Raw genomic sequence first — 40,720 nt, 5'->3', positions numbered from 1 at the left:
GTTATGACTAAACAACTCAAATTTTTCCTACATATTCAGTATAACACCTAGAAAAAAATTTTAAAATCAGCTAGGTGTAGTTCAGCGATGCCAAAATACTAAAAAAACACTTGCAAAACAGTAAGAAACGCGAAGCCATGAGGGCAATCAAAAACATAATTCATAGTGAAAGGGCAAGTTAAACAAAATAATGTATTAATAACGTCAAAAATTTTTATGTCCCATCCTATTTTTCATGGAATGGTTGATTAAATGCTTGTGCGTCAAAGTTTTATATTTCGATTTTTAATCTTGGTCTCATACCTGGAAAGGCAATTTCTTTTTGTGTTTTATCATCATTAATCTGAAAATTTGGCTTTAGTCGTGAATATGGGGAATGTCTTAATTTTAATTCAACCTAATCGAATTGGCCGAATGGTTTTGTGTTGGATTTGAAGCCATATTTGCCATCACTATAACCAACTTGTGCATAATATCTTTTGCCATTTTTTTCGAAACCAAGCCATACATAGCCGTCGTTGATATATTGATAGTCATAGATAAGACGTTGATGTTTTTTCAACGTATCGAACTGTTTACCATCATTGTTAGGTTGTTTGTAAATTGCCACACCCTTATCTTTAGTTACTTTGAATCTGCCATTTTCGTAACGCATGGTGCTCCCTGATTTTGTTTTCTGCCATCTGCTTGTGATTGCATTACTATTATAAAGGACGTCTGAATAACTAGGCTCTGAAAAGTTCACTTTAGTAAAGGCACCGAATGGCTCGCTGTCGATTTTATACCCTCTGTTCCCATCGCTGTAGCCGGTTTGAATATAATATCGTTGATGATTTTTCATAAAACTAACCCATACGTATCCATCGTTCACATATTTATAATCATAATTGAGTGTTGTAGCAGCCTTTAAATTCGTGACTTGTTTTCCGGTGTTGCTCGGTGCACTGAATACGGCTAATCCATTATTTCTCGTTACGGTATATTGTCCGTTTTCTCTTCTATATGTGATGCCACTTCTCGTTTTCATCCATTCACTGACAACGACTTTTGAATTGATAGGTGTATCCGAATAGGAAGATTGTGGTGGATGATTTTTATTTGAGAAGTGAGGCCTGATAAAATAAGCGACATCTTTATATTGATGCTCAGCCAACCTTCCAGCTTCTCCAAATGAAAAGTTTCCTCTAATATTTTGTTCTAAAGAAGTGAAGTGCTTTGAATCTGCTTTTTTAACAATACCAATGTGACCATAATGGCCATTCCATGATTTTGGAGACCAAACGACAATGTCCCCAGTCTTTGGTACAAAACCAGATTTTTTCGAATACACTTTTGCATAGTTGCCTAAATGATTATTTTTGGCTTGATAGGCATTCCCATCCAAGCGAACGTTGCCATTTGATAATTGATACATATAATCCACAGCTAAATCCATGCATTGATAGCCATAATAACCATCAAAATCAACGCCGACACCGATATGATTTTGTATGTATTGTGCTGCATTTTTTTGTGACCAATCAGGCGTACTCGTCGTTTCAGCATAAACATTTTGACTGTTAAATACGTTGATTAAATTGAATGGTGCAACGATTTTGTTATGTTTTGATAAGAAATTTTTAAAATCGTCATCTTCCGAGTTGTAAGCATTTGTAAAAGATAATCCTCCTAAAATCAGGGCTGTCGTCATACTTACTTTTACATTGAGTTTGAATGCTTTTGAGCGACGTTTCATCCATTTTCCTCCTCGATAGTTTCATCATTCTACTCTATTTATATCAAACGACTATTAAAATTAAATTATAAAACTTTAAAAACTTATAATAATTTCATTAATGTACCGCTTTTATGTTAAAAATATTTTTGTTTCATTTGAATTGACAATGCATTGATTATGTTTGTATGAGATGAATGAAAGTAAGTTGTTACATCAATTCACTCATTTTAAGGCAATCAAAAGTATCAACTCACCTGGCAATTACCCTAATATCAATACACGCTAAAAAAGGTAAATTAGACGACATTTTTTAAATAGAAAATTTACATTTCAGTCTCTTTTTAGCACGTATTGTAAATTTAATGCAAAGTTTGTTTATCTAATGTTTACGCAGTTATAAAATATAGTAAAATAATTGATTATTTTCTATTTTTAATTGAAATCGCACTTCATATACTTAAAAATTGATATAGAAATCATGTTTAACAAATAGAAAGATCATTTTGAATTGAGTTAATTAGTGAAGCGCTCCAAAAATTTCTATGGAAGAAAGGTGTATGAAAGTGAAACTCACAACTGTTGGATTAGGTTATATCGGATTACCCACATCGATTATGTTTGCAAAACACGGTGTCGATGTTTTAGGCGTGGATGTAAACATTGAAGCCGTAGAAAGTTTGAATCATGGCCAAATTCATATTGAAGAGCCAGGATTGCAAGAAGCATTTGAAGAAGTGCTTGAGTCAGGGAACTTTAAAGCATCGTTAACGCCGAGAGAGGCAGATGCATTTATTATTGCAGTGCCGACACCGAATAATGATGATCAATACGAATCTTGTGATATTTCTATTGTGATGCAAGCGACTGAAAGCATTGTACCTTATTTAAAGAAAGGCAACACTGTCATCGTTGAGTCGACTATTGCACCTCGTACGATTGACGACCATGTGAAGCCTTATCTTGAAAGTCAGGGCTATATGATTGGTGAAGATTTATATTTAGTGCACTGTCCTGAACGTGTGCTACCTGGAAAAATTTTAGAAGAGCTTGTGTACAACAACCGTATTATCGGTGGGGTGACGCCTGCATGTGTGGAAGCGGGCAAAAAAGTTTATAGCACCTTCGTCAAAGGTGAAATGATTGAGACGAATGCGCGTACCGCTGAAATGAGTAAATTAATGGAAAATACGTATCGTGATTTAAATATCGCACTGGCTAATGAAATTGCGAAAATTAGTGATCATTTGAACATTAACGTATTAGATGTGATTGAAATGGCGAATAAACATCCACGTGTGAATATTCACCATCCAGGACCTGGTGTTGGAGGCCACTGTCTTGCGGTAGATCCTTATTTCATTATTGCGAAAGATCCTGAACATTCGCCTCTCATTCAAACAGGACGGAAAATTAATCGTTCTATGCCAATGTTTGTAGTAGAAAAGGTGAAACAAATTTTAAGTGAATTGACTGCAGAAAAGGTCACTGTGTTTGGCTTAACTTATAAAGGTGACGTTGATGATATTCGTGAATCACCTGCATTCGATATTTATGAGTTATTACGTGAAAAGCTTCATGTCGATGTCGTTGCATATGATCCACATGTGAAATTAGATTTTGTTGAAAAAGATATGGAAAAAGCAGTTGAAGGGTCTTCGCTCGTATTAGTGTTAAGTGATCACTCTGAATTTAAAACATTAAGAGACCAACATTTCAAAAATATGAAACATCGGATTATTTTTGACACTAAAAATGTCATGACAGACACGTTTGAGGAGGTAGATTATTACAATTACGGCAATCTGTATACGTATCACACACCGGTAAATACTCTATAAAGATAGTAGGTTTTAAGCGTGAAAATTTTATATCTGCTTTTGAAAGAACAGTCTGATAACTGGTCTAAAATTTTACAACTTGCAATATACAATATGAAAAGTCAATATTCCAATCATTATCTCGGAGTCTTTTGGAATATTTTGCAACCAATGATGCAAGTCGGGGTCTACTATTTAATATTTGGCTTAGGTCTAAGAGGAGGGGGCGACCGTTTAGTAGATGGTGTCCCCTTCATCATACATTTAATTTCTGGGCTATTCCCGTGGCTTTTCATTTCACAAAGTATTAATTCAGGAGCCAATGCAATTCAAGCGAACTTAGGGTTAGTCACGAAGATGAAATTCCCGTCATCTGTATTGCTCTCGATTTCATTTACAAACACATTGTTTAACTTAATATTTATGACGAGTATTTTATTTGTTGTTTCACTTATCAATGGAGAAGTCATGCTTTGGAAATACTTTATCTTTATTTACTTTATTGTAGCAGCTTTTCCAGCAATTTTCGGTATCTCTTTACTCATGAGTTCACTCGTCATTGTTGTAAGAGATACGAAAAATATTCTACAAAATGTATTACGTCTCGGTTTTTTTATGACACCCATTTTTTGGGGATTGAATTCAGCACAACCGATTCTACAAACCATCACCCGACTGAATCCCTTTACTTATTTAGTAGAAGTGTATCGTAGTGCTTTTGTGCATCAATATCCAGTCATTTACGGAGCATGGACAGATCATTTCTATTATTGGATGTTTACACTTTTCGTCCTTATTTTAGGCGCATTGGTTCACCAAAGATTTAAGGACCGTTTACTTGATTTTCTATAAATGACAGAAGAGGGGTTTGTATGAAAAGGAAAATATTAATTATCAGTCAAAATTTTTACCCTGAATTAGGCTCAGCTGCTAATCGGATGAAAAAGCTTTTTGAACAACTTCATCAACAAGGCTATGCGCCTGTCATGTTAACAACTGAGCCTTCCTATCCTAACAAGGCGCTATTTAAGGACCGAAGTTATTTTGATAGCGATACATTAAATGCATTGGAAGGGACACAAATTCATCGTATTCAAATGAAGTTTGATAAGCAGCATCCAAATTTATTGTATCGTTTGCTGTACTATATAGAACTGATGATTAAGGTGAAATTTTATTTAAAACATATGAAGGTGTTCGACAATATTTTAGTCACCAGTCCGAACATCTTTTTAGCATGGTCGACATTGTTTTTTAAAAGCACGCATAAAGCAAAGTATTTTTTAGAAATTAGAGATCTATGGCCAGATAGTTTTTTAGATATAGGTAAAATAAAACTGAAATTTTCATTACCTATTTTGAAGTTGTTAGAAAAGAAAATGTATCAAAATGCTGATGAAATTATCGTAAATAATCCGTATTTTGAAAAGCATATTCAGGCGATGATTGGTGAGGACAAACCATTTCTTTATTTACCCAATGCATTTACAGAAGATGAAATTCAGCAGTTAGCTAAACGGGATACTTTTTCTGTCATTTATAGTGGCAACTTAGGTTATGCGCAAAATGTAAAGCAACTCATTGAAATTGCGAGGAGACTTAATGAAGCGCATATTCATTTTACGGTAATGATTTACGGTGTACATGCGGATGAATTTCGAAGGGCCGTGAAAAGTGAGGCACTGCATTTTGTTCATCTCGTACCACCGATGAAACGCACCCGATGTTTACAAACTGTATCGGAGCATCATGTCTCATTATCTATTTTGAAACCAGCGACTACTTTTATGAATGTGATGCCGGGTAAAGTCATTGATAGTATTTGTTCAGGGACGCCGGTTGTAAGCAATTTAGGTGCTACAGTGAGTCAGATGATTGAACAATATCAAGTCGGTTATTCAAAAGAAAACGCATCAACTGATGAGATGATTGACTATATTAAACAACTTAAACTTGACACTACAGCATATGCTCAAACAATAAAGCACACTGAGCAATTAAGAGATGAAGCATTTATGTGGGAGAAAAACATAGTACGATTGATTGAACGATTAAGGGGTGAATAGATGGATACAGAGATGATGCACTTTTTATTTGAGACATCCTACACTGGCGCATATGTGCAAGTGCTCAAAACAACTCGAGTTTATGAAGATGAAGCATGTGAAAACAGCATTCAGTTGGATACAAGTCATCTTCAAATATGCGAAGTAAAATATGAATTATCGCACGGAGGTCAATTAGCGATTCAAATCAAGGACAAGCTTTATTTTGTTTATAAGAAAGAAGTGCAACTCCTCCTATTTGTGCAATTTGTTGAAGAACGTCATTTGGTAGAACTCGCTTATTTTGATAGCAAGTGGAACATCATAAACTTGAGTGATGGTCATCAACGAGAGAGCCCATGTCAAAAGAGTTGGGCACTTATTGCACAACATTTAAAAGTGTTAGATTCACGTCATCAAAGAGCGCAACGATTGATCCTACAAAAAGTACTCGGCGATACGATAGAAAAACGTCATTTTATTGCACGACTTGTCGAACAGCGAGATACTTTAAAAACACGTTATTTAAAGCTGCGACAATCTAAATTAGGCAAGATTCAAATTAAGTTATGGGAGCGACGTTAATGAATTTCAAAGCAATCAAATATTTATTATTTGGAACTCCTAAGCCATTTCAAATGACGAGAGAGGAGATTCCGGATGAAGCTTCAGAAACGGCACCTTTAGAACGGTTAGCAGAAATGCTAGATACGGAACCGAGCAAAGCGTATTTCGAAATAAGTCAAACATCATATTTAAAACCGTTTGTCGATTATTTGAAAGCCTATCATCAAGTTGGGCGTGGTGACCACAATGACGATTTTGAAGCACTTCAACAACAAGTGGATGTAGCTGAAACAACGAAACGGTTGGATTTCACAGTGGGGCTTGTCGCAGATACGTTTTTATATGATGCGTTAAAAGGGTCGTGTCATCTTTATTATATCAATGAGCAGCATCGTAACTTAGATTATGATTTTGTTATTATTGCATCAACTTGGCGTGGTATTGATGGCTATTGGGAAGGCAATACGAATCCACACAGTTCAAAATTTCTTGAGTTAAAAGCGTTGATTACAGACTTGCGTAGTCGACAGATTCCGGTCGTATTTTTTAACAAAGAAGACCCTGTGAACTTTGATGTTTTCAAAACACATGCACAACTTGCGGACTATGTGATGACGACAGAGGTAGACTATGTCGAGAAATATAGCGCGCTGCTAGGACATCAACGTGTTACCTCTACATCTTTTCCTATTAATCCCATATTCCATCATCCGATAGGCACTGACAGAAAAATGGATGATCGTCATGTCGTCTTTGCAGGTTCATGGCTTAATAAATATTCAGAGCGATCGAAGGACATGATGCATATGTTTGACGGAGCTTTAGAAAACGGGTGGGACTTGACGATTTATGATCGCAATTTGTGGCTAGAAAAAACAAAATATCAATATCCGTCACGTTATTTACCCTATATCGCAGCACCATTGACACATCCGCATACAATGACAATGTATCGTACCTATGCTTTTGTGGTGAATGTCAACACGATTAAATATTCACGTAGCATGTGTGCCAATCGCATTTTCGAACAACAAGCGATGGGGAGTATGTTAATTTCGAACTATAACACGTTTGTTAATACGATTTTCCCTCAAGTGCAAATCATTTTTGAACCTGATGATATGGCTAAAATGAAAAATCTAGATATGACAATCATCAATCGTGCGCGTTCGATAGGCATTCATCAGATGATGTTTTCTGCGACACATGTGCAATGGCTCAATGAAATCGCGCAATTTATCGGAAAGTCAATAGCAGAAATAACCCCGCCAAGTGTGAGTGTTATCATTGCCTCTGATGATGCACGCGCGCGTGAGATGTTCGAATCGCAAACGTATGCGCATAAAAAAGTTGTGACGCAATTAGATAAAGTCGACACACATTATTATACGTACTTTTCATCGACGTATGATTATGCACCTGAATATTTGGATGATATGTTAGCGGCAACAATGTACACGAATTGTGACTTTATCACTAAAATGGCAGAAGGTTATCGCTATGTGGAAAATTTTGAAGCACGTGAATTAACAGTATTTCGTCGTGACGCATCTGACAAACAAAAAGGTTTTGCGTTAGATTTAACATTTGTGAATGATAGACCTCATCACATAGTTCCGATTGAAGCGTCGCCACAATTGAGTGTCATTGTACCTGTACACAATAATGGCACGCATTTAGAACATAAATGTTTGCGCTCTATTATCAGTAATGCTTTATTTCCAAAACTGGACGTCATTCTTGTCGATGATGGTTCAACGGATGATTACACGCGCCATATGATTAAGATGTACAGTCAATGGTACGACAATATTCAGTCGATTCGCTTACCTGAAGCTTCAGGTAGTGCTTCTACACCTCGTAATGTTGGTATTGAACACGCAAAGGCAGCATTAGTGACATTTTTAGATCCTGATAATGAATGGGTCGGCCGGGGGATAGAGGTGCTTCTCTCTGAAATGTTGACACATCCTGAAATTGATGTGGCTGTCGGTAATATGATTAAAGCTGATCATGAAAAAACACAAGTCCATCGTTATTATGATGCTTTTGTTGCGACAGTACATGGAGACGTAACGACAGATACACGACAACTCTTACATCAGATGAAGTTAAAAACAGCAAGTATTCAAGCTTTAATTACGAGAAAAGCGTTACTACAAAAGCACAATATTACGATGGTGCCGGGTGCATTAGGTCAAGACTCCTTATTCTTTTTAACTTTAATACACCATGCACGCGCGGTAAAAGTAGTCAATCATAATGTGCATGTCTATTACGCTGCAATCACAAATTCTATGACTAATCATATTACAGCAAGTTTTTTTGAAAAATATGCACGTTTAGAGACTGAAAAAATACGTTTTTTAAAACGATATGGTTATTTATCGACTTATATGACATATCGCTTCAATTATTATATGCGTCACTGGTATATGGCAAGACTCAAACGTTCAACAATGCAAGATGATGACACAATTCGTGCGTTTTTAAAAATTGTTGAAAGTTATGAACCATATGAACGCCCCCATGATGCGGCACTGTTACAAGAAATAGATCAATTAAAAAGAAAGGTGAAATCATGAGTTACCTATTGATTACGAACACCTATCCGAGCAAAGATAAAATCTATGCTAATGGCTTTTTACATCGTCGGGTAAAAGGCTATCAACAATATCAATTAGACGTGACGGTTGTGGTGTTTACCACGAAAATTAAACGCGATACGTATTATGACGGTGTTAAAGTGATGTATATGGACGAAGCACAACTTTATAATCACCTTCAATTTCATCAATATGACAAGTTATTGTTTCACTTTATCAATTATAAAATGTTTCGCGCTGTAGAACGTTTAACCACAAAACCGCCCATTGTTGTGTGGTTACATGGTTTTGAAGCTGAAGCATGGTATACACGCTATTATAACTTTTTGTCTTCAGCGACAGCGTTAAAGAACCAATTACGTAAAAAGGATGAACATTATACCTACCAACAATCATTTTTGAAAAATTTAATGACACGACGAGATCTCGATATTCAGTTCGTGTATGTATCGGAACGCTTTAAAGCTTTGTATGTAGATCCATTTGTAGGTGTAGAGCCTGAACGTTACATCATTATTCCGAATATTGTTGACGCAGATATTTTTCCATACCATGCCAAACAGCGAGAGGATCGATTCCATATTTTAACGATTCGACCGTTCACTGCAAAAAACTATGCGAATGACTTAACCGTTAAAGTGATTCAGTTATTGGCGAAACAGCGATACTTTAAGCAACTTACATTTTCAATTTATGGAGATGGCCCGTTGTTTGAAGAATTAACCGCACCGCTACAAAAGTATGCGAATGTCCATCTTCATCGTCAATTTGTGCCACAACATGAAATTACTGACATACATCAGCAACACGGCATTTATTTAGGGCCAACTCGCCATGATTCTCAAGGTGTGTCATTAAATGAAGCGATGAGTTCAGGATTAGTCCCAGTTTCAAATGCGATTGGTGGCATACCTGACTTTATCGAACACGGGGTTTCAGGGTTTTTAGCCCCTCGCAATGATGTTGAAACGATGGCAGCCTATATTGATAATTTGATTCAACACCCTGACATATTTTTAAAAATGAGTGAAAATACTGCGACAATGATTCAACAAAAAACTGGGGCGGATGTTGTGATACAAAAAGAAATAGAGGTGATGCGTGATGGAAAGCGTGAACTATAAACGTGCGTATGAGTATTTAGAGTCACAATTAGAAGATATTATGTTAGAAACTGCAGAATTGTTAGATCATAATCCTACAACTTTAAGAATTGATGAGATTTTGACACATCAAGAAGAGGAAGGGAAAATCGACATTATTATTTGTAGTTCAGGCGAGCACATGAAATATGCACTGTACATTTACAAAAAGGGTGAAGCAGTGGCAACTGAAAAATTGATGTACCAATATCAAAATGTATTTCGAGTTCAATTAGACCCTGGAAAATATCGAATAAAAGCTTTTGTACAGCAAAACAATGAACAAAAAGTTTCAGAAACAAAACAAATCAAAGTTTATTAAGGGAGGCATGGTAGGATGCAAAATGAATATTTTTTGACCCGTCACCTTAATAACGACGAAACGACATTGCATATTGATTTTAAAGGACGCACGTCTGAGTTGCTTTATGCAGATGAATTTGAAAAAATGATACATCAAATGAATACATTAGAACTTCATTTTTATGAATATGTGAATCAACAACAAATCATATTGTACGAAAAAGTACTTGCGAAAGTTTCTAACAGTGTGACGATTAAAGTGAAGCTCCATACCATTCACATGAAAGAAGATACATTTTTAGCGATTTTAACACCTTTAGAAAACCGTTTTACAATGAATCTATATCATTTCAAAAGTGGCACATGTACAATTGAATATTTCGGTTTGGACATCATACCTTTCGATAAAGCGCATAATCAACGCTTAATGTCTCAATTAAAGCAAAATTGGATAGATGAAAAAGCAAAGCCTGTCGTCAACGAAAAGCGCTTAAAACAAGAATTAATAAAGTTAAATCGGGATTATGAAGCACTCTATGACAAATATTTATATACACATCAACGCATGCAATATGCTTTTCGTACGTTACATCAATTTAAACGTAGCGCGTGGAAATATAAGAAGAAATATTTGGAATATGAAGTGTTCATTCGTCAACTCGATCGTGTGACATATTATCAAAAGCGATTAACTAAGAAAAACGTGAAAAAAGGTTTGAAATTGATATGGAAGAAGGTGAAATCATGACAAATGCTGAGATACAATACACCCCAGAACAGTTGGAAGCAATGCAACAACCGATGAGCAAAAAAGAGCATCCTTTCGTCAATGAATTGTTAAATACGCAAGGTGCATCCTTACCTCATCATTTGAAAAAGGGGGTCGCATGTATTTGGTTTGTACCCCATCAATTTGAATTAGAAACGATTGCAACCTTACAGCAACACTATCACCAACTTATTCTCGTATTCCGCTCTAAAAAAGGGCTGTCGCAATTGATGCATTCACCTTTAATTCATGAGCAGCATACGTTCTACTATTTTGATGATCGTGATTTTAATACGTCATTTGCATTTGCTATACAACAAATTGAAGTTTCACATGTCGTCATCACATTAGAAGATGAAGAACCTGTGACGACATTGGCCACTGAAGCTAGAGATTTAATGCCAGATGTGCTTTATCGAATTGGCATTGAAAAAATGTATCCGACGTATCTCATTTATCGTTTGAACTTACACTATCGATTGAATCGCTATATGAAATATTATATCAATGAAATGTGCTATCAAACGTCAGGTGTCTCAGAGGTACAATTAGAAGAAAAACAGATTCCAACTTCAAAACCACGTATTCAACAACTGCAAGATGTATACGATGCTCTAGAAATGATTGAAGCGATTTATACTGAGACAGGGTTGTCAGACGTGAGTATACATCACGAAGCGAATGACTTAATTATACAAATCGGTACCTATTTAGAAACTCAGCCAGATGAAGTGATGATTCAAGTGAAGACGGATATACGTGAAAAGATGTCAACATTTCATTATCATTTACTCAATGCTGGTCGCGCTGAAACACTTGTGATTGCCTATTGCTTTCCTCCTTATATTGATACAAGCGGGAATGTTATGGCGAAACGTGTTAGAGATAAAGGGGAAATTGTCGACATTATTTCCAACAACATGTCACGCATTCGTCAAAAAGATATGAAATTAAATACTTTATCTGAACATTTAGTTGACACACATTATTTACTTGATGCGAAACAAGCGTTTTCGAGTTGGGAGAGTATTTCTGGATTTACTGAACAAGGTTTAGAAGTATTAGCGGCGCATCCTAAAACTTATCGTCATTTGTATACGCGAGCGATGTTTCCACAGTCTCATTTTTTAGGGTTCGAAATTAAAGTTCAGCAACCTGACATTCATTGGCGCGCTGAGTTTTCTGATCCGTTACATACTACAGTGACGAGCGATTTACGTTATGCACCCATTCAAGATGAAGATTATATGACACGTATTCGACAGTTGATTCGTCCAGAACTGGCACATTTGGTTGATGATAATGTGTTTAATGTCTGTGAATTGTTAGCGTTAAGCCATGCGGATGAACTGATTTTTACGAACGCGCATCAGTTACAGTACATGATTGAGCGTTTTGATAAGCACATTCAACAATCCATTCAACAACGCGCAGTCATTTCACGTCACCCCATTCCGATTCCGAGTGACTACAAAAAGGTCATTTCTAACTATCAGGTCGACCCGAATGTCATTAATTTAGGATATTTTGGTAATTTTTATGCGACAAGAGGTTTTAATGAAATTGAACTTGTCTGTAAATATTTAGAATCAAAAGGAGAAACTGACTTTAAAATTCATTGTTTCACGAACATTAGAGGTAATGTAAAAATCATGCATCGAAACAGTGACTTTAAAGATTACATTGTCTTACACCCGCTTGTGGGCTATTTTGAATTCTTAAATATCACGCAATTACTCGATGGTTTACTGTTATTTGATGCACATACGATAGGCATTAAAACACTTAATCCTTATGTCCCATCTAAATTAAGTGACTACAAGGGTAGTGGTAAACATGTGTGGGCTTTCACTGAAAAAGGCAGTGTCATGTCACAAGATGAGGATATCATTAACACACCGATGACTGATTTTGAACATTATATTGATGGCTTTCGACAAATTAAAGATGCAGTAACGAGATTGAAAACCGATTAAACGAAAGAACCAGGTGATTGGATGACATACAAAGTCAAAGTAGATAACGTTTCTAAAATTTATGACTTAAATAAAAGTAAAATTAGCAAAATACTCGCGCTACTTTCTTTTGGCTATTTTTATAAACCTAAACCTTATTACGCACTCTACAATATTTCATTTGAAGTGGAGCCTGGGACCTCAGTAGGTTTGATTGGTTTAAATGGCTCAGGCAAATCGACATTATCAAATATTTTAGCTGAAGTTTTAAAACCCTCTAAAGGAACTGTGGATATTAATGGTCAATCTTCGTTAATTGCGATTTCGGCAGGTTTGAAAAATGACTTTACGGGTGAAGAAAATATTCGCTATAAATGTTTAATGCACGGTATGACGACAAAAGAAATTAATGCGGTGTTTGATGATATCGTCGCTTTTTCCGAATTGGATGAGTTTATTTACCAACCCATCAAAAGCTATTCGAGTGGGATGAAAGCACGACTTGGTTTTTCTATTGCGATACACACGAACCCAGATGTACTGATTGTCGATGAAGCGCTATCTGTAGGTGATGAAACATTTGCAAATAAGTGTATCGCTAAAATGAAAGCACTCCAACAAGAAGGCAAAACCATATTTTTTGTGTCTCACTCAGCAGCACAAATTAAAAATATGTGTGACAAGGCGATTTGGATTCATTACGGTGAGATGATTGAATATGGAGACGTCGATCATGTAGTAAAGCGTTATAATACGCTTATTCGTGGATTTAAAGCACGTAATAAAGCAGGACAACTTGCTTATAAGAAAAAAATGTTAGCACTTCAACAACAGAGAAGTGATACAATCGAACAATCGGAAATGAATCCAGTTGAAGGCCGAACATTGATTTCACTTGCGGGAAGCTTCTTATTATTCATAGTGGCATTATTATCACAAATTGGTGTCTTTTAAACTGCAAGGTATGGAAATAGTATTAAGAATGAGGAGGCTCCTTATATGAAAAAAGTAGCGATGTTCGTGTGGAATCATTTCACCAACGATGCTCGGGTCAATCGAGAATGTACGGCACTCGCTGAAGCGGGATATGATGTCGATTTAATTGCGATTAATGACCCTAAAAATAAAGATATACAAGCATTTGAACAACGACAAGATCATTTTCGTGTTCATCGTGTAAGACGATATCCTATATTCATTCAAGCGTATGCCGATTATGGGAAGAAATTTGTCATCGTCATCGGTGGTATCTCTTTTACGATTGCAGCAGGGCTATTTTATCTCAATTTAAAGCTGATGTTAGGCTATGCTATGTTGTTAGTGATTGCATTCACGATGATTAAAGTAAAAAAGATTCGTAAATGGGTCGTTAATAGTGCCATTATTGCGCGTATGATTGTGAAAGGCTATAGGATGAAAGCAGATATTTATCATGCGAATGACTTGAATACATTACCTCAAGGGATTGTATGTTCAAAGCTGCGTCTCAAATCAAAACCGCTCGTCTATGATAGTCATGAAGTACAATCCGATCGTACTGGCTACAATTCAGAGCGTATTAAGAAAATAGAACGCTTTTTGTTACGCTTTGTCGATACAATGATGGTTGAAAATCATACACGCGCAAAGCATAACGAACAATTGTATGGCTTTTATCCGCAACCTTTATACAATTATTCCGCATTGTATGATATTGAAAAACAGCCGCGCATGAATTTGCATGCTAAATTAGGCATACCAGAGGATGAAAAAATTTTACTCTATCAAGGTGGATTGCAAGAAGGACGAGGCTTAGAAAAATTGATTGAAGCGATGCCGATGATTGATGAAGGGGTGCTTGTTTTTGTCGGGGGCGGTAAACTCACGGATGCATTGAAAGTACAAGCACAGGTCTCACCTGCAAGTGATCGCATCTACTTTTTAGACAAAGTCCCGTATGAACAATTGCCAAGTATTACGCGAGAGGCGTTCGTCGGCTTTCAAGTGTTGCAAAATATTTGTTTCAACCATTATTCTGCAAGCTCGAATAAACTGTTCGAATATATTATGGCGCACGTGCCTGTTATCTCATGTGACTTCCCAGAGATTCAACGTGTCGTAGAAGAAAATCAAGTAGGGATTGCGACTGATACCCATGTAAGTGAAAACATTGCGCAAGCGGTGAACCATTTGCTGCGTCATCCTGAAGATTATGAACGTTATCGTGCGAATACGCGTCGTACGAAAATGATTTATAATTGGCAAAATGAGAAACAAAAATTATTAAACGTGTACAATACACTCGGTGATAAAGTTTCACATATAGGGAAGATACAGCCTCAAATGAAATAATTGACTCAAACTTTTGACCGATATTGAAATTTATTTGATATGAATATGTCTTAAAATCCATTCAATTGGGTATATCAATTGTAAATAACAATATCGGAGGTTTTTAAATTATGAAATTTAAAATGATATCTTTATTATTAGCATCAGGTATCGTCTTAGCAGCTTGCGGAAACGATGATGATGACCAAAAAAATACGAACAACACAGATAACGACACAAAAACGGAACAAACGACTGATAACAATCAAAATAGCGATGACAATAATCGTGATGACAGCGATGATCAAAACACAAATCAAAACGTTAAAACACAAACGATTGATGTCAAAGATGTAAAAACAACACCTGAAGACGCTATTAAAACAGCGAAATCGTCATTTGATGGTGACGTGAAACAAGTAGAATACAAAAAAGAAAATGGTCAATGGGTATATGACATTGATTTAAGAAACAACAATGAAGAAGCAGAAGTCAAAGTATCTGATAAAGATAATAAAGTGTTAAATACGAAAAAAGAAAAAGAGATGGACAACGATAACGACAAAACGATTAATTACGGAGATGCCATTGATTTTAAAGAAGCTGTGAAAAAAGCTCAAGATCAACAAAAAGGTGACTTGAAAAAATGGTCATTAGATAGCGATGATGGTCAATTTGTTTACAACATCGAATTAATGACGGATAACGGCGAACAAGAATTAGTACTCGATGCCAAATCTGGTAAAGTATTACAACAAGAAAATGACTAATCTGTTATAAAAAAGGAAGGGTCTGGGACACAAAAATTTTTGTTGCTATTGATGCAGTATTTTTGTATAACTTGCCCTCTTCATTCGACTTATGTTTTTGATTGCTTTCATGGCTTCACGTTCTTAGGGGTTGGCCCTTCAACTCAATTCGGCTTAATTAAAGTGTACATTTGATGGAAGCCGAATTGGATGGGAGCAGTACAGAAATCTCATGTTCAACAAAGATTTCGTAGTACTGACCCCCGGCAAGGCTGACTAGACTTCTCAAAGCGAGCGTATTGAGAAGTCAGACAGCCACTGCGATAAACAGCAACCACCATTAAAGTAAAGAGGGGACTGTTAGCAGTATGCACGTATTCCCTCAGGAGTGTCAGCCTTCTGGGCAATCTTACATCTAATACAACGAAACTGAGGACAAGTTTATGAAATCAAGAAAACAATAGCATCATTTTTTGTATCCCATTCACTCTCGTTTTCCGACAGTTTTAAAATCATTAATGAATAATAAATCTATAAATCGTAGAAATGAGGCTGGGAAAACTTAATGTCCCATTCTTTTCCTACGATTTAATTGTTGATAGAAGTATTAAAGAGAATCAGCTGTCAACTTTGATTATTTATTTCAAAGGTACAAGATAGAAAAGACTGAAAAATTAATGATGTGCTCCCCCTTCGTTATTCGTTTACCCATTTTCCGAGATATTCCATCTTCTATATTTACTTTTCTAAAAATACAGAATATAATGAAATTTACCCCAATTAACCCCTCTATCTTTTCTCAATAAGTTTGCATATGAGCGTATTGAATAAAATACTATCTTAGAATGTCATGATAAAAAAATAAAGCCAATGACATTGAATTAACATGTATAGCGATGTAACAACAATGAAAACGAGGTAATGTACAACTGTGATGACATCTCAAATATTTAAATTCATTTCGAATGATTTTGTCGTAGGATTAGGAAACAGTATTTTTAACTTGGCTTTGATGTGGTATGTCTTAGATCAAACAGGTTCAGCATATTTCACAGTGACTATTGGTTCATTATCACATATTGCTCAAATATTAGTGGGATCATATGCTGGAATTAAAGCAGATCAATGGAATCAACCTATAAAAATGATGGTTTACAGTTTGCGTTTCAATGGCATATTTCTTTTAATCATGTGTTTTGTAGTATTGATGTTTGACTTTAATTTATATTTAATCATTGTTTTACTTTTCTTGAGAGAATTAACGATGGTTTTTCAGTTACCAAATCAAAATATATTAATTCCTCGATTAGTACAAAATCAGGAAGAGGTTAAAAGTGTTTTGAGTTATAGAAGTCTAACGAAGAACGGATCCATGATGCTAGGTTTTGCAATAGCGGGATTTTTATTTTCTGCTATTCCTTTTTTTATGTTAATTCTATTGATTATGATGCTATTTATCATCGGTTCCAGTGCTATCAGTTCTATAAAAACCACAAACGAAATGCATCAGCCCTTACACAAACTAAAAACGCATAAATCTTTGGACGAATTCAAAGCGGTGTTCAAAATGATTTTACGAGATTATTATTTAAAACGCGTGATGATCACGGCAATGATGCTCAATATCATTAGTATGGTTGCACCCACATTTGTGGTTTATTTTAATCAATATTTGAATGCGCAACCAAAGGATTATGGTATGTTCCAATTTTTCATCGCTTTGGGAAGTATTCTTGCAGCTTCAATCGGATTAAAATTAAGGCATAAGATGTCTGCTTATAATATTTTAGTTACTTTTTGGTTGTTGATGGCGATGACTTTTATTTACATGTTTATGAATCATTCATCTGAAATCGCCATTCTTTTAGGTTTGATGATAGGTGTATGTCTCACATTACCGAATATTTTATTCAACACGTATAAACTATTAATTATTGAGGATGAATATAGGGGACGTATATCAGGTACAATTCAATCAGTGAGTACACTTTTCATCCCAATAGCATATTATTTTTCAGCATTTATTACTGAATATTTAGGAGCGAATTTTGTATATTTAATTGCGGGTATGATTCAGTTGATTATCGTCATGACTTTAATATTTGATCAACGTGTGAAAAATCGTTTCAATCAGTTAGTTTGACGTTAAGGGAGGATGCCATATGTCAATGAGTTTTGAAGAAGAACAAGTATATTTAATTGAGACACAACATTTCATTGAGAAAGCATTGGAAGATTTATCCCAATCCCAAGAGGCCGTTAAAAATAAAATTATCGATAGACGTAAAGAGATGAATGCTCACGAAGCTTGGATGCTTAATGTAGATGATGCTAATGGGAGTGATCATGCACAAGATTTAAACTCATTACGTATGGATGAGCGTACATATAACCAATATCATGACAAACTCAATGCTTATCAGCGCTTGCTTGATAGGCCTTACTTCGGCAAAGTAGTACTGGAAGATGGAGCGCTGTATATAGGTACGCAAACGTTAATGGATAGCAACTATCGTGTATTAGTTTGTGATTGGAGAGCGCCGATTGCAAGTTTATTTTATGAAAATGAATTAGGAAAACTGTCGTATGAAACTGAAACGGGTCGGACTGTATTTGAAGAAGTAAAAGGGAGACGCCAATTTAAAATTGTTAAAGGACAGCTAATTGATTATGTTGATAGTGACATGTTTATTGGTGATACGGAGTTGATGGATTATCAAATGAATATGTCTCGTCATAAATTAGGGAATATTGTCAGTACCATTCAAAGCGATCAAAATGAAATTATTCGTTTGCCAATGAATGAAGATGTTGTAGTTCTTGGTCCTCCGGGTAGCGGCAAAACAGCCATCGCTATGCAACGTATTGCGTATTTGTTATTTAAATATAAGAAAAAGATCACACATGAAAATTTAATGTTTTTGGCACCTAATCGTATTTTTAATGATTATGTATCAGATGTTCTACCTGAACTTGGAGAACGTCATATTGAAGTGAAAAGTTTGATGAATATCGTTAATAAAATCACTTATTTCAAGTCGATAACCGTTGAAAGAAAGTCGGCAATGATTACAAGGGTATATCGTGATAAAACAGCAGAGCAACAATTTTATCACAAGTCGAGTGTAGATTTTTTTCAATTTATGTCAAAGCAATTAGTGTCTTCCACATATCCTTTGTATTTTAAAGATGTGACAGATCAAACGGGACGTATTGTGATATCAAAAGAAGACATTTCAACATTATATAAAAATTATCGTGCGCATCATGATTTATCGATTGCTATTCAAAAGTTAAAAAATGACTTAATTGCATTATATCAAACAGAATACAAACGTTTATTTGCACAAAACTATGCAGAATTAGAAAACCAAAATACTTACATTGGAGAAAAGGTGGATATTGTAGCGCAATCGAAGGCTCAAACAGTGCGAACATTAAAACGTACGAAACGGATGTTGCAATCGTATCGTTTTATTCATATCGAGAAATTGTATCAACGTTTATGTCGAGACTATCATTTAAACCAGCGATTGAAAAAAGAAAGTATGCATTATGAGGATTTTTGGGCTCTTGTATGGCTATATACGAAAATAGTGCGACGACCAGACAATCATTTCAAATATATTCTGGTTGATGAAGTTCAAGATTATAGCATATTTCAATTAGATATTTTGCGTCAATGTTATCCTGAAGCACATTTTACGTTTTTAGGAGACTTGAATCAGAATTTCTTATCAAAGTCCTTTATCGATTTTGAAAACTTCAACGTGCAGATAAAGCAGTTGACGACTTCATATCGCTCGACAAAAGCAATTAACCGTTATCTTGAACAATTAAAAAGTACTCATACAAAAGTCGTGAGCGTAGAGGGCAATCCGATTATAGAGGTTTCAAATGCGACGATACAACATATACGAGATATTTTAAAACAAGCGAAACATGATGTCGCGATTGTAGTACCGTCTCAAACTGAAGGGGAGATACTTTACCATGCACTACGTAATGACATTCAGTTAAAATTAATTGAAGAAGACGATTCTTTTGTAGCAGTAGGACATATTGTCATTCCTTATGATCTCGTTAAAGGATTTGAATACCATACAGTCATTTCTTGGCGGCATAATGAATATGAAAGTACAAATATTCAATACATTATTGCTTCACGTGCTATTTCACAATTGTATTTATTAGAAGTGAGCACATAGTATGGAAGGGCTGAGATATGTGGTTTCTCAGCCCTATAATGATTGCTATGGACAATATTGCAACATTTCGAGAAAAGCAGTTTGAAAGTCTTCTGCTTGAATATCCATGAGTATGTGTGTTGAACTGTCTGTTACATTAAAATCAACAAATGTTGCGCCACGTGCATGGTTGCCACTTAACTCCACGTCTACTTGAGCAGGGTGGACTGTAAACAACTCAGGATGACATAAATACATGATTGTATAGGCATCATACACATTCAAGCCATCTAAAAATGATTCACCTCGATAATGTTGGAACAGATGATACAACATATGACCAGTTTGATTCATGTCTTTAATCTCTGGTAATAATGCATGAGGTAAGTTGGATGCACGTGCAATATCGAGTCCTGCCATGACAATAGGTAAACCGGATTGAAAGACGATATGTGCGGATTCTGGATCTGCATAGACGTTAAATTCTGCGGCAGGCGTAATATTACCAGGTCCAGCACTGCCACCCATTAACACGATTTGGTGAATATATGTATGAACTTCTGGATACATTTTTAATAGTAATGCGATATTTGTCAGCGGTCCAATCGGCACTAATGTCATCGGTGTCGTCGATTGGAGGAGTAGGTCTTTCATCGTCTCCACACTATTGTTTGAAATAAGTGGTGTCGTAGGTTCATCAAATGTGTAACCTGCCATACCGCTTTCACCATGAACATGAGGTGCATGGACTGGTTTTTGAACAAGTGGCGCGGCTGCTCCGGATGCAACGGGTACACGTGCATGAAAATATTCAATTAATTGTTGGGCATTCCTCGTTGTTAATTGAAGGGGGACATTGCCGTGTACTGTTGATATCAGTTGTACGTCAAGTTGTGGATGATGAAGTGCCAGACTGATTGCGGCTGCATCATCAATGCCAGGATCTGTATCAATAATGATTGGAATAGGCATATCAAAATCTCCTTTTTCATTTATAGTAATCGTTTGTGTCGTATACTTCAACTTATTTAAAAGTGTGATTGAAAAGGGAGAGGGGATTCAGCAATAACAATCTTGAAGATGAAAAAAGCACTAACACGCGATGTGTTAGTGCTTTTTGCGTCATGGATTAAATATGTGAACCATGTCCGCCTTGCATTACCCAGTATGTTCCGATAACTGTGATCAATGTAATGATAATCGCGAAGATAACTTTCGCAAGTTGAACACGACCATCTTTACCTTCAGTTAAGTGCATGAACATTAAGAGTTGTAAAAACGCTTGGATGAATGCAAAACCGAAAATAATTGTTACTTTTGCTTGGAATGACAATGATGTATATAGAGTCACGAAAACAGCGAGTAAAGTTAAAATGATTGAGGCGATAAAGCCTATTGTATGTTTTACAATTGTATTCATCCGCTATACACCATCCCTATCATATACACTGCAGTGAAGATGAAAATCCACACAACGTCTAAGAAGTGCCAGTATAAACTTACAATAAATAATTTTGGTGCATTATATTTTGTAAGTCCCCGAGTGGCAACTTGGATTAATAAACAAATAATCCAGAAAATACCAACTGTTACGTGGGCACCGTGCGTTCCTAAAAGGATGAAGAAACTTGACCAATAAGATGCAAGTTGTGGTGTAGCACCTTCATGCACATAGTGACTAAATTCGAAAATTTCAAAGCCAACGAATCCAATACCCAAAAGGATTGTAATAATCATCCAAACTAATAACAATTGTTTGTTCTCTTTACGCATGTAGTAAATCGCAATACCACAAGTATAAGAACTTGCTAAAAGTAGGAATGTCATGATTAATACGAGTGGTAATTCAAACAAATCTGTTGTTAACATACCACCATAACTACCACCATGTTGGAGCGTTAACAGTGTTGCGAAAAGTGTACCAAAAAGTGCGAATTCAGCTGTAAGGAAGATCCAGAAACCGAGTTTGTTTAAATCGCCTTCATGTGTACGAGCATCAATAGTATTCACATTTTTATGACTCATGATTCATAGCCTCCCTTTCTTTTTGGCGAGCTTTTCTTAAGCGCGCTTCAGTTTCAGCTACTTCACTTGCAGGAATGTGGTAACCATGATCTTGTTGGAAACTTCTCCAAATCATTAAACCGAAGATACCAGCTAATGCAAGAATCGCAGGTAATAATGTTTCGAATACTAAGAAGAAACCACCGATAAAGAAGAAGATACCCATCCAGAAACCGATGTGTGTATCGTTCGGCATGTGAATGTCGCTGTAATTATGATTGTCAAGATAGTGTCTACCTTGTTTTTTCATTTCAACAAATGTATCAATGTCATCCCAATCCGGTGTAATCGCAAAGTTGTATTTAGGTGGAATTGCAGATGCAGTAGACCACTCTAAACCACGACCTAAGCCGTTCCAGTTATCACCAGTTGCTTCACGTGGTGCTTTGAGGTGACTGTAAACAATGTTACCTACAAAGATTAAGAACGCAATCGACATCATTGCAGCACCGATTGAAGAAATAACGTTCAATACGAACCAACCGTCTTCTGGCATGTAAGTGTATAAACGACGTGGCATACCATCAAGACCTAGAATGAATTGTGGTAAGAATGTCACGTTGAAACCAATCATGAAAATCCAGAAGAACCATTTGTTTGGTTTTTCGAATAATTTGTAACCCATAGCTTTTGGATACCAGAAAATCATAGCTGCGAAACATGCAAATACAACACCGGCAACAATTGTATAGTGGAAGTGTGCCACTAAGAAATAAGTGTTGTGGTATTGGAAGTCTGCTGATGCCATCGCAAGCATAACCCCAGTAACCCCACCAATTGTAAAGTTAGGAATAAACGCTAATGCAAATAACATTGGCGATTCGAACGAAATACGTCCTTTGTGAAGTGTAAATAACCAGTTAAAGATTTTTACACCCGTTGGCACAGAGATTAACATTGTTGTGATCGAGAAGAATGAGTTAACTAAAGCACCATTACCCATTGTATAGAAATGGTGAACCCAAACTAAGAAACTCAAGAATGCGATACCTGCTGTTGCCCACACCATGCTTTGGTGTCCAAATAAACGTTTGCGTGCAAATGTTGGAATAATTTCTGAATAAATACCGAATGCTGGAAGGACAAGGATGTATACTTCAGGGTGCCCCCATACCCAGAAGAAGTTTGCCCATAACATCGGCATACCGCCATTAGCTACTGTGAAGAATGCAGTATCAAACACTCTGTCAACAGTCATTAATGCAAGTGCTACAGTTAACACTGGGAATGCCAAGATGATGATTAACATTGTAATAAATGTTGTGACAACGAACATTGGCATTTGCATAAATGTCATACTTGGTGATTTTAGACGGATGATAGTAACGAAGAAGTTCACACCCGTTGCTAAAGTACCAATACCTGAAATCTGGATGGCAATTAAGTAGTAGTTGACACCAGGTCCAGGACTGAATTCACCGGCAAGTGGCGCATAGTTTGTCCAACCTGCTGCTGGTGAACCACCGACAATAAATGAAAGGTTAAATAAAAGCATACCCGCTACGAACAACCAAAAGCTAATGTTGTTCAATACTGGGAAAGCAACGTCACGTGCACCGATTTGTAATGGGATAATGATGTTCATTAAACCAATTACAAGTGGCATTGCCATGAAGATGATCATGATGACACCGTGCGTTGAGAAAATTTCATTATAGTGATTTGACTCTAAGAATGGGTTATCTGGTACAGTTAATTGAATACGTAATAGAATTGCATCAATACCACCACGTACGAACATTAATACAGCACAGATTAAGTACATCAAACCGATTTTTTTGTGGTCGACTGACATGAACCATTCCTTATATAAATATCCCCAGAGCTTAAAGTAAGTAATGGCAGCAATGACACCGATAACTAGGAAAGGTGCACTGATTTGAGCCAATGTAATCATCCAGTTACCTTTTACGATAAGCTCATTCCATGGAAAGTCCATCATTAATGTCCACCTCCACTTTTATGATCTTTGTGTGCCTCAGCGTCTTTGGCACCTTCATGCATTGATTCCATTTCGTCCATAGTATGTTTTTGCTGCTTTTTGAACTCGTTATCAAACGGTTGATCGTTCTTGAGAATTGCTGCTTTCATACCATGACGTTCGTAGTTGGCATTCGTAATTTGTATTTTACGCGCTGGCTTATTCGGTTCGCTTAAGACACCTTCTTTATCATCATAGAAGTTGTGGTCTTTTGGCGCATAGTTAAATCGATCATAAGCGTAGAAGATGTATTCTGGATCAGCTGCTGGATCAACAAATGCCATGTGTGTTCCACTGAATGTTAATTCTTTGTTCTGAGTGATAGGAAGAAGTTGCTTATCAAATGTATCCTGGTCGAGTTGTTTCTTAGATTGTGCATCTTTAACCCAAGCATCATACTCTTTTTGACTCACAGCTTCAACGTTAAATGTGTGACGTGAGAAACCTTCACCGTTGAAGTTTGAGTTACGGCCACGATATGTACCTTCTTCATGCGCTTCATAAGTCCACTCCATAGTCATCGCAGTCATTGCGTATTTTTGACCACCAAGTTGTGGAACCCAGAAACTCGTCATTGTGTCCATCGCTTGAAGTTTGAAAGTTACTGGACGATTAGTTGGAATTTTAAGATGGTTAACCGTCTCAATTTTTTCATCTGGATAAGCGAAGAACCATTTGTATCCACCACTTACTGCATAAATGACGATAGGGTCATCTTCAGATTTAGGTGGCTCCTCATATTGATATAAGGCTTTAACAGTCGGAATCATCAATGCAATTAAGATAATTACAGGGATAATAAACCATACTGTTTCAAGAAGTGCGTTGTGGTGCATCTTACCAGATTCGCGCGTATTATTATAGCGGTATTTATAAGTGAATATCGCGAATAAAATAAGTACGACAACAACAATGGCAACCATGAAGATGATTGAATAGATAATCAAAAATCTTTGGTCGCTGGCCATTGGCCCTTTTGCGTTTAAAACTTCTACATCAGAACAGCCCGCAAGCAAAAACAATGTTCCAAATGCAAGAAGCAAAGACTTTAATTTTGACACTTTTTTTGACCTCCTAATACTACAATTGTAGGGCTTATACTAATTTTAAAATAATATGTGATATTTACAAGTGGCTTTTTGAAAAAACAATTAACTTAAATTCCATAAACCCTTGTTTCTCTAGGCATGGCGCCGTTTCTGAGGTTTATTAAAATTATGTGTACATTTTGTGAAATGTCATAGTGATTACTTATTAATGAAGAAAATGGGAAAAAATGTTTAAATTCACATGTATTGACAGAAAATTCTTACGGCTTTTGCACAGGGGATTCTTAATTAAAATGTAGGGAATTGACTAATAAAAGTTTGTGAAAAAAAGTGTAAAATAGAGGTGTGGGGTACGATAGTATATAGAGCTTGATTGTGAAATGATATGGCGTGCTCTATATACTATATAGGATGATTCAAATCAGCAATGTGAGACTCAAGATAATGTAATCGTTGAGCACACTACTAAAAAAGAAGAAACGTTATGCTTTCATAGTAATTGTGTTGTCAGCTAGCTATTCATTGGATGGTGCATCTACAACTTTAATGGTACGTGACGATGTTTCGATTGCACCATCAGAATCTGTGACTTCATATTGTAATGTATAAATGCCTTGTTTAGTTGTATCGAGATGACCATTGACCTTGATTTTATCAGTTAAGTCACCATCTTCTTTATCGTACGCTATGACACCATCATAAGGATTGTAGTCCTCGCCAACTTTGATGACTGAATCCTCTACACCTTTAATAGAGGGAACAGTATTCGTTGTTGCTTCTACATTAAGATTAGGTGAAACGAGTGTAGCTGATACACCAAGTGCAGATAAAGATTGAAGTAATTTGTTCATAAAATGAGGCCTCCGTTCAACTCAACGATTACGATATAGTATGATTAATTAGTATTATACATTTTTGAGCAAAATAAGCTATCCTACTATGGACCTAATTATGATTAAAAATATGTAAGTTCATTTAATATTTTATAATGTTGATGTAAAGAACGTGTATAAATAGCATACGATACATCAATTCATATAAACTATAGAATGTAAACTTTATACAGGAGTGATTGTCAATGTTAACACAGGAAGAAAAAGGGATTATTTTAGAAACAGTACCGGTATTAAAAGAAAAAGGGACAGAAATCACATCTAATTTCTACAACCGTATGTTTAATCAGCATCCTGAATTACGCAACATGTTCAATCAAACGAACCAGAAAAAAGGGTTTCAATCAACAGCATTAGCACAATCTGTACTTGCTGCTGCGATGAATATTGAAGATTTGACACCTATTTTGCCAGTAGTGAGAGAAATTGGTTATAAACATTGTGCGTTACAAGTGTTACCAGAGCATTATCCAATCGTAGGAGAAAATTTACTTGCAGCAATTCAAGAAGTTGTGGGTATTGACGAGAACCATCCTATTATTCAAACTTGGGCAAAAGCGTATGGTATGATTGCGGATGCATTTATTATGGTTGAAAAAGAAATCTATGACAGTATGGCTTGGGAAGGTTTCAAACCATTCAAAATATCAAAAATCGAAACAGTGACATCTGACATTAAAGCTTTTACAGTAACGTCAGAATCACAAGATTTAAGTCAATTTACACCAGGGCAATATATTACAGTAGATATCGAAAGTGAAAAGTTGCCATATAAAGCGAAACGTCATTATTCTATTATTGATGGGGGTAAAGACTTCTTAACATTTGGTGTTAAACGTGACGTAAATGATGCGCATGAAGGAGAAGTGTCTACAGCTTTACACGATGAATTTCATGAAGGAGATACATTATATTTATCTGCGCCAGTTGGTGGTTTCCAAATTCATAATGCAGAGCGACCTCAATTGTTCCTAGGTTCTGGTGTTGGTATCACACCGCTGATTTCAATGTATCGCCAAGTTGCGGGGAATGACGTCGCTGCACAAATGATCCATGTTGCATCCACTGAATCAGAAGCAGCATTTGTTCCTGAACTTGAAAAAATCACTGCATCAGGTAAAAACAATCATTTACACATTCATTTAAGAGATAGAGAAGGATATTTAGAAGCAGAAGAATTAAAACCATACCTTTCAGAAGATACTGAAGTATATGTTTGTGGTGGCACAGCATTCTTACAATCTATTCTAAAATCACTACAAGTATTAGGAGTTGAACAAGATCGCATCCATTTCGAAACGTTCGTACCACGTTTAAGTGTACCTGTATAGAATAAATGTCGAGGAGCTAGGCACAATATGTGTCCTAGCTCCTTTTTCCTACGATTTGTCAAGGGTTCAATAATTAAAATTGGCATTACTGAACTAGACCGTCCAATTTTATTTTTCTTTTTATGGACATATATCGATTAATGATGGTAAAACAGCCAAAAATGAGGATGAATAGACCGTAATATTTGGATGCTAAGGGGGTGTCTCCATTTCATAAACTTTCCTTAAGTGAATGCATTTGATGTAAGATTGCCCAAAATGCTGAGACTCCCGAGGGATCAGACGCAGTCGAAAATCCGCCAACGCCACATGTATGTCATCGTTCAATCAAGCGTTGGCTAGTTGAGACAAGTCCCCTGGGAAAGCGAAGCCATAAGGGCAAACAAACACCACAAATCATTGGGAGGGATAGTTAAACTAAAAAATGCATCTATAGCATCAAAAATGATTATGTCCCACCCTTTTTTTGCAAGATGTGATTTCTGGAATGAATAAGAAAACAGAAAAAGAGCTCTATAATTAAACTTGTTACAAACAAAGAAGTGTGCAATGGCTTCAACCATCACACACTTCTTCATTATTCAATGCCACGACGCATTTTTTCAGCAATTAACGTATTATTCAATACCATCGTAATCGTCATTGGACCGACGCCACCAGGTACAGGCGTAATCGCACCCGCGACTTCTTTCACTTCATCATACTCTACATCGCCTTTAAGCTTACCATTTTCATCTGGTGTATTACCAACATCAATAACAACAGCACCCGGTTTCACGTCATCTTTAGTGACCATACCTGGACGACCCACAGCGCTGACAATGACATCAGCGTGTTTTAAATGTGCGCTAATATTTTGGCTGCGAGAGTGTAAAATTGTCACTGTTGCATTTTGTTGAAGCAATAGTTTCGCAACAGGTTGGCCTACAATATGACTGCGACCGATTACAACTGCATTTTTTCCTTCAAGATCGATATCGGCATGTTTTAATAATTCCATCACGCCAAGCGGTGTACAAGGAATCAATTGCGCATTGTCTAAGTATAAGCGACCGATATTGATAGGATGAAAACCATCCACATCTTTATCTGGATCAATCGCATCAAGCACTTTTTGTTCATCTACATGTTTAGGAAGTGGAACTTGAACTAAAATGCCACTGACTGAATCGTCTTGGTTCAAACGATCTAATTCTTTTAATACATCTTCTTCTGAAGTACTTTCCTCTAAATGAATCACTTCTGAAATCATACCAATTTTTTCAGCTGCTTTCTTTTTAGAACGTACATAGCTTTGGCTAGCCCCGTCATTTCCTACTAAAATAACCGAAAGTTTCGGTGTATAGCCCTGCGCTTTCAATTTTTCTACTTCATTTTGTAAACCTTGACGATAATCTTTCGCAATTTGCTTGCCATCTAAAATCTTTGCACTCATAAAATATTAGCCTCCTCGTAATAATTCGAACGTTAACGAATGATTGCAATTTAATTATAACAAAAATGAACCGAAATACGAAATATAGATGTTAAAAAAGTATTAAAGTTCGATTTTTGCGTTGAAAAAACAATTTAAGCTTGTTATGCTATACCTGTAATATACAACTATTAAGAATAGTATTTCAAATTTTTGAAAGGGTGTTCATTGTGAAAGTAGCAGTCATTATGGGGAGTTCTTCAGACTGGAATGTCATGAAAGAAGCATGTGCCATGTTAGAAGAATTTAAAATTCCGTATGATCAAAAAGTCGTATCTGCACATCGTACGCCACATATGATGGTCGATTTTGCAACAAATGCGAGAAGCAATGGCTATAGTGCCATTATTGCTGGTGCAGGGGGTGCCGCGCATTTACCAGGTATGGTCGCGTCGATGACAAGTTTACCGGTCATAGGTGTGCCGATCGAGTCAAAAAGTTTAAAAGGGCTAGATTCTTTACTTTCAATCGTACAAATGCCAGGTGGTATACCGGTAGCGACGACAGCTATTGGTCAAGCAGGTGCTAAAAACGCCGGTATTTTAGCTGCAAGAATGATAGGGATGACAGATCAAGAAGTACAAAGCAGACTTGAAGCATACGAACAATCGCTTGTTAAGAAAGTGGAGGAGATGCAAGATGACCTTCGATAAGTTGAAGATAGGTCAAACTGTCGGCATTATCGGCGGCGGACAATTGGGAAAGATGATGGCACAGTCTGCACAAAAAATGGGATTTAGAGTTGTGGTATTAGATCCTGATGAGACGTGTCCATGTCGTTACGTCGCACATGAATTTATTCACGCTAAGTACGATGACATGCCAGCGTTAGAGCGACTTGGTGAGATGTCGGATGTCATTACGTACGAATTTGAAAACATTGCAGCGGAGCAACTGCAAACATTGGTTTCAATATACAATGTGCCACAAAGTTACCAAGCTATCCAATTGTTGCAAGACCGTTTGACTGAAAAACAAACGCTTGCCAAAGCTGGGACAAAAGTGGTGCCATTTGTGCAAGTGACTTCTGAAGCAGATTTAGATGAAGCGGTGCAGACATTAGGCTTTCCATTGATGTTGAAAACCCGTTTCGGTGGCTATGATGGCAAAGGCCAAATTCGCCTCACTTCTGAAGCACAATTAGATGAAGCGCGTGAACTGATTGCTAACCAAGAATGTGTTGCCGAACAATTTTTAGACTTAGCAAAAGAAGTATCTTTAACTGTCACTATTGGTAATGAAGGTCAAATAGTGTATTTCCCATTACAAGAAAATGAACACCGAGACCAAGTGTTATTTAAAACGGTTGTACCTGCACGTGCGAATCATGAACAAGAGGCACGTCGAGAAGTAGAAAAAATTAGGGAAGCCGTTCACTTTGTAGGGACGTTTACAGTTGAATTTTTTATTGATCAACACAATGAATTGTATGTGAATGAAATTGCACCACGCCCGCACAACTCAGGACATTATTCGATTGAAGCGTGTGATTATTCGCAATTTGACACACATATTTTAGCTGTAACAGGACATCGTTTGCCGCAACAAATTGAATTGCTTAAACCTGCAATTATGATGAATTTGCTAGGTAAAGATTTAGATTTGTTGGAAGATGAGCTTTTTGAACATCCTGAATGGCACGTCCATCTCTACGGCAAAGCATCACGAAAACCTGAACGTAAGATGGGGCATTTAACAATTTTAACAGATGATATTGCAACGACTGAGCAACAAATGGTCGGAAAATTTGAAGGGAGAGACTAATGCAAATGAGTCTTTTATATGAAGGCAAAGCGAAACGTGTATTTCAAACGGAACAACCTGACGTACTAAGAATTGAATATAAAGATGAAGTGACAGCAGGCAATGGTGCGAAAAAGGATGCAATGGCGGGTAAAGGACGCTTAAACAATCAAATTACATCACGCATCTTTGACTACATCCAAAAAGAGGGTGTTGAAAGTCATTTTATCGAGCAACTATCAGATACGGAACAACTTGTTAAAGCAGTAGACATTATTCCATTAGAAGTTGTTGTACGTAACATTGCAGCAGGTTCAATTACGAAGCGTTTAGGATTTGACAAAGGTCATGTCTTTGATTATCCGTTTGTAGAGTTTTTCTATAAAAATGATGATCTCAATGACCCACTGATTACAGATGATCACGTTAAATTATTGGGTATTGCAAACGATGCAACGATTGAGAAGTTGAAAGAACAAGCTTTACGCGTGAACCAAGCACTGATTAAGTTAATGGATGAGATGGGCTTAGCATTAGTTGATTTTAAAATTGAATTTGGCGTGGATCGTGAAGGTCAATTGCTACTCGCTGACGAAATTTCTCCAGATACATGTCGTATTTGGGATAAAGCAACACAAGAAAACTTTGACAAAGATGTTTATAGAGAAGATACAGGATCTTTAATTGATACTTACCAAACTTTCTTAAATAAATTGGAGGCACTTTAATCATGAAAACAATCGAATTACACATCACTTTACAACCACAAGTTTTAGATACACAAGGTCAAGCGTTAACTCGCGCTGTACACGACTTAGGGTATGAACAAGTCAACGATATCCGTGTAGGTAAAGTTTTATATATGACTGTAGATGAAGCAACAGATGAAGCGGTACACAATGTCGTGACAACATTAAGTGAAAAGTTATTTGCGAATACAGTGATTGAAGAATACAGTTATAAAGTTTTGGATGAAAAGGAGAATCAATAATATGAAATTCGCTGTCCTTAGATTCCCAGGTTCTAACTGCGACCGTGACATGTACAACGCAGCACTTAAATCAGGTGTCGATGCGGACTATGTTGATTACCGTGAGACGTCATTAAAAGGGTACGATGGCGTGTTAATTCCGGGTGGTTTTTCATTTGGAGATTACTTACGTTCAGGTGCGGTTGCAAGTGTTGCTCCGATTATTACAGAAGTGAAAAGACTTGCTGATGAAGGAAAGCCTGTACTCGGTGTATGTAATGGTTTCCAAATCTTAACAGAAATCGGCTTATTACCAGGCGCATTATTACACAACGATTCACATTTATTTGTTAGCCGTAATGAACATCTTAAAATTGTGAACAATCAAACGCCATTTACACAAGGTTACAGTGAAGGCGAAGAAGTCGTGTACCCAGTGGCACATGGCGAAGGTCATTATTATTGTACAGATGAGATTTATCAAGAACTTATCGACAATAATCAAATCATCTTAAAATATATGGATAATCCAAACGGTTCACATGATGATATTGCTGGTATTGTGAACAAAGCAGGGAATGTTTGTGGAATGATGCCACATCCAGAGCGTGCATTAGAAGCGATTCTTGGTACAGACAGTGGCGTGAAATTATTCGAATCAATGGTGAATAGCTGGAGGGAACAAAATGCCTAAATTTTTAGAGCCAACTGCAGAAGAAGTCAAAGTTGAAAAATTATATCGTGACATGGGGTTAAGCGATGCAGAATTTGAAAAAGTAACTGAAATTTTAGGACGTACACCTAATTTTACGGAAACAGGTATTTTTTCTGTCATGTGGAGTGAGCACTGTTCATATAAACATTCTAAACCATTTTTGAAGCAATTCCCGACAACAGGTGAACATGTCTTAATGGGACCTGGTGAAGGTGCAGGTGTTGTGGACATTGGTGATAACCAAGCGGTGGTATTTAAAGTAGAATCACACAATCACCCATCAGCCATTGAACCATACCAAGGTGCTGCGACAGGTGTCGGTGGCATTATTCGTGACATCGTATCAATCGGTGCGCGTCCAATTAACTTATTGAACAGTTTACGTTTTGGTGAGCTGACTGAAAAAACAAATCGCCGTTTATTACGTGGTGTTGTAGCGGGTATCGGCGGCTACGGTAACTGTATCGGTATTCCGACGACAGCAGGTGAGATTGAATTTGACGAACGCTATGATGGTAATCCACTTGTTAATGCGATGTGTGTCGGTGTCATTGATCACGACATGATTCAAAAAGGTACAGCTAAAGGTGTCGGCAACTCTGTCATTTACGTTGGTTTAAAAACAGGACGTGACGGTATTCACGGTGCGACATTTGCGTCAGAAGAGTTAACTGAAGAAAGTGAAAGTAAACGTCCTTCTGTTCAAATTGGTGACCCATTTGTAGGGAAAAAATTAATGGAAGCCACTTTAGAAGCGATTACTTATGAAGAACTTGTTGGGATTCAAGATATGGGTGCAGCTGGTTTAACTTCTTCATCATCTGAAATGGCGGCTAAAGGTGGCAGCGGAATTCACCTTGAACTTGAAAAAGTGCCTGTTCGTGAAGAAGGGATTTCTCCGTACGAAATGATGTTATCAGAAACACAAGAACGTATGTTACTTGTCGTTAAAAAAGGTACAGAACAAAAGTTTTTAGACTTATTTGATTATCATGAATTAGATAGTGCAGTCATCGGTGAAGTGACAGATACGAACCGCTTCGTCCTCACTTACGAAGGTGAAGTATTTGCGGATATTCCTGTAGAACCTTTAGCAGATGAAGCACCTGTTTATATCCTTGAAGGTGAACCGTTACAGCATAATGCAGCACCAAACCGCTATGACGATATTGATGTCAATGACGTTTTCGACCGTTTATTAACACATCCAACCATTGCATCAAAACATTATTTATATGACCAATACGATCAACAAGTCGGTGCAAACACGATTGTGAAGCCTGGTTTACAAGCTTCAGTTGTGCGTGTAGAAGGTACAAATAAAGCCATCGCATCAACGATTGACGGTGAAGCGCGTTACGTATTTAACGATCCATATGAAGGTGGCAAAATGGTCGTAGCTGAAGCGTACCGTAACTTAATTGCAGTCGGTGCAAAACCATTAGCGATGACGGACTGCTTAAACTACGGTTCTCCAGAGAAAAAACATATTTATCAACAATTGACTGATTCAACACGTGGTATGGCTGAAGCATGTGAAGCACTTGCAACACCTGTCGTATCAGGTAATGTATCACTTTACAATGAAACACGTACATCTTCTATTTTCCCAACACCAGTTGTCGGTATGGTGGGCTTAATTGAAGATATTGATTTCTTAAAAACATATCAGCCATCTGTAGGGGACACACTTTATGTCATTGGTGAAACGACAGACAGTTATGGTGGTAGCCAAATCGAAAAATTACTATACAGCGATGTGAACCACGAAGTAGAACAAATGGATTTATCACAAGAAGCGGCGAAAGGTGAAGCCATTCGTGGTGCGATTCGTGAAGGCGTCATTTCACATACACAAACAGTGGGTAAAGGTGGTCTCGCGATTACACTTGCTAAAATTAGTGCGCACTACAGCTTAGGTATTGATGCAGAAGTGAACTTAACAAATGCACAATTATTCAGTGAAACACAAGGACGCTATATCGTTGCAGTAAAAGCAGGTCAAACACTCAACATCGAAGGCGCTACACGTATTGGTACATTGACGGATACAGATGATTTCAAAGTAGCAGCTCAAGACAGTGTCATTGAACGTCGTACATCAGAACTTAAACGTGAATGGGAAGGAGCAATTGAGTCATGTATGACATCCGTGGACTAAATGAAGAATGCGGTGTTTTCGGCATATGGAACCATCCTCATGCAGCCTATTTAACTTACATGGCATTACACAGTCTACAACATCGTGGTCAAGAAGGTGCAGGGATTGTTTGTTCGAACGGAGAACAACTTTTTGGTGCACGTGGTATGGGGTTGCTCACTGAAGCAATCTCAGAACAACAGTTGAACTCATTACAAGGTTATCCGAACGCAATCGGTCATGTGCGTTATGCGACAACAGGTGCGAGCGAGATTTCCAACGTTCAACCGTTCTTATTCAAACATTCTAAAGGGGACTTAGGCTTAGCGCATAACGGGAACTTAACGAACGCGCATCAAATTCGTTTAGCCATTGAATCAACAGGCGGCATTTTCCAAACAACGAGTGACTCTGAAGTACTCGCACATCTGTTGATCAAAGGAAAATCAGAAAATATTAAAACGAATCAAAAAGCAGCATTGAATCAAGTCAAAGGGGCATTCAGTTGTGTCATTTTAAATGAAGGCCAATTGACAGCAACACGTGACAATCGTGGTGTCCGCCCGTTGATGTTAGGTCAAGTTGACGGCGCGTATTGTGTCGCAAGTGAAACGTGTGCCTTTACAGCAATTGGTGCAGAATACATCCGTGACATCGAACCGGGTGAATTGATTACCTTTTCTGGTGAGAATGAAGTGGATTATGACATGTATACGCAAGATATCGGTCATAAAATGTGTTCAATGGAATATGTCTATTTTGCACGTCCAGATTCAGAATTTCATAGACACTCTATATACAATGTACGTAAAGCGCTCGGTCGTAAATTAGCAGAAGAAATGGGCATTGAGGCGGATATCGTCATCGGTGTCCCAGATTCTTCATTACAGGCAGCAAAAGGCTTTTCCGAACAAACAGGCATTCCGAATGAACAAGGTTTATTAAAAAACCGCTACATCGGACGTACGTTTATTACACCGGATCAGTCCGTCAGAGAAAGACAAGTTCGCATGAAGCATTCACCGATTCGCGACGTCATTGAAGGCAAACGTGTTGTCGTAATAGATGACTCGATTGTGCGCGGAACGACAAGTAAATATATCGTCAAAGCATTGAAATCTGCAGGTGCCAAAGAAGTGCATATGGGTATTTCTTCTCCACCGTTGCAAGATCCATGTTATTACGGTATTGATGTCTCTACACACGCTGAATTGATGGCAGCCCAACATACCGTTGAAGAAATTCGAGACATGATTGGTGCGGATACATTGACGTATTTATCTGTAGAGGGCATGCACGAAGTATTTAAAGCACACGATTCAAAGGGAGAGTGTAACGCTTGTTTTACTGGCGAATATCCGATTGAAATTGTGGATCATGAATTACCAGAAGTTAAGGAAATGAAAAGAAGAGGAGTGTAATCAATGGCTGAATCATATAAAAAAGCTGGTGTCGATATCGAAGCTGGCTATGAAGCGGTAAAACGAATGTCAAGTCACGTTGAACGTACGATGCGTAAAGAAGTACTTGGCGGCTTAGGAGGATTTGGTGCAACATTTGATTTATCACAACTCAATATGAAAGCACCAGTACTCGTATCAGGAACAGATGGTGTCGGTACAAAATTAAAACTTGCGATTGACTATGACAAGCATGACACAATTGGTATTGATGCGGTTGCGATGTGTGTAAATGATATTTTAACGACTGGGGCAGAACCGTTATACTTTTTAGACTATATTGCGACACATAAAGTCGTACCAGAAATTATCGAACAAATCGTTAAAGGCATTAGTGATGGTTGTGTCGAAACAAACACGGCATTAATCGGTGGCGAAACAGCTGAAATGGGCGAAATGTATCATGAAGGTGAATACGATGTCGCTGGTTTTGCTGTGGGTGCAGTTGAAAAAGATGACTATATCGACGGTTCAAAAGTAGAAAAAGGCGACGTCATCATCGGACTTGCTTCAAAGGGGATCCATTCGAATGGTTACAGCTTAGTCCGCCGTCTTGTTACAGAGTCAGGCATCGATGTGAATGATACATTTGAAGGGGGGCAAAGTTTCTTAGATGTATTACTCACACCAACTGCTTTATATGTGTCACCAGTACTTGCGGTGAAAAAAGATGTACGAATTAAAGCGATGACACATATTACGGGTGGTGGTTTTTACGAAAATATTCCAAGAGCGTTACCAGAAGGCAAAACTGCAGTCGTGAATACAGCCTCATTCCCAACACCGTCTATTTTCAACTGGTTACAACAACAAGGCAACATTGACACAGATGAAATGTATCACATCTTTAACATGGGTATCGGCTTTACACTTGTCGTTGCACCTGAAGATGAAGCAACAGTTCATGAAATCTTAAAAAATGCGAATGTGGATGCTTATACAATCGGTCATATTGCTGAAGAAGATCATGCCATTCGCTTAACGGAGGCAAAATAGTGGTTAAAATTGCAATCTTTGCATCTGGCTCTGGCACGAACTTCGATAACATTATGAAGCGTGTCGAATCAGGTGAGCTCGCGCATATTGAAGTCACAGCATTGTACACAGACCAACCGGAAGCAGCATGTATTCAATTGGCACAACAACACGGCATTCCTGTACATGCTTTCGAACCACGAACTTTTGATGATAAAGCCGCTTATGAAACAGCGGTATTGAACTGGTTAAAACATGAAGCAGTCGAATGGATTGTATTAGCAGGCTATATGCGCTTAATCGGGGAAACATTGTTATCAGCCTATGAAGGACGCATTTTAAATATTCATCCTTCATTATTGCCTAAATATAAAGGTAAAAATGCAGTAGGACAAGCGTTAAACAGCGGGGATAAAGAAACAGGTTCAACAGTACATTACGTAGATGCAGGGATGGATACCGGCCAAATCATTGAGCAGCGTACATGCCCCATTTACGAAGACGATACACAACAATCATTAGAAGAACGTATTAAATCATTAGAGTATCAGCTATACCCAGCAGTCATTAAGAAGATTATTCGATAAGGAGATATCATCAATTATGAAAAAAGCGATTTTAAGTGTTTCAGACAAAACTGGTATTGTTCAATTCGCGCAATCACTCGTTGAAGCAGGTTATGAACTGTATTCAACAGGTGGTACTTTCCGTGCGATTGACGAAGCAGGTGTGAAAGTGACATCGGTTTCTGAACTGACACAATTTGAAGAAATTATGGACGGTCGAGTGAAAACATTACATCCAGCTGTCCATGGCGGTATTTTAGCAGATCGTGACAAACCAGAACATCTTGAGCAATTAAAAGGTCAAAATATTGATTTAATCGATATGGTCGTTGTGAATTTATACCCATTTAAAGAAACAGTGAAAAATCCAGATGTGACAGAAATGGACGCCATTGAAAACATTGATATCGGTGGACCAACGATGTTACGTGCAGCAGCGAAAAACTTCAAACATGTGACAACGATTGTTGATCCAACAGACTATGATGAAGTCATTGAACGCATTCAAAACGGTACTTTAGATGAAGCGTACCGTAAGTCATTAATGATTAAAGTGTTTCAACATACATTTGAATACGATCAAGCCATTACACAATTTTTCGGTCATCAACAAGAGCAATTACGTTACGGTGAAAATCCACAACAATCTGCGCAATTTGTACGTACGTCTACAGCGAAAAATACCATTGCAGGTGCGACACAATTACATGGCAAACAATTAAGCTACAACAACATAAAAGATGCAGATGCCGCATTAAGTTTAGTGAAACAATTTGAGCAACCTGCAGCTGTGGCAGTGAAACACATGAACCCATGTGGTGTGGGGACAGGCGAAAACATTCATGAAGCCTATGCACATGCGTATGAGGCGGACAGTCAATCTATCTTTGGTGGTATTGTCGCATTAAACCGTCCAGTCACTGCTGAACTTGCTGAAGACTTACATGCAATTTTCTTAGAAGTCGTCATTGCACCTCAATTCGAACAAGCAGCATTAGATATTTTACAACAGAAGAAAAATATCCGTTTACTTGAAATTGAAATGACAGAAGAAGCAGATACAACTGAATTTGTCTCTGTATCAGGAGGTTACTTAGTTCAAGATAAAGACCATTTTGATGTTGATCCAGCAGACATGAAAGTAGTCACTGATGTTGAGCCAACGAAAGCACAATGGGAAGCATTGTTACTTGGTTGGAAAGTTGTTAAATCTGTAAAAAGTAATGCGATTGTCCTTGCGAATGAGAAGCAAACAGTGGGAATCGGTGCAGGTCAAATGAATCGTGTCGGCTCAGCTAAAATTGCAATTGAACGTGCGATTGAAATGAATGATCATGTTGTACTCGCATCAGATGGTTTCTTCCCAATGGGGGATACTGTAGAAACAGCAGCAAAAGCAGGCATTAAAGCAATCATTCAACCAGGTGGCTCGATTAAAGACCAAGATTCTATTGATATGGCGAATCGCTATGGTATTGCTATGGTGACAACAGGTATGCGTCACTTTAAACATTAATGAGGAGGATGTCAAATATGCATGTATTAGTCGTCGGTGGCGGAGGACGTGAACACGTACTCGCACACAAATTAAATCAATCGCCATTGGTTTCACAAGTTTATGCGATTCCAGGCAATGCTGCAATGACAAATGTCGCAGAAGTACATCACGAGATTGCAGAATCTGATCATGAAGCGATTGTTGCATTTGCAAAAGCACATGAGGTGAAATGGGTCGTTATTGGACCGGAACAACCATTGACAGAAGGGCTTGCTGATGCATTAAGAGCTGAACAAATTAAAGTATTTGGTCCAAACCAAGATGCCGCTCAAATCGAAGGCTCAAAATCATTTGCTAAACGTCTCATGGCGAAATATGACATTCCAACTGCCGCATACCGTGAAATCGATCAAAAAGATGAGGCGCTCGCATATATTGAAACATGTGACTTGCCGATTGTACTTAAAAAAGATGGACTCGCGGCTGGTAAAGGCGTTATCATTGCTGAAACACGTGATCAAGCACGTGAAGCTGTAGAAACGTTATATCCTGAAGCGAATAGTAAAGTCGTATTCGAACAATTTTTAGAAGGGGAAGAATTTTCGCTTATGACGTTTGTGAATGGCGATTATGCAGTCCCGTTCGATACGATTGCGCAAGATCATAAACGCGCGTACGATCAAGATAAAGGACCGAACACGGGGGGCATGGGGGCGTACTGTCCAGTGCCACATATGAGTCAAAGTGTCTTAAAAGAAGCCAACGACAAAATTGCGCAACCGATTGCCAAAGCGATGAAAGCAGAAGGACATGACTTCTTCGGTTTATTATATATCGGTGCCATTTTAACGAAGGAAGGCCCGAAAGTGATTGAATTTAATGCACGTTTTGGCGATCCTGAAGCACAAGTATTACTCACTCGCTTAGAAAGTGATTTAATGGCACATATTATTGAATTGGAAAACAAAGCACCAATCAACATGAAGTGGAAAGATGATGCAGTTGTTGGTGTCATGCTTGCTTCAAAAGGCTATCCGGGTGCATACGAAAAAGGTGCAACAGTAACAGGATTTGAAGATGAACCAGGTGCTTACTTTGTGAGCGGCTTAACGCATGACGGTGAAAATTATGTCACATCAGGTGGACGTGTCATCCTTGCAATTGGCGAAGGTGCAACAATTGAAGCGGCACAACAAGCTGCCTATGCACGTGTAGCAAAAATTGAAAGTGACGGCTTATTCTATCGTCAAGATATCGCACATAAAGCAATTAAAGCTGACTAAATATAAAGGGACTAGGAGATTAAGTTTTCCTAGTCCCTATATTTTTAGGGACTTACATGTATCTATGATGGTAAAACATCCGGAATTGAGGATGAACTGATCGTCATCATTAAATGCTTTGGATTGTCTTCATATTAGAAACTTGCCCTCTGTTCCAGTATTTGGAGTATGATTGCCAGAAGGCTGAGACTCTTGAGGGATCAGCTGGTCCGGAAAATCCACTAACGCTTCAACAAATGTAATAGTTTAATCAAGCGTTAGTTAGTTGAAGGGCCAGCCCCTAAGAAACATATTAAGATAGTAGTGAAGAAATTATGACGATAGTTTCTTCACTACTTATTTTTTATAATAGGTAGTTGAGAGAAGCTAAATCGAACTTCCCTTGGATTTTAAAATTCGTCAGGAAACTGA

34 protein-coding genes are annotated in these 40,720 nt (G+C 37.5%); 26 read left to right on the top strand and 8 right to left on the bottom strand.

What is annotated here, in order from left to right; all coding sequences use genetic code 11:
• Positions 1–397: 397 nt before the first annotated feature.
• Positions 398–1,735 carry an SH3 domain-containing protein gene (locus CCE82_RS11280; RefSeq protein ID WP_240507203.1) on the bottom strand — a complete coding sequence of 446 codons (1,338 nt, stop codon included), beginning with the start codon at positions 1,733–1,735 and terminating at the stop codon, positions 398–400.
• A gap of 545 nt (positions 1,736–2,280) precedes the next feature.
• Between CCE82_RS11280 and CCE82_RS11275 the strand changes: the two genes are divergently transcribed.
• The 14 genes from CCE82_RS11275 to CCE82_RS11210 all read left to right on the top strand — a co-directional run bounded on the left by CCE82_RS11275 (position 2,281) and on the right by CCE82_RS11210 (position 20,188).
• Positions 2,281–3,555: a nucleotide sugar dehydrogenase gene (locus CCE82_RS11275; protein WP_086429480.1), complete on the top strand. Its 1,275-nt coding sequence runs from the start codon at positions 2,281–2,283 to the stop codon at positions 3,553–3,555.
• A gap of 18 nt (positions 3,556–3,573) precedes the next feature.
• On the top strand, positions 3,574–4,386 hold the full coding sequence (locus CCE82_RS11270) for an ABC transporter permease (RefSeq protein WP_086429476.1): 813 nt from the start codon (positions 3,574–3,576) through the stop codon (positions 4,384–4,386).
• Positions 4,387–4,406: 20 nt separating this feature from the next.
• Positions 4,407–5,600: a glycosyltransferase family 4 protein gene (locus tag CCE82_RS11265; RefSeq protein ID WP_086429475.1), complete on the top strand. Its 1,194-nt coding sequence runs from the start codon at positions 4,407–4,409 to the stop codon at positions 5,598–5,600.
• Complete coding sequence (locus tag CCE82_RS11260) at positions 5,601–6,164, top strand: hypothetical protein (RefSeq protein WP_086429474.1); 564 nt, start codon at positions 5,601–5,603, stop codon at positions 6,162–6,164. It begins immediately after the preceding gene.
• On the top strand, positions 6,164–8,731 hold the full coding sequence (locus CCE82_RS11255; protein ID WP_086429473.1) for a glycosyltransferase: 2,568 nt from the start codon (positions 6,164–6,166) through the stop codon (positions 8,729–8,731). Before CCE82_RS11260 ends, CCE82_RS11255 begins: the two co-directional genes overlap by 1 nt.
• Positions 8,728–9,876, top strand: a complete 1,149-nt coding sequence (locus CCE82_RS11250) for a glycosyltransferase family 4 protein (RefSeq protein ID WP_086429472.1) — start codon at positions 8,728–8,730, stop codon at positions 9,874–9,876. The genes CCE82_RS11255 and CCE82_RS11250 overlap by 4 nt, the downstream gene beginning before the upstream one ends.
• On the top strand, positions 9,857–10,216 hold the full coding sequence (locus CCE82_RS11245) for a hypothetical protein (RefSeq protein ID WP_086429471.1): 360 nt from the start codon (positions 9,857–9,859) through the stop codon (positions 10,214–10,216). The genes CCE82_RS11250 and CCE82_RS11245 overlap by 20 nt, the downstream gene beginning before the upstream one ends.
• Before the next feature lie 15 nt (positions 10,217–10,231).
• Positions 10,232–10,945 carry a hypothetical protein gene (locus CCE82_RS11240; protein ID WP_086429470.1) on the top strand — a complete coding sequence of 238 codons (714 nt, stop codon included), beginning with the start codon at positions 10,232–10,234 and terminating at the stop codon, positions 10,943–10,945.
• Positions 10,942–12,942, top strand: a complete 2,001-nt coding sequence (locus CCE82_RS11235; RefSeq protein WP_086429479.1) for a MerR family transcriptional regulator — start codon at positions 10,942–10,944, stop codon at positions 12,940–12,942. The genes CCE82_RS11240 and CCE82_RS11235 overlap by 4 nt, the downstream gene beginning before the upstream one ends.
• Before the next feature lie 21 nt (positions 12,943–12,963).
• Complete coding sequence (locus CCE82_RS11230) at positions 12,964–13,875, top strand: ABC transporter ATP-binding protein (protein ID WP_086429469.1); 912 nt, start codon at positions 12,964–12,966, stop codon at positions 13,873–13,875.
• A 45-nt stretch (positions 13,876–13,920) separates the two neighbouring features.
• Positions 13,921–15,252, top strand: a complete 1,332-nt coding sequence (locus CCE82_RS11225; RefSeq protein WP_086429468.1) for a glycosyltransferase — start codon at positions 13,921–13,923, stop codon at positions 15,250–15,252.
• Positions 15,253–15,362: 110 nt separating this feature from the next.
• Complete coding sequence (locus CCE82_RS11220) at positions 15,363–16,001, top strand: PepSY domain-containing protein (RefSeq protein ID WP_086429467.1); 639 nt, start codon at positions 15,363–15,365, stop codon at positions 15,999–16,001.
• A 913-nt stretch (positions 16,002–16,914) separates the two neighbouring features.
• Positions 16,915–18,123, top strand: a complete 1,209-nt coding sequence (locus CCE82_RS11215; protein WP_240507204.1) for an MFS transporter — start codon at positions 16,915–16,917, stop codon at positions 18,121–18,123.
• 19 nt (positions 18,124–18,142) lie between these two features.
• Entirely contained in the window at positions 18,143–20,188 is a 2,046-nt protein-coding gene (locus tag CCE82_RS11210) for a HelD family protein (protein WP_086429465.1), read from the top strand.
• Between the two features lie 45 nt (positions 20,189–20,233).
• Here CCE82_RS11210 and rihC read toward each other — a convergent pair whose 3' ends face one another.
• From rihC to CCE82_RS11180, 6 genes are all read right to left on the bottom strand, one after another.
• Positions 20,234–21,139, bottom strand: coding sequence for a ribonucleoside hydrolase RihC (gene rihC, locus CCE82_RS11205; protein WP_086429464.1), 906 nt, complete (start codon positions 21,137–21,139; stop codon positions 20,234–20,236).
• Positions 21,140–21,296: 157 nt separating this feature from the next.
• Positions 21,297–21,587: a cytochrome aa3 quinol oxidase subunit IV gene (gene qoxD, locus CCE82_RS11200; protein ID WP_014614288.1), complete on the bottom strand. Its 291-nt coding sequence runs from the start codon at positions 21,585–21,587 to the stop codon at positions 21,297–21,299.
• The gene (gene qoxC, locus CCE82_RS11195; RefSeq protein ID WP_086429463.1) at positions 21,584–22,192 is read right to left on the bottom strand and encodes a cytochrome aa3 quinol oxidase subunit III; all 609 of its coding nucleotides are present in this window, start codon (positions 22,190–22,192) and stop codon (positions 21,584–21,586) included. The genes qoxD and qoxC overlap by 4 nt, the downstream gene beginning before the upstream one ends.
• The gene (gene qoxB, locus CCE82_RS11190; protein WP_086429478.1) at positions 22,182–24,170 is read right to left on the bottom strand and encodes a cytochrome aa3 quinol oxidase subunit I; all 1,989 of its coding nucleotides are present in this window, start codon (positions 24,168–24,170) and stop codon (positions 22,182–22,184) included. The genes qoxC and qoxB overlap by 11 nt, the downstream gene beginning before the upstream one ends.
• Before the next feature lie 2 nt (positions 24,171–24,172).
• A complete protein-coding gene (gene qoxA, locus CCE82_RS11185) occupies positions 24,173–25,273 on the bottom strand; it encodes a cytochrome aa3 quinol oxidase subunit II (protein WP_086429462.1) in 1,101 nt (366 codons plus the stop codon).
• Positions 25,274–25,776: 503 nt separating this feature from the next.
• Positions 25,777–26,112 (bottom strand): immunoglobulin-like domain-containing protein, encoded by a 336-nt coding sequence (locus tag CCE82_RS11180; protein ID WP_086429461.1) that lies wholly within the window; start codon positions 26,110–26,112, stop codon positions 25,777–25,779.
• A gap of 227 nt (positions 26,113–26,339) precedes the next feature.
• Between CCE82_RS11180 and CCE82_RS11175 the strand changes: the two genes are divergently transcribed.
• Positions 26,340–27,485 carry a globin domain-containing protein gene (locus CCE82_RS11175; protein WP_086429460.1) on the top strand — a complete coding sequence of 382 codons (1,146 nt, stop codon included), beginning with the start codon at positions 26,340–26,342 and terminating at the stop codon, positions 27,483–27,485.
• A gap of 577 nt (positions 27,486–28,062) precedes the next feature.
• Here the strand turns inward: CCE82_RS11175 and folD are convergent.
• Complete coding sequence (gene folD / locus CCE82_RS11165) at positions 28,063–28,920, bottom strand: bifunctional methylenetetrahydrofolate dehydrogenase/methenyltetrahydrofolate cyclohydrolase FolD (protein WP_086429458.1); 858 nt, start codon at positions 28,918–28,920, stop codon at positions 28,063–28,065.
• 209 nt (positions 28,921–29,129) lie between these two features.
• Between folD and purE the strand changes: the two genes are divergently transcribed.
• Genes purE through purD form a run of 11 tightly spaced genes read left to right on the top strand, consistent with a single transcriptional unit; the run spans position 29,130 to position 40,309 of the window.
• Positions 29,130–29,612, top strand: coding sequence for a 5-(carboxyamino)imidazole ribonucleotide mutase (purE, locus tag CCE82_RS11160; RefSeq protein ID WP_086429457.1), 483 nt, complete (start codon positions 29,130–29,132; stop codon positions 29,610–29,612).
• Positions 29,599–30,723 (top strand): 5-(carboxyamino)imidazole ribonucleotide synthase, encoded by a 1,125-nt coding sequence (gene purK, locus CCE82_RS11155; protein ID WP_086429456.1) that lies wholly within the window; start codon positions 29,599–29,601, stop codon positions 30,721–30,723. The genes purE and purK overlap by 14 nt, the downstream gene beginning before the upstream one ends.
• 5 nt (positions 30,724–30,728) lie before the next feature.
• Positions 30,729–31,430: a phosphoribosylaminoimidazolesuccinocarboxamide synthase gene (gene purC, locus CCE82_RS11150; RefSeq protein ID WP_086429477.1), complete on the top strand. Its 702-nt coding sequence runs from the start codon at positions 30,729–30,731 to the stop codon at positions 31,428–31,430.
• Between the two features lie 2 nt (positions 31,431–31,432).
• Positions 31,433–31,693 carry a phosphoribosylformylglycinamidine synthase subunit PurS gene (purS, locus tag CCE82_RS11145; RefSeq protein ID WP_014614277.1) on the top strand — a complete coding sequence of 87 codons (261 nt, stop codon included), beginning with the start codon at positions 31,433–31,435 and terminating at the stop codon, positions 31,691–31,693.
• Position 31,694: 1 nt separating this feature from the next.
• Positions 31,695–32,366, top strand: a complete 672-nt coding sequence (gene purQ / locus CCE82_RS11140) for a phosphoribosylformylglycinamidine synthase I (protein WP_086429455.1) — start codon at positions 31,695–31,697, stop codon at positions 32,364–32,366.
• Positions 32,359–34,548, top strand: coding sequence for a phosphoribosylformylglycinamidine synthase subunit PurL (purL, locus tag CCE82_RS11135; RefSeq protein WP_086429454.1), 2,190 nt, complete (start codon positions 32,359–32,361; stop codon positions 34,546–34,548). Before purQ ends, purL begins: the two co-directional genes overlap by 8 nt.
• The gene (gene purF, locus CCE82_RS11130) at positions 34,527–35,948 is read left to right on the top strand and encodes an amidophosphoribosyltransferase (protein WP_086429453.1); all 1,422 of its coding nucleotides are present in this window, start codon (positions 34,527–34,529) and stop codon (positions 35,946–35,948) included. The genes purL and purF overlap by 22 nt, the downstream gene beginning before the upstream one ends.
• A gap of 3 nt (positions 35,949–35,951) precedes the next feature.
• Positions 35,952–36,983, top strand: a complete 1,032-nt coding sequence (purM, locus tag CCE82_RS11125; RefSeq protein ID WP_086429452.1) for a phosphoribosylformylglycinamidine cyclo-ligase — start codon at positions 35,952–35,954, stop codon at positions 36,981–36,983.
• On the top strand, positions 36,983–37,549 hold the full coding sequence (purN, locus tag CCE82_RS11120) for a phosphoribosylglycinamide formyltransferase (protein WP_086429451.1): 567 nt from the start codon (positions 36,983–36,985) through the stop codon (positions 37,547–37,549). Before purM ends, purN begins: the two co-directional genes overlap by 1 nt.
• Before the next feature lie 16 nt (positions 37,550–37,565).
• Positions 37,566–39,044, top strand: coding sequence for a bifunctional phosphoribosylaminoimidazolecarboxamide formyltransferase/IMP cyclohydrolase (gene purH, locus CCE82_RS11115; protein ID WP_086429450.1), 1,479 nt, complete (start codon positions 37,566–37,568; stop codon positions 39,042–39,044).
• Between the two features lie 17 nt (positions 39,045–39,061).
• On the top strand, positions 39,062–40,309 hold the full coding sequence (purD, locus tag CCE82_RS11110; RefSeq protein ID WP_086429449.1) for a phosphoribosylamine--glycine ligase: 1,248 nt from the start codon (positions 39,062–39,064) through the stop codon (positions 40,307–40,309).
• The last annotated feature ends 411 nt before the right edge of the window (positions 40,310–40,720 follow it).

Origin of the sequence: Staphylococcus cornubiensis (assembly GCF_900183575.1) — a bacterium.
GTDB lineage: Bacteria > Bacillota > Bacilli > Staphylococcales > Staphylococcaceae > Staphylococcus > Staphylococcus cornubiensis.
The sequence above is the reverse complement of the archived record's forward strand: the minus strand, read 5'-3'. Positions and strand labels throughout refer to the sequence as shown.

Excerpts from the sequence above, each read along its gene's own strand:
- CCE82_RS11280 (WP_240507203.1), bottom strand. The coding sequence starts at position 1,735 with ATGAAACGTCGCTCAAAAGCATTCAAACTCAATGTAAAAGTAAGTATG.
- CCE82_RS11265 (WP_086429475.1), top strand. The coding sequence starts at position 4,407 with ATGAAAAGGAAAATATTAATTATCAGTCAAAATTTTTACCCTGAATTA.
- CCE82_RS11260 (WP_086429474.1), top strand. The coding sequence starts at position 5,601 with ATGGATACAGAGATGATGCACTTTTTATTTGAGACATCCTACACTGGC.
- CCE82_RS11255 (WP_086429473.1), top strand. The coding sequence starts at position 6,164 with ATGAATTTCAAAGCAATCAAATATTTATTATTTGGAACTCCTAAGCCA.
- CCE82_RS11250 (WP_086429472.1), top strand. The coding sequence starts at position 8,728 with ATGAGTTACCTATTGATTACGAACACCTATCCGAGCAAAGATAAAATC.
- CCE82_RS11245 (WP_086429471.1), top strand. The coding sequence starts at position 9,857 with ATGGAAAGCGTGAACTATAAACGTGCGTATGAGTATTTAGAGTCACAA.
- CCE82_RS11240 (WP_086429470.1), top strand. The coding sequence starts at position 10,232 with ATGCAAAATGAATATTTTTTGACCCGTCACCTTAATAACGACGAAACG.
- CCE82_RS11235 (WP_086429479.1), top strand. The coding sequence starts at position 10,942 with ATGACAAATGCTGAGATACAATACACCCCAGAACAGTTGGAAGCAATG.
- CCE82_RS11230 (WP_086429469.1), top strand. The coding sequence starts at position 12,964 with ATGACATACAAAGTCAAAGTAGATAACGTTTCTAAAATTTATGACTTA.
- CCE82_RS11225 (WP_086429468.1), top strand. The coding sequence starts at position 13,921 with ATGAAAAAAGTAGCGATGTTCGTGTGGAATCATTTCACCAACGATGCT.
- CCE82_RS11220 (WP_086429467.1), top strand. The coding sequence starts at position 15,363 with ATGAAATTTAAAATGATATCTTTATTATTAGCATCAGGTATCGTCTTA.
- CCE82_RS11215 (WP_240507204.1), top strand. The coding sequence starts at position 16,915 with ATGACATCTCAAATATTTAAATTCATTTCGAATGATTTTGTCGTAGGA.
- CCE82_RS11210 (WP_086429465.1), top strand. The coding sequence starts at position 18,143 with ATGTCAATGAGTTTTGAAGAAGAACAAGTATATTTAATTGAGACACAA.
- rihC (WP_086429464.1), bottom strand. The coding sequence starts at position 21,139 with ATGCCTATTCCAATCATTATTGATACAGATCCTGGCATTGATGATGCA.
- qoxD (WP_014614288.1), bottom strand. The coding sequence starts at position 21,587 with ATGAATACAATTGTAAAACATACAATAGGCTTTATCGCCTCAATCATT.
- qoxC (WP_086429463.1), bottom strand. The coding sequence starts at position 22,192 with ATGAGTCATAAAAATGTGAATACTATTGATGCTCGTACACATGAAGGC.
- qoxB (WP_086429478.1), bottom strand. The coding sequence starts at position 24,170 with ATGGACTTTCCATGGAATGAGCTTATCGTAAAAGGTAACTGGATGATT.
- CCE82_RS11180 (WP_086429461.1), bottom strand. The coding sequence starts at position 26,112 with ATGAACAAATTACTTCAATCTTTATCTGCACTTGGTGTATCAGCTACA.
- CCE82_RS11175 (WP_086429460.1), top strand. The coding sequence starts at position 26,340 with ATGTTAACACAGGAAGAAAAAGGGATTATTTTAGAAACAGTACCGGTA.
- folD (WP_086429458.1), bottom strand. The coding sequence starts at position 28,920 with ATGAGTGCAAAGATTTTAGATGGCAAGCAAATTGCGAAAGATTATCGT.
- purK (WP_086429456.1), top strand. The coding sequence starts at position 29,599 with ATGACCTTCGATAAGTTGAAGATAGGTCAAACTGTCGGCATTATCGGC.
- purC (WP_086429477.1), top strand. The coding sequence starts at position 30,729 with ATGAGTCTTTTATATGAAGGCAAAGCGAAACGTGTATTTCAAACGGAA.
- purS (WP_014614277.1), top strand. The coding sequence starts at position 31,433 with ATGAAAACAATCGAATTACACATCACTTTACAACCACAAGTTTTAGAT.
- purQ (WP_086429455.1), top strand. The coding sequence starts at position 31,695 with ATGAAATTCGCTGTCCTTAGATTCCCAGGTTCTAACTGCGACCGTGAC.
- purL (WP_086429454.1), top strand. The coding sequence starts at position 32,359 with ATGCCTAAATTTTTAGAGCCAACTGCAGAAGAAGTCAAAGTTGAAAAA.
- purF (WP_086429453.1), top strand. The coding sequence starts at position 34,527 with ATGTATGACATCCGTGGACTAAATGAAGAATGCGGTGTTTTCGGCATA.
- purM (WP_086429452.1), top strand. The coding sequence starts at position 35,952 with ATGGCTGAATCATATAAAAAAGCTGGTGTCGATATCGAAGCTGGCTAT.
- purH (WP_086429450.1), top strand. The coding sequence starts at position 37,566 with ATGAAAAAAGCGATTTTAAGTGTTTCAGACAAAACTGGTATTGTTCAA.
- purD (WP_086429449.1), top strand. The coding sequence starts at position 39,062 with ATGCATGTATTAGTCGTCGGTGGCGGAGGACGTGAACACGTACTCGCA.